The following is a 54,576-nucleotide window of genomic DNA, read 5'->3' on the forward strand; positions in this document are numbered from 1 at the left end:
GGCGGACGGCTCCCCCGTAGTCAAGGCGGTGGCGGGGCGGCTGGGAGTGTAGAAGCAACAAGAGCCAGCCGGGGACGGGTGCAGCGCCCGTCCCTTTCTGTTTGCGGGGGCGCGTACCGACGGTGTGGGCGGGGTGGGGGAGACTGGGAAAGATGCTCCGTCCGCCCACTGGCCCGCCCGTTCAAGTCGTGTGGTTCAAGAAGGACCTACGTGTGCAGGACCACGCGCCGCTCGCCCAGGCGGCCGCGCGGGGACCGGTGCTGCCCCTCTACCTCTACGAGCCAGAGCAGCTCGGGCACGAGGAGTTCGCCGGGCACCACCTGACCTACCTCAACGATTGCCTCGCGGAGCTGGACCGGCGGCTGCGGGCGCTGGGCGCGGGGCTGGTGGTCCGGCACGGCGAGGCGGTCGCCGTGCTGGAGGAACTCTCCGAACTCGTCCCCATCGGCGGTCTGTGGGCGCATGAGGAAACGGGCAATATGGTCAGTTTTCAGCGCGACCGACGGGTGCGGGCCTGGGCGCGGGAGCGGGGGGTGCCGTTCGTGGAACTGCCACAGACGGGCGTGGTGCGCCGCCTGCGCGACCGCGATGGTTGGGCGGACACCTGGGAGGAACGCATGTCTGCCCCGGTCGTGCCCGTGCCCGCCGCGCTGCGGGGCACCGGCCTCCCGCCCGGCGGCCTCTGCACCCACGCGGAGCTGGGCGTTCCCGCGGAGGGCAAGGTCATTCCCCCTGGCGGCGAGAGCGTCGCCCGCGCCACGCTGGAGAGCTTCCTGACCGTGCGCGGCGTGAACTACATGCGCGAGATGAGCAGTCCACTGACGGCGGAGGAGAGCTGCTCGCGCCTCTCGGCTCCCCTCGCTTTTGGCACCGTTTCGCTGCGGGAGGTAGTGCAGGCCACCCGGCAGCGGTTGGCGGCGGTCAAGGGCAATCCAGACGCCGACGAACGCTGGGTGCGCTCCCTACGTTCCTACGAGAGCCGCCTGCACTGGCATTGCCACTTCATCCAGCGGCTGGAATCCGAGCCGGAGATGGAGTTCCGCAACCTCAACCGTGCCTTCGACGGCCTGCGCCCGGATGTGGGCGACCCCGGCTGGAACGCGGACTTTTACGACCGCTGGGCACACGGGCAGACGGGATATCCCCTGGTGGACGCCTGCGTGCGGATGCTGCGGGCCACGGGCTGGCTCAACTTCCGCATGCGGGCGATGCTCGTCTCCTTCGCCTCGCAGCACCTGTGGCTGCACTGGCGGCCGACCGGCCTGTTTCTCGCGCGGCAGTGGCTGGACAACGAGCCTGGCATCCACTGGTCGCAGATGCAGATGCAGAGCAGCACCGTGGGTATCAACCGCGTCCGCATCTATTCCCCCACCCGGCAGGCCCGCGAGCAGGACCCGGACGGCACGTTCATCCGCCGCTGGGTGCCCGAACTGGGGGACGTGCCCGGCGACTTCCTGCACGCGCCCTGGGAGTGGAGCGGGGCGACCCGGCTGAACTATCCACCGCCCGTCGTGGATGAAGGAAAGGCGGGGGCCGCCGCGCGGGCCAGAATCTATGCTGCGCGGGAGAGTGCGACCTTTGAGGCCGAGGCCCGGCGCGTCTATCACAGGCATGGCAGCCGCAAGAAGGCGGTGCTGCGGGCCGAGCGCGTGGCGCGGGGTCTGCCTGCCAAACCCGTTCGGCCGCCCAAGTCCACCCCCCGGAGGAAGCCCCCCATGACCGACCAGCCTGACCTCTTCGGCACGACGCCCGAAGCCCCCAAGCCCCTGATTCCGGCGGGATTGCCTGAGTCGTGGCGCGAGGCCCTGACGGACGAGTTCGCCGCGCCCTACTTCCACGCGCTCAAGGACTTTCTGGTGGAGGAACGCCGTCAGCACAACGTCTTCCCGCCCGCGCCCGACGTGTTCAACGCGCTGCGCTATACGCCGCTGGAGGACGTGAAGGTGTTCATCCTGGGCCAGGACCCCTACCACGGCCCCGGTCAGGCACACGGGCTGGCCTTTTCCGTCCGGCCCGGCGTGCGCCCGCCCCCCAGCCTGGCGAACATCTACAAGGAGTTGCAGGCCGACGTGGGTTTCCAGCCGCCGCGCCACGGCTACCTGCGCCACTGGGCCGAGCAGGGCGTGCTGATGCTCAACGCCGTGCTCACCGTGCGGCAGGGCGAACCCAACAGCCACGCGGGGAAGGGCTGGGAGAGTTTCACCGACGCGGTGATTCGCCACGTCAACGCGAAGGAGTCACGGGTGGTCTTCGTGCTGTGGGGCGCCTATGCCCGCAAGAAGGCGAAGCTGGTCACCAATCCCCAGCACGTCATCATCGAGTCCGCCCACCCCAGCCCCCTCAGCGTGACGAAGTTCATGGGGACGCGGCCCTTCTCGCGGGTGAACGCCGCGCTGGAGGAGTCCGGGCAGACGCCGATTGACTGGCAACTGCCCATGCAGGCCGAAGAATGAGCCTCTCCCTTCAGCCTGTCTCAAACCGGATTGCAGCCTGCCGGACAGCCGCCCTTCCAGCAGTTCGCCCATCCTGACGCCCATGACGAGTCGCACCACCACCCTGCAAGACGAGTACCTCCGCCGGGAGGGGGAGAAGCCCACCGAGTTCCGCTACTTCTGGCCGGACGGGGAGGAGTACACCGACGCCGAGGGGCTCGCCCGCATCGCGTCCCTCGCGGTGCCGCCCGCCTACACGGACGTGTACGTCTCGCCTGACCCGGACGCCGAGTTGCAGGCCTTCGGACGCGATGCGGCGGGGCGGCTCCAGTACCGCTACCACCCCGACTTCATGCAGGCGGGGGCGCTGAAGAAGTGGCAACGGCTGGCGCGGTTTGCCGAGGCCCTGCCGACCCTCCGCACCGTCACCGCCGCCGACCTGCGCCTCGCGGGGCTGCCCCGGCGCAAGGTGCTCGCCGTGATGACGCGAGTGCTGCACGTCGCGCACTTCCGGGTGGGGAGCGATACCTACGCCCGCGCCCACAAGACCCACGGCCTCTCCACCCTGCGCCAGCGGCACGTCAGGGTCGAGGGCAGCGCCGTGCAGTTCCGGTTCAAGGGCAAACACTCCATCCTTCAGGAAAAGACGGTGCGCGACCGCACCCTGGCGACCAACATGGAGCGCCTGCTCGCGCTGCCCGGCCCCTGGCTGTTCCAGAGCGTGGAGGAGGACGTGCGCTCCCGCGTCCGTGCCCACGACCTCAACGCCTACCTGCGCGACGTGATCGGCCCCTTCACCGCCAAGGACTTCCGGACCTGGGGCGGCACGCTGGTGGCCGCTGAGTTCCTGGCGGAAGCCGGAGCGCCCGAATCCGAGCGGCAGGCCCGCAAGACGCTGGTGGAGTGCGTGAAGTACGTCGCTGCTGACCTCGGGAACACGCCCGCCGTCACGCGCGGCAGCTACATCTGCCCGGTGATCTTCGACCGCTACCAGGAGGGCAAGGTGCTCGACGACTACGAACCCCGCGCGGGCCGCACCGAGGCTGACCTGGAGGGCCTGACTCGCGCCGAGGCCGCGCTCAAGCGGATGCTGGAAAGCGAGAAGACGCTGCGGGTGCGCCGCTCCCGCCGCAAGGTGGACAAGGTGGAAGAGGCCGCGTGAGCCACCTCTCCTGGCCGCGCCACCTTGCCCGCTGGCTGTTGGGGCTGGCGCTGATCGGGGCCGGGACCGGGCACCTGACCACCTTGCGTGGGGAGTTTCAGGCCCAGGTGCCGGAGTGGGTGCCGCTGGACAAGGACTTCGTGGTGCTGGCCTCCGGCTTGGTCGAGATCGGGCTGGGGGCCGCGCTGCTCGCCCTGCCACGTCAGCGGAGGACGGTGGGGTGGGTGGTCGCCGCTTTCTTCGTTGCCATCTTCCCCGGCAACGTGTCGCAGTACCTCACCCGCACGGACGCCTTCGGGCTGGATACGGACCAGGCACGGCTGACCCGGCTGTTCTTCCAGCCGCTGCTGGTGCTGTGGGCGTTGTGGTCGACTGGAGCGTGGCCGGGGCCGCGTGGGGAGCGGGGTTAACGCTTAGACGTTCTCCGCACCTTCTGGCGGCGCAACCCACTGCACCAGTTGCACGATCACGCCGTTGGGGTCCGAAACCTGAAAGTACCGCTCGCCCCACGGCTCGGTCTCGATGGGGGTGACCACGGGCACGCCCTCGGCCTGTAGTCGGGCGTACTCGCCGTCAATGTCGTCCACCACGAACACCACCAGCAGCCCCTGCCCGGCACTTCCGGCGATCTGTGGCGGCTTGAAGGTGGACAGCCCTGTCTAGAGGAAGATCAGGTTGAAGCCCACGTCCTCCCGCGTCAGGGACGCGACGCCCTCGTACTCCATCTCCTGCGTGAAGCCGAAGTGCCGCTTCAGGAACTCGGCGGAGGCACGAACGTCCGGCACGTTGAGGGAGATGGCCGACCGGGTGATGTGCATGGGGGGACCTCCTGGGGAGAGCTTAAGCCGGAAACCCGGCGCCTACACCCGCACCAGGTCCCGCCCCACCTGGCCGACGTTCTGCTTGCCGCACAGCGCCATCGCCAGCCGCACCTCGTCGTGGAGGAGGTCCAGCGTTCGGCGCACGCCCGCCTCCCCACCTGCCGCGAGGCCCCACAAGGCAGGACGACCCAGAAAGACTGCCCTGGCCCCCAGCGCGAGCGCCTTCACCACGTCGGTGCCGCGCGTCACGCCGCCGTCAAGGTAGACCTCGACTGCACCGCCCACCTCGTCCGCGATTTCGGGCAGGGCTTCTATGGAGGAGACCGCCGTATCCAATTGCCGCCCCCCGTGGTTGCTCACCCAGACGTGGCAGCCATGCTCGGCAGTGAGGCGGGCGTCCTCGGCGGTCAGGATGCCCTTGAGGACGATGGGCAGCGAGGTCTGCCCGCGCAGCCAAGCGAGGTCGGCCCAGGTAAAGGTCTTGTCAATTAGGCCCTGAAAGTAGTTCACGAGCTGCGAGCCGCTCTCCGATTCCATCTGCGCCAGCCGTTCCCGGCTCCCCGCGTTGGGCACCCGCAGGTGGGGCGGCAGGGCGAAGCGGTGACGCTCGTTCGCCTCCCGGCGGCCCAGGAAGGGGGCGTCCACGGTCAGCACGAGCGCCCGCGCTCCCGCCGCCTCCGCCCGGCGCACGATCTCGGCGCTCAGGGCGCGATCAGTATAGAGGTAGAGCTGGAACCAGAACCGTCCGCCTGCCGCTGCCGCGACCTCCTCAATCGGGGTGTTGCTCAGCGTGGAGAGCGTCATCACGCTCCCAGCCGAGGCCGCTGCCCGCGCGGTGGCGACCTCCGCGTCCGGGTGCGCGAGGCCGTGGAAGGCACTGGGGGCGATGCCGACCGGCGAGCGCAGGGGCAGCCCCAGCACTTCAGTCCGGGTGTCCACGTTCGACACGTCCACCAACATGCGGGGCCTGAGTTTCAGCCGGGCGAAGGCGGTGCGGTTCTCGCGCAGGGTCAGCTCATCATTCGCGCCGCTCGCGTAGTACTCCAGCGCGTTGCGGTCGAGGCGTGATCGGCCCAGCGCTTCCAGGTCCGCGAGGTTGACGGTGCCGCCGAGTTCGGGCGTTTCCGCGTCCGGCAGGTTGGGGGTGGTCATGGGTCAGGGTAACGGAAGGGCAAGGAAGCCGACAGCCTGCGGCCGCACGGGGCGTCACACTGCCCCCATGCCGCGCCCACAGCCCATTCCCCCCGGTCCCGGCCAGGAAAGCGTCTGGGACTACCCGCGCCCGCCCCGGCTGGAGCGCACCGCCCGGACAGTGGAACTCTGGCTGGGCGGCGAGAAGATCGCCGAGACGACCGGCGCCTTCCGCGTCCTCGAAACCAGCCACCCACCCACCTACTACCTGCCCCGCGAAGCCTTCCGGCCCGGCGTGCTGACCCCCGCCCCCGGCGGCAGCGTCTGCGAGTGGAAGGGTGAAGCGTCGTACTGGACGCTCTCAGCCGGTGGCAAGGTGGCCGAGGGCGCGGGCTGGAGCTATGAGCGGCCCACCCCTGCTTTCCGGGAGATCGCCGGATACGTCGCCGTCTACGCGGGCCGCATGGACGAGTGCCGGGTGGACGGGGTGCGCGTGACCCCGCAGCCGGGCAGTTTCTACGGGGGCTGGATCACGCCCGACGTGGTGGGACCGTTCAAGGGCGAGCCGGGGACGTGGGGCTGGTAGGGGAAGGGGAGTGCTAGAGTCCGGCCCGTGCTGCACCCCGACACCCTCCCCCTCGTCCGGGCGTTCGCGCAGGCGGACGTCACCTGCTGGCTGATCGGCGGTCAGGCGGTGGAAGTGCTGTGCGGCGGGAATGTCCGCGCCCACGACGACATTGACTTCCTGGTGCGGGAGGCCGACGGGGCGCGGGCCGTCGCCGTGCTGGAGGGCCTCGGCTTTACCCACGCGCACGGCTCGCTCGCCGCCGGGGACGTGTTCTACCGCCGGGGAGAGGTGCTGGTGGACCTCGTGCCCATCCGGGACGACGTGGACCCGCCGCGCACCGTGGGCGAACTCGCCTCCATCGTGTGGCCCGCCGGAATCTTCACGACCCACGTGGTGGAGTGGGAGGGGGTCCGCGTGCCCACGCTCACCCCCGCCGGGCACCGCGCGATGAAAGGCGTCGTGGCGGCTTTCTACGGGGTGGAATTAAGAGAGAAGGACCGGGCCGACCTCGCCGCACTTGCTACCCTCGGCGCATGACGGCTTCCGACGCGGCGGTTCGCACCCGGCTCACGGCGCTGGCAACAGCCCTGCGGCACTTCCATTCGGCCCTGCTCGACTTCGCCAAGGGCGAGTACGAGTTCCTGCACGGCCCGGTGAAGGGACCCTTCGAGCTGTACTCGCTGGTCATCAACCACCCCTCCTTTCAGTGGCTGCGGCCCCTCTCCGGCCTGATGGCGACGCTGGACGAGGTGCTGGACGCCAAAGACACCACCCTCACCCCCCAGAACGTGGCCGACGTGCGGCAGGCGCTGGGCCTGCTCTTCGCGGAGACGGACACCCGCTTCGCCGATTTCCGCGCCGGGTACGCCCGCGCCCGTGGCGAGACCCGCGTGCGCGAGACCGAAGCCCGCTGGCGCGAGACGCTCAATAGCTTGGAGGCTTGACCCTTGAAGCTCGTCGTGGGGCTGGGCAATCCGGGCAGTCAGTACGAGCGGACCCGCCACAACGTCGGCTGGCTCGTCGTGGACGAGGTGGGGCGGCGTTGGGGAGCCGTGTGGCGCAAGGAGAAGGACGCGCACGTCGCAGAGGTCCGGGTGGGTCCGGCCCCCGGCGCGAAGGTGCTGCTGGTCAAGCCGCAGACCTTCATGAACGCGTCGGGCAAGGCGGTGGCGCCCCTCGTCGGCTTCTACAAGCTGGAGCCGGGCGCGGTGCTGGCCGTGCAGGACGACTTGGACAGCCCTTTCGGGTTGCTGAAATTGCGGCCCGGCGGGCGGCACGGCGGCCAGAACGGGGTGCGTGACCTGATCCGGGTGCTGGGGACCGAACAGTTTCCCCGCCTCAAGATCGGCATTTCCCGCCCCCCGGCGGGCTGGGACCCGGCGGACTGGGTGCTGAGCAAGTGGCGGGAGGAGGAGGCCGCAACGCTGGCCGAACTCGTCCGGCTGGGGGCCGACGCGGTGGAGGTCTGGGCGGGGTCCGGGCTGGCCGAGGCGCAGGGCCGTTTCAACAGCACCGACCTGCGGCCCAAGCCGGAACCGACGCCCGCACCCGAGCGTCCCGCCGAGCCGAGCACCTCCGGCGCGGCCTCCGACCCCGGCGTATCCTGACCCGCGTGACCACAACTGAATTAAGGCTGGATGTCCTGCGCCACCTCTCCGACCTGAACGGCGTCCCCGGTCAGGAAGACGCCGTGCGCGACTTCGTGCTCTCCGACCTCGACGGGCTGGTGGACGAGGTGCGGGTGGACGCGCTGGGCAACGTGATTGCCCTGAAGCGCGGGCGCGAGGACGCCGAGGGGAAGCGCGAGCGCGTGATGCTCAGCGCCCACATGGACGAGATCGGCTTTCTGGTGCGGTACATCGACGAGAAGGGCTTCTTGCGGGTGCAGGCGCTGGGCGGCTTCGACACCCGCAACCTGTTCGCCCGCAACGTCACGGTGCACACGCGCGGCGGGGCGCTTCCCGGCCTGCTGACCCCCGGCGGTCGCCCCGTCCACATTGCCACCCCGGAAGACCGCAAGAAGGTGCCTGAGGTCAAGGAGTTCTTCGTGGACCTGGGCCTGGGTGCAGACGACGTGAAGGGCCGCGTGCGCATCGGGGACATGGTGACCTTGGACCAGACCGCCCGGCAGGTTGGGGCCATGACGGTGGGCAAGGCGATGGACGACCGCGCCAGTGTGTTCCTGCAACTGGAGGTGCTGCGGGCCTTCCGGGAGGAGCGCCCCCGGCACGACGTGGTCGCCGTCTTCAGCGTGCAGGAGGAGGTCGGCCTGCGCGGGGCCATCGTCGCGGCGTATGGGGTCGAGCCCACCCTGGGCATCGGCCTCGACGTGACGCTGGCGGTGGATACCCCCGGCGTCGGCCCCGACGAGGCGGTCACCCGGCTGGGCGAGGGCATCGGCATCAAGGTCTTTGACTCCACCATGATCTCGACCCGCTGGCTGGTGGACGAGTTCGTGGACCTTGCCGAGAAGGAAGGCATCCCGTACCAGATGGAAGTCCTGGCCCTGGGCGGCACGGACGGCGCGGCCATCCAGCGCACGCGGGCGGGGGTGCCCGCCCTGACCCTCAGCCTGCCCACCCGCTACATCCACACCATCGTGGAGGCTGTCCACGAAACGGACCTGCGGGCCGGGGTGGACCTCCTCGTCGCGTACCTGCGCTGAGCGGCCGGGAAGCGTAGGGGCTATGGAACTCCTCTCCGGTCTGCTGTCCTCGCTGGGCCTGTCGGGGGCGGCGGGGCTGAACGCCTCCATCCCGCTGCTGCTCGTGGGCCTGCTCGCGCGGTTCGGGGTCCTCGACCTCGCCGCGCCCTTTGACCTGCTGGCGAATCCCTGGGTGCTCCTGGGCATCGGAGTGCTGGGGCTGCTGGATTTCATCGGGGACAAGATTCCCGGCGTGGACCACGCGCTGCACCTCGTCGGCGGGGTGGTGAACGCGGCGGCGGGCGCGATTCTCTTCGCCGCGCAGACGGGCGTGGCGGAGGTGCCCCCGGCCCTCAGCCTCGCGCTGGGCTTCATCGTGGCCGGTGGGGTCCACGCGACCCGCGCCGCCGTGCGCCCGGTCGCCACCGCCACGACCGGGGGCCTCGCCAACCCGGCCCTCAGCGCCGCCGAGGACGGGGCCAGCCTGGGCCTGAGCGTGCTGGCGATTTTCGCGCCGGTGCTCGCGGTGCTGGGGCTGGCGGGCGTGCTGGTCTTTGCCGCGCGGCTGTGGCAGCGGGTGCGGGGGCGCCGGGCCACTTCCTCCTGAGCCGTGGAGCCGGGGAGAGGTCTCAGGGCCTCTCCCTTCTGCTGTCGGCCGGAGGTTCGAAGGTCTGTACACGGTCTGCAATCTGTTCAACTGCCTGGTGACATTTTGCTCTAGTGGTCAGACGTTTGGAGAAATCTGGGAAAATATCCGCGAGTTGTCCACAAAAGTCTGGACATTTTGCAAGCAAGCTGTTGACGCTGGGCATGCAGGCGCCTACGCTGGGGGCAGGTGGGCAGGCTTCTGGACCCCCTGTGCGCCGACAAGGAGCCAGCATGAAACTGATCACGGCAGTTGTGCGCCCCGAGCGGGTGGGGCAGGTCAAGGAGGCGCTGTTTCGGGCGGGGATCAGTGGGCTGACGCTGAGCCGCGTGTCCGGCCACGGCGGCGAGCAGGAGATCGTTGAGCACTACCGGGGCACCCAGGTGATGATCGAATTCCGCGAGAAGGTCGAGTTCCGCATGGCGGTCAGCGACGCCTTCGCGGAGGCGGCCATCCGCGCGATCTGCGAAGGCGCCCGCACCGGGGAGGTCGGTGACGGCAAGATCTTCGTGCAGCCGCTGGAGCGCGTGGTCCGTATCCGCACGGGCGAGGAGGACACGGCCGCGCTTACCCCCGTCACCGAGCGCCAGCTCACGCCGGTTCCGGCGTCCGGGAGGGCCGGATGAACGGGGCCGCGCTCCTGCGGGCCTTTGTGCTCCTGCTGCTGACCGGCAGCGCCCTGGCCGCACCCCCCGCCCCGGCGCCCGACTCCGGCGACACGGCCTGGATGCTGATCGCCACCGCGCTGGTGCTGCTGATGACCCCCGCCCTGGCCCTGTTCTACGGGGGCCTGACCCGCGCTCCCAGCGTGCTGAACACCATGATGATGAGCGTCGCGTCCATCGGGCTGGTGCTCGTGCTGTGGACGCTGGCCGGATACACCCTCGCCTTCGGGGAAGGTGGAGGGCCGCTGATCGGGGGCCTGGGGCACCTGGGACTGGAGGGTCTGGCCGGGACCCTGACCGGCACCATCCCGTCGCCCGTTTTCGCGGCCTTCCAGGGGACGTTCGCGGTCATCGCGCTGGCGCTGATCAGCGGGGCGGTCGTCGAGCGAATGCGGTTCGGGGCCTTTCTGCTGTTCGGTGGACTGTGGAGCCTGCTCGTCTATGCGCCGCTGGCCCACTGGGTCTGGAGCGCCGACGGCTGGCTGTTCAAGCTCGGGGCGCTGGATTTCGCGGGTGGCACCGTCATTCATATCGCGGCGGGGGTCAGTGCGCTCGTCGCGGCCTGGGCCGTGGGACCCCGGCTGGGCCACCCGCACGCGGCGCACATGCCGCACAACGTCCCCTTCGTGCTGCTGGGCGCGGGACTGCTGTGGTTCGGCTGGGTGGGCTTCAATGCGGGCAGCGCCCTGGCGGCGGGCCACACGGCCGCGCTGGCATTGCTGAACACGCTGGTCGCACCCGCCGCCGCGCTGCTGACCTGGCTGGGCTGGGAGGCGGCCCGCACTGGCAAGCCCACCGCCGTGGGCGGCGCGACGGGGCTGGTCGTCGGGCTGGTGGCGATCACGCCCGCCTGCGCGTTCGTGGCGCCCTGGGCCGCGCTGGTCGTCGGTGCGCTGGGCGCGACCGCCAGCTTCTGGGCCGTGCAGGCCAAGCGCCGCCTGTGGGCCGACGATGCCCTGGACGTGTTCGCCTGTCACGGGGTCGCGGGCATCGTGGGGGCACTGCTCACCGGGGCGCTGGCCTGGACGACCGGCAGCGGGCAGGCCGTGGGGCCGCAACTGCTCGTGCAGGGGGCCAGCGTCGCGGCCAGCGTCGCCCTGAGCGGGCTGGGCACCCTGCTGCTGCTGCGGCTGGTCGGGCACCTGACGCCCCTGCGCGTCTCCCCGCGCCAGGAGGTCGGCGGCATGGACCTCAGCGCCCACAGCGAGCAGGGGTACCGTGAGCCCGACGGCCGCCTGGGTTCCCCAGTGGTGCTGGGCGGCGATTGAGCCCCGGCCACCTTTCCCGGTGGTGGGATCGCGGCCTGCTCCCCGGCGTGGGGGCAGGCCGCACCTGAGTCGGCCCTCCGGCGGGACGCTTGCCCTCCGGGGGCAGAATGAAGCCTGTGTTAGGATGGGCCGCGAGTCTGACAGCAGATTGACCTACAGTCGGGCCACCAACCGCATCCCAGAGCACCCCTCGGAACCCGCCCTGACGGACGGGGCTTTCTCACGGGTGGGCTGGGTGACGATAGGGAAAGGAGGAGGGAGTTGGACGTCTCAAGTCGAGTCTTGAGTGAACTGGCCAGCCGCGAGGCAGCCCTGGACGCGCAGATCGAAGCGGCCCGCGAGGAAGCGCGGCGCGAGGTCGAAGCGGCCGAGGCCCAGGCGGCCCGCATTCTGGCGGACGCGCAGGCCCGCGCGGCGCAGATGCAGGCGCAGCACGATCAGGAGCTGGGTCAGGAGGCCGAGCGCATCCGCGCGGAAGCCCGCGCCCGCGCCGAAGCCGAAGCGCAGGCGACCCGCGAGCGGGCGCAGGCCCGCGTGCAGCAGGCCGCCGAACTGATCCTGAGGGCGGTGCTGCCGTGATCAACCCCATGCAGCAGGTCGTGATCGCCACCCGCCAGCGCGGCAGCGAGGCGGTCATCACGGCGCTGCAAGACGCCGGGGTGCTGCACCTCAAGCCCATCACCGGGGGGCCGCTGTCGACCGGCTCGCTTGCCGGGCAGGACGCGCAGTCCCGCCGGGAAGACGAGAGATTGCTGGCCCGAGCTGACAGCACCATCGCTGAACTGGGCGCCTACCGTCCCGCTCCCGCGCCCCTGCCCCCGCAGGAGGACTGGGAGCGTGTGGTCGAGGAGGCCGCCGGGCCGGTCTCGGCGCTGGCCCGTCAGCGTCAGGAGCTGCAGGCGGACCTCGACGCGGAAGCCGCCTACGGGGACGCGGTGCGGACCCTCGCCCGGCTGTCCGGGGGCGTGGACCGCAGCCGCCGCCTGACGGTGGTGCCGTTCCTGCTTCAGCCCAGCGACAGCCTCGCGGAACTGGAAGCGGCCCTTCAGGGGACGCTGAAAGACCGTTATGCGCTCGCCACCGACGCCGCCGGACCCAACCGGGTCGGGCTGGTCGCGGTGCTGCGCGGGGACCGGGACGCGGCCCGCGGCGCCCTGTCGCGTGTGCGGCTGGGTGAGCTGCGGCTGCCGGGGCGCTTCGACCAGATGAGCCTGTCGGAAGCCGCCCTCGCCTTCGACCAGATTCGTCAGCAGGGTTCCGAGCGTCAGCGCCAACTCAACGAGGGGCGCGAGGCACTCGCCCGCACCCACGGCCCCGTGCTGTACGCCGTGCGTGACGCCCTGAAAGACCGGGTCGCCGTTCACGACGTGCGGGCCGTCTCCGCGCGGGGCAAGTACAGCCTCGCCATGCAGGGTTACGTTCCGGCCGACCGGGTGCCCGCGCTCACCGCAGCGCTGGGCCGCTTCGGGGACGCGGTGGCCTACGAAGTGCACCCCGTCGACGAGCACCACGACCACGCGGTTCCGGTGCAGCTCAAGAACAACGGCTACGTCCGGCCCTTCCAGCTCGTCATGGGGCTGATGAGCCTGCCGCGCTACGGCACCTTCGACCCCACCTGGGTGATTGCGGTCTTCTTCCCCCTCTTCTTCGGGATCATCATCGCGGACATCGGGTACGGCCTGCTGTTCCTGCTCTTCGGCCTGTGGCTGCTGGGCAAGGCGCGGCGCAATGAAGGCTGGGACCTCAGCTTCTTCGGGGCCTACGTACCGCCCGCGACCCTGCGCGATCTCGGCTTTGTCACCAACGTGATGGCGGGCTGGAGCATCCTGTGGGGCTTTCTCACGGGCGAGTTCTTCGGCACCCTGCTGGAGCACCTGCACTTCTTCTACATCAACCCCGGCCTGCTCGACCGGCTGTGGGGCTGGACGGGCCTGACCTTCCCGGTCGAGGCCGAGAAGCTGCGGGAAGGCTATTACAGCGGCCTGATTCCGATCGTCTTTCCCCGCCTGGAAACCGAGTACTTCGCCAACGTGGCGCTGGTGTTCGCGCTGCTGTTCGGCATCCTGCAGGTGCTGTGGGGCTGGGGCATCCGCGTCGCGCAGGGCCTCAAGCACCGCGACCCCGTCCACACCTGGGAGGGCCTCGCCCTCTTCGGCGGCGTGGGCGCCCTCGTGCTGCTGGCCTTCGCCTCACGGGCCGCGCAGGACTTCGGCCAACTCACCAACTTCGCCAACCCCCTCGTGCTGCTGATGTACCTCGGCTTCGCGCTGTTCGTCATCGGCTACCTGCGCGTGATCAAGCACTACCCGCTGCTGCCCATCGAGCTGATGAGCCAGGGCGGCTCGGTCGTGAGCTACGCCCGTATCTTCGCGGTCGGCCTGGTCTCGGCCATCCTCGCCAAGCTCTGCACCGACCTGGGCTGGAGCCTGGCCCAGAGTATCGGCTTCCTGGGCATCATCCTGGGCATCGTGATCGGGGCCGTGCTGCACTTCTTCGTGCTGGCGCTGACCCTGATCGGCCACATCATCCAGCCGCTGCGTCTGCACATGGTCGAGTTCCTGAACCCGACCGGCTTCAACGCCGAGACCAGCCCCGCCTACAACCCCCTTCGCCGCCTCAGCTCCCCCCAGGGGCAGGCCAAATAACCCAGGAGAGTTGCCCATGACCAAGTACAACAAGATCGTCCTCGCGTCCCTCGTCTTCGCCCTCGCCAGCAGCGGTCTGGCCCAGGAAGCCGCCGAGGCCGCCAGCGACTCCAGCCAGGAAGGCCTGATCGCCGTCGGCAAGGGCCTGGCCCTGGGTCTGGGCGCGGTGGGCACCGGTCTGGCGCAGGCCCGCATCGGCTCCTCGCTGGTGGGCGCCGTGGCCGAGGACCCCAGCAAGGCCGGCTCCCTGCTGCTGTACTTTCTGATCCCCGAAACCCTCGTCATCTTCGGCTTCCTCGCGCTGTTCCTGATCTGACATGGCCCTCGACAAGCTTCTCGAACACGAGGCGCAGGGCGAGATCGAGCGCATCCGCGCCGAGGCCCGCGACCGTGCCCAGTCCATCCTGGCGCAGGCCCAGGAACGGGCTGAGGCGCTCGTCGAGAGCCGCGCCCGGTTGCTGGAGACCCAGCGTCAGGCTGGGCTGGTCCGTGCCCGCTCGGCGGCCGACCTCGAACTCAACGCTGCGCGGCTGACCGCGGGCGAGCAGGGCCTCTCGCAGGTCTACGCGCTCGTCGAGTCGCAACTGCGCGACATCAGCGGGCTGCCCGAGTACCGCGAGATCCTGGCCCGGCTGCTCACCCAGGCCCGTCAGGCGATTCCCGACGCCGAAGCGGTGGAAGTCAGCCCGCAGGACCTGACTGTGGCCCAGGGTCTCGTCACCGACCTGCCGGTCCGGGCCAACCCGGGAGTTCAGGGCGGGGTGCGGGTCGTGGCCCGCGGCGGCAAGAGCGGGATCACCAACACGCTGCCGGGCCGCCTGGAGCGGGTCCGCGCGGAACTGGCGCCGCAGGTCAGCCGCCTGCTCGCCGGGGAATAAGGACCCTCTCTCTATGCCCGACGACTACGCTTACATCAACACGCGCGTCCGCGTGATGCGGACCAAACTGCTCGACGGGCGCGCCCTTGACTCGGCGCTCGCGGCGGGCAGCTACCAGGAGTTCCTGCGGGTGCTCTCCGAGACCGAGTTCGCCTCCGAGTTGCGCGAGGCGACCGCCGAGGGCGCGGGCCTCCCGGAACTCGACCGAGCACTGTCGCAAAACCTGTTCTCGACCACCCAGCGGGTGCTGGGCTTCGCAGACGGGCAGGCGCGGCGTGAGATCGAAGTCCTGCTGATGAAGTGGGACCTCGCCAACCTCAAGACCATCGCCCGTGGGCTGGTCGGCGGGCGCGGCAGCCAGGCCATTCTGGACGGCCTGATTCCCGGCGGCACCCTGCGCCCGGCGGCCCTCCAGACGGCGGCGCAGAGCAGCGACCTCGCGAGCGCGGCGGCGGCCATCGCCGTGACCGGGCACCCGCTCGCGCGGGTCTTCCGGACGGCGGCCTCGGCCTACGCGGGCAGCGGGCGCCTGCTCGACCTCGAAGTCGCCCTGGACCAGGGCTATTACCGCCACACCCTCAAGGTGGCCCGTGAGCTCAGCCTGCGCCGCTACCTCGGCCGCGAGATCGACGTGACCAACGCCCTGATCGCCCGCACCGCGCGGGCACAGGGCCTGGGGCTCGATCCCACCCTTTTCGTGCCGGGGGGCAGCCTCGACGCGGGCGGCTTCGCGCGGCTCGCGGGCGGGGACGCCGGGGGCAGCGCGGACATCGCGGCCATTCTGGAAGCCCCCACGCTGGAGGACGCCGAAGTCGCGGCCCGCACCCTGCTGGGCCGCACCGCCCGCAACGTGGCGGTCTCGGACGTGGAGGGCGTGGGCATCATCCTCGACTTCCTGCGGCGCAAGGAGACCGAGATCGCCAAACTCCGCCTGATCGGGCGCGGCAAGTTCTACAACCTGCCCACCGAACAGATTCGCCGGGAGGTACAGGCATGACCGGGGCTCAAACCCAGCGGGTGGTTGTCCTCACCGACGCCGAAACCGCGACGGGCTACCGCCTCGCGGGGGCCGAGGTGATCGAGACCACGCCCGGCGAGGCAGTGTCGGCCCTTGAGCGCCTGATCGTGGAGGGCCGCTACGGCCTCGTGGCGGTGGACACTGGCCTGGTGCCCGATCCGGCGACGGCCACCGCGCGGGTGATGCGCGGGCGTGACCTGCCCATCCTGCTCCCGATTCCCAGCCTGCGCGACGCCTTTGCCACCGACACGGTGGATGCCAAGGCGTACATGGGCAAGCTGGTGCGGGACACCATCGGGTTCGATATCAAGCTGTAAAAGCAGGTCTAAGGGTCCAAAAGTCGAAGGGTCTAAGGGCAGGACCACAGACGCCGAGTTGCGCTCACCTTAGACTTTTAGACCCTCGACCCTTAGACCTTTCTCAAGGAGAAAAGATGACGCAGACCAAGCAGGGCGTCGTGCAGAACATCGCCGGACCGGCCGTGATCGCCGGGGGCATGTACGGCGCGAAGATGTACGACATCGTGCGCGTGGGCAAGGAGCGCCTCGTGGGCGAGATCATTCGCCTCGACGGGGACACTGCCTTCGTGCAGGTGTACGAGGACACCTCGGGCCTGACCGTGGGCGAGCCGGTGGTCACCACCGGACTGCCCCTCTCGGTGGAGCTGGGGCCGGGGATGCTTAACGGCATCTACGACGGCATTCAGCGCCCGCTCGACAAGATCCGCGAGGCCTCGGGCGACTTCATCGCGCGCGGCATCGAGGTCTCGTCCTTGAACCGCACCCAGCGCTGGGCCTTTACCCCCAGCGTGCAGGCCGGGGACAGCGTGCAGGGCGGCACCATCCTGGGCACCGTGCCGGAGTTCTCCTTCACCCACAAGATCCTGACGCCCCCCGACAAGCAGGGGCGGCTGCGCTGGGTCGCGGACGCGGGCGAGTACACCGTGGACGACACCATCGCCGAACTGGAAGACGGCACCAAGCTGCGGCTCGCGCACTACTGGCCGGTCCGTGCGCCCCGTCCCGTGGCCAAGAAGCTCGACCCCAGCCTCCCGTTCCTCACGGGCATGCGCATCCTCGACGTGCTGTTCCCCCTGGTGATGGGCGGCGCGGCGGCGATTCCCGGTCCCTTCGGCTCGGGCAAGACCGTGACCCAGCAGTCGGTCGCCAAGTACGGCAACGCCGACATCGTGGTGTACGTGGGCTGCGGCGAGCGCGGCAACGAGATGACCGACGTGCTCGTGGAATTCCCGGAACTGGAAGACCCCAAGACCGGCGGCCCCCTGATGCACCGCACCATCCTGATCGCCAACACCTCCAACATGCCGGTGGCGGCGCGTGAGGCGTCGGTGTACACCGGCATCACGCTGGCCGAGTACTTCCGCGACCAGGGCTACTCGGTGTCCCTGATGGCCGACTCGACCTCCCGCTGGGCCGAGGCGCTGCGCGAGATCTCCTCCCGCCTGGAGGAAATGCCCGCCGAAGAAGGCTACCCGCCCTACCTGGGCGCCAAGCTCGCCGCGTTCTACGAGCGTGCGGGTGCGGTGACGACCCTGGCCGGGGAAGACGGCGCGGTGTCCGTGATCGGCGCCGTGAGCCCCGCGGGCGGCGATATGTCCGAGCCCGTCACCCAGGCGACCCTCCGTATTACGGGCGCCTTCTGGCGTCTGGACGCGGGTCTGGCCCGCCGCCGTCACTTCCCGGCGATCAACTGGAACGGCTCGTACTCGCTGTTCACGCCCATCCTCGACTCGTGGTACCGCGAGAACGTGGGGCCGGACTTCCCCGAACTGCGCCAGCGCATCGGCAACCTGCTGCAGCAGGAAGCCTCCTTGCAGGAAGTCGTGCAGCTCGTCGGCCCCGACGCGCTTCAGGACCAGGAGCGCCTCGTGATCGAGGCCGGGCGCATGCTGCGGCAGGACTTCCTGCAGCAAAACGGCTTCGACCCGGTGGACGCCTCGGCCTCCATGCCCAAGAACTACGGCCTGATGAAGATGATGCTGAAGTTCTACGACGAGGCAGAAGCCGCGCTCCGCAATGGTGCCACCATCGACGAGATCATCCAGAACCCCGTCATCGAGAAGCTGTCGCGTGCCCGCTACGTCGCCGAGGGTGAATTTATGGCCTACGGCGAGGGCGTGATGGACGAACTCGACGTGACCTTCAAGAACGCTGCCAAGGGAGTGACCGCGTGACCCTCCTGAAAAAGGAATACAACGACGTCGCCTATATCTCCGGACCGCTGCTGTTCGTGAACGCGGCGTCCGACCTCGCCTACGGCGCCATCGTGGACATCCGCGACGGCACCGGCCGCACCCGCGGCGGGCAGGTCATCTCGGTCTCCGAGGAGAACGCCGTCATTCAGGTGTTCGAGGAGACCCGTGGCCTCGACCTCGCGACCGCCTCCGTGAGCCTCGTCGAGGACGTGGCCCGCCTCGGCGTGAGCAAGGAAATGATCGGCCGCCGCTTCGATGGCCTGGGCCGCCCCATCGACGGGCTGCCGCAGGTGGTCGCCGACAAGCGGCTGGACATCAACGGCCAGCCCATGAACCCCGCCGCCCGCGAGAAGCCCGAGGAGTTCATCCAGACCGGGATCAGCACCATCGACGTGAACACGTCGCTGATTCGCGGGCAGAAGCTCCCGATCTTCTCCGGCTCGGGGCTGCCGCACAACGAACTCGCCGCGCAGATCGCCCGTCAGGCGAAGGTGCCGGGACACGAGGGCGACTTCGCGGTGGTCTTCGCCGCGATGGGCCTGACCCAGCGCGAGGTCTCGTTCTTCACCCAGGAGTTCGAGCGCACCGGGGCGCTGGCCCGTTCGGTGCTGTTCCTCAACCGCGCGGACGACCCCGCCGTCGAGCGGCTGCTGACCCCCCGCATGGCGCTGACGACCGCCGAGTACCTCGCGTTCGAGCACGGTTACCACGTGCTGGTCATCCTGACCGACCTCACGAACTACTGCGAGGCGCTGCGCGAGATCGGCGGGGCGCGGGAGGAGATCCCCGGTCGGCGTGGCTTCCCCGGCTACATGTACACCGACCTCGCGAACCTCTACGAGCGTGCGGGTGTGGTGCAGGGCAAGCCCGGCTCGGTGACCCAGATCCCGATCCTCTCCATGCCCGACGACGACATCACCCACCCCATCCCCGACCTGACCGGCTACATCACCGAGGGGCAGATCGTGGTGGACCGTGGCCTGAACGCCAAGGGCATCTTCCCGCCCATCAACCCGCTGCCCAGCCTGTCGCGTCTGCAGGGCAACGGCATCGGCAAGGGCAAGACCCGCGCCGACCACAAGAACGTGTCCGACCAGTTGTTCGCGGCCTACGCGAACGGCCTCGACCTGCGCAAGCTCGTGGCGATCACGGGTGAGGACGCGCTGACCGAGACCGACAAGCTGTACCTGCGCTTTGCCGACGACTTCGAGAACTACTTCATCGGCCAGGGTGGGCAGGACCGCTCCATCGAGGAGAGCCTGACGGTGGCGTGGGGCATCCTCTCCAAGCTGCCCCAGAGCCAGCTCACCCGCCTTTCGCGCGACTCCATCGACAAGTTCTACGGAACCAAGGTCGACGAGATGTGGCGCGGCAACCGCATCTGAACGTGTGGGGAGGGGTTGATTCCCTTCCCCGCCACGCGGAACACTCGGCCCACAAGGGAGGTGAACTATGGCAGGACAGATCAGCCCCACCCGCTCGGCCCTGCTCGCCAGCAAGGCCAGCCTCAAGACGGCCAGCGGCGGCGCGGACCTGCTCAAGCGCAAGCGTGACGCCCTGATCGGCGAATTCTTCGCGCTCGTGCGGGACGCGCTCGCGGCACGTGAGCAGCTTGCGGGCGTCAGCAAGGGCGCTTACACCAGCCTCTTCGGTGCGAAGGCCTGGGACAGCCCCGAAGCGGTCGAAAGCCTCAGCCTCGCCGGAACCGGCGACTACGCGATCGACATGCAGATCGAGAGCATCTACGGGGTGAAGGTGCCGCGCATCAACATCCCGGAGCGGCAGCAGCAGGTCAACTTCAGCCCGATCAACGTCGGCGCCCGGACCATTCAGGCGGCGACCGATTTCGGCGGGGTGCTCGAAGCCATCGTGAAGGTGGCCGCGACGGAAACCAAGCTGCGCCGCATCGGCGAGGAGATCAAGAAGACCTCCCGCCGCGTGAACGCGCTGGAACAGGTCGTGATTCCCGGCATTCAGGACGACATCCGCTTCATCCGCGGCGTGCTCGACCAGCGCGAGCGAGAAGAAAGCTTTCGCCTGAAGAAGATCAAGGCGAAGCTCGAACGCGAGAAAGAAGAGGCCGACAAGGCTCCCCAGGGCGGCCAGCACGGCACCGCCGCCGATTGAACGCCCCCAGCCCAAGACCGCCTCCCACCGGGGGCGGTTTTTCTATTCCAACCCGCGCAGGGCTTGCCGGAGGTTGGTTCGGGCCTGGGCTTCCAACGCGGCGAATTCCAGCGTCGTGTAAATGCGGTCGCGGTCCAGAAAGCCACGCAGAACCTGCGCTCGCCCCTCCCGGTAGGCCTCCTCGGGAACGAAACTTTACTCCTGCTGAATGGCCCGGTCATAGGCGGCGAAGGTGACCGGGTCCGCGCCGAGGATGCTCAGGTCGGCATCGACCAGCAGCGCCTCGGCCCGTGTAGACGGTGGGTCGGTATGCCGAGTGGCGAGGATGAGCGCCCGAACCTCCCGGATCAGGTCCGCGTCCGCGCCCTGCGCCGCCAGCCACTCCCCGAAGACGGCCGCACTCCGCGCCTCGTCGTCCCCGGCCCTGGGGTCGTAGATCAGGTCGTGGCCCCAAACCGCGAGGGTGAGGGTGGGGGTCAGCACCTCCCGCGAGGCGAGGGCGTCCAGCACAGCCTCCACATGCTCAGCCGTGTGGTAGGCCCGCTCCGGCTCGGCGTAAAAGGGCCGGGCGAAGGCTTCTGCCCGCGCCAACAGCGTCATCTCACCCATCGATTTCGGGCTTGGCGTCCCGTTCCATCAGGCTGGCGATGCCCACCTCCGGGGACCACTCGCCCCCAGTGACCCGCGCGACGGCCCGCACGATGGGGAGGTCATGGCCGTGGGCGGTGGCCCACGCTTCCAGCAGGCCCGCCGTCCGCAGGCCCTCCACGACCTTCCCCCCCTGCGCCGGGTTCTCGCCCCGCGCGATGGCCTCGCCCGCCGCGCGGTTGCGGCTGTGACGGCTGGTGGCGGTGGCGACGAGGTCGCCCAGCCCGCTCAGGCCGTAGGCGGTGTCCTCGTGGGCGCCCTGCGAGACGAGGTAACGGCTCATCTCGCGCAGGCCACGGGTGATCAGGGCGGCCTTGGCGTTGTCGCCCAGCCGCAGGCCGTCCCCCATTCCGGCGGCCAGCGCGATCACGTTCTTCAGCACCCCGCCGAGTTCCACGCCCACCTCGTCGCGGCTGGTGTAGACGCGCAGGGCGGGGGAGACCAGGGCCGCCTGCACGGCGCGGGCCAGTGCCGCATCTGCGCTCGCCACGACCGTCGCGGCGGGGAGACCCCGGCCGACCTCCTCGGCATGGTTGGGACCGCTGAGGACGGCGACCCGCCCGAACCCCAGCTCCCGCGCCAGATCGGTCAGTCGCCCACCGTCCGGCCCCAGCCCCTTGGCACACAGAACCACCCCGAGATGACGCGGTAACTCGGCCAGCAGCTCGGGCACGCCCACGCTGGGGACGACGACCAATGCGAAATCGGCCCCTGACACCGCCGCCCCCAGATCGGAGGTGACACTCACCGCGTCCGGCAGGGTCACGCCGGGCAGGTACTCGCGGTTCTCGCGGACCTCCGCGAGCCGGGCGGCAAAGTCGGGGCGCCGTGCCCACAGCGTTGCCTGTCCCCCGGCGCGGGCCACCGCCACCGCGAGGGCGGTGCCCCAGCCCCCCGCGCCCAGCACGGGAACCCTCAGGCCCATGCGAACACCCACACGCGCGGCGTCTCCGGGGTTGGCCGGGCGTAGTCGGGATATTCGACGATCTCCCAGCGCTCGAAGCCCGCCGCTTCCAGCAACGGCGCGAGGTCAAGTGGGTCGTAGCCCCGTTCACGGTGCGTCTCGGTGAATTCCTCCCAGCCGCCCTGCCCGTCCTCCACCCGGCAGAAGGCCTGCACGATGCCGAGGTCCGCTTCCGGGTCGTGATGGTGCGACCAGTGGTAGTGCACCTCGCGGCCGTCTGGGGTGGTCACCAGCCCCTCCACTGCTCCACCCTCCCACAACTCGCGCACGCCGAGTCGGGTGTTCAGGTCACAGGCGAGCAGGCCACCCGGCCGCAGGTGTGCCCGCGCTCGCCCCAGCGCCGCGCCGAGATCCTCCGGCGTGAGCAGGTTGTTGAGGCTGTCAAATACGCAACTCACGAGGTCGAAGGTACGCCCCAGGTCGAAGGTCCGGAGGTCGCCCACGGTCAGCTCCACCTCGCCGGGGAGGCGCCCACGGGCCACGGCCAGCATCTCCGCGCTGCCGTCCAATCCCGTGACCGTCCACCCGGCCCGGTACAACTCGCGCGTAAATCCCCCGGTGCCGCAGGCGAGGTCAAGGGCCGCGTTCCCCCCCAGGCCACCGTCGCGGGCGTAGGTCAGGACGAAATCCGCCCAGTGGTCATACTCCACGTCTGCCATGATCGCGTCGTAGACGGCGGCGAGGGCGGTAAAGGGCCGGTGCTGCATGGGGGTCACTCTAGCAGCGCCGCTTCTCGTCTCAAGACCCGGTCAGGTAACCCCGGCCTTTCGAAAGAAGGATGAGCTTCCGGTGAGTCGGCCGGGAAGGGTAGCCCCGTAGCCCAGAGGGGTGGGGGCAGGTACGGTGGGGACGTTTCCGCAGTTCATCCCCCAGGAGGTTTCACCATGCAAAAGATGCTGATCGTTGCCGCCCTCGGTACCCTGGCTCTCTCCTCGTGCAGCATTTTCGGCACCCGCAGCGCCGCCGTGTCGGGGCAGCTCAAGGGCTTCGGCGCCAACCAGAACCTCGGTCTGGCCATCGTGGGGTTCAACAACGGCCAGTACACCAACGCCAGCACCCAGGTGCAGGTCATCGACAAGTTCCTGACCGGGGGCTTTACCCTGACGCTGCCCCGCGACGTGCCCTACGGCACCTACCGGGTGATCGTCTTCCGCGACGCCAACAACGACGGCCGCTACACGGCGGGCGAGCCGATCCTCAGCCGTGACAATGGCAAGTTCCTGGTGTACTCGCAGCGCGACGACCAGTTCTTTGCCGGGACCAAGCTGGGCTGGAACATCTACAACACCGCCAACCGCGACATCCAGACCACCGTGCTGAACAACTATGACCTCGAAGCGGTGCCCGCCGGACAGTAAGCGCAGCGAAACAGAAGGGGGAGGCTCGCGGGCCTCCTCCTCTCTTTTGGGTTAGGCGCCGTGGGCTTTCAAGCGCGTCTCGATCTCCGCCTGTACCCCCTCCAACTCGGCCTTGGAGAGCGCGGGCGCTCCGGTCTCCGCCACCGCGTCACCCAGCGGCACCCAGCTCACGCAGCCCAGCATCTCGGGCGTCTCGTCCAGCACCAGGGGTTCTCGCAGCGGGCACACCCGCAGCAGTAGGGCGTGGACCCAGGGGCGGTTGCGATAGTGGAAGCGGCGCTCGATGGCCCCCGCCGTCAGCGCCTGATACGGCTCCAGCGCGAGCGCAGCTTCCAGCGACTCGACCTTGTGGACGGCGACGACCTCCGCCAGCGCGGGCAGGACAATCTGACCGGGGTGGGGGTCGTCGCGCAGCAGCTCTGCGAACTCGGGGCGCAATTCCGCCGGATTCTGGTGCAGGAAAGTGGGGTAGAGGAAGAAGCGGCGGTGCTCGACCTCGAAGCCGTCGTGCGTTTCCATGATGCCGCCCTTGCGGATCAGCAGGGCCGATTGCCCAGCGACGAGGGCCTGACACTGGGTGTCCCATTCCTTGAGGGCGGTGTGGGGGGTGGGGGTCATGGGAGGAGGGTAGCGCGGGGGAGGGGAATGAAAAAACCGCCCCGGAGGGCGGTCTAAGTAGACCCTATTTAGTAAGTAGTGGGAGCAGTACCACCAGCTTGGAGGCCATCCTTAGTGATGTAATACGTGGTCTTACCGCTAGCGTGGGCTGCAGTGCCCAGGAATCCATCTTTAGCGGCATTCAGAGTGACCGAGAACTTGTTGGCAGCACCAAGAGTAGTATCACTGCAAGACTTGGGATCAAAATCAGTCACCGTCGTCTTGCTAAGTCCAGTGTACAGGCCAGTGGTGGCATTGTTGATACGCAGATCCTCAGCGGCCAGACCGATAGCGCGGGCGCAGCCCATAGCTGCAGTGTCATAACCGCGCTGACGCGCCCCTAGCAGGTTGGGAATCAGCACCGCCGCCAGAATCCCGATAATCGCGATCACGATCAGCAGCTCGATGAGGGTAAAGCCTTGGGTTCCGTTCTTCATGGTGTCTCCTCGGGTGGCCGTCGGGATAAGGAATCGGGAGAAGGTCCCTCGGGCCGGAAAATGCTGTGCAGGTGCGGGTGTCTCCCGTCCTTGCTGAAGAGAGGTTATTCAGGGGGCTCTAACAGAGGTCTTACGATCATGGGCCTCCGGCGGGGGTATCGGGGGGGTGGGCGGAGGCGGGTGGTATGATGCCCGGCAGTTCGGTCTGACCTGCGCTCTGGCGTAGGCAGGCGAATGGCCACAAGGCCCCACCCCAATTCCCACCCTGCACGTGCCCCGCGCCCTGGCCCCAGCGGTCAGGCGGCGCTGGCTGGCCCCGCCGCGTGCCCCGAAAGGTCTGCATGGAAGTGACCCCCCGTGTGCCCCCGCACAGCAACGATGCCGAGATCAGCGTGCTGGGCAGCATCCTGCTGGACAACGACACCCTGACGGCCCTGGGCGACACCGTCACCGCCGAGATGTTCTACCGGGAGGGCCACCGCAAGATTTTCACGGCGATGCGGACCCTCCAGGACCGGGGCGAACCGGTCGACCTCGTGACTCTCAGCGAGGACCTGCGGGTTAAGGGCCAGCTTGACGAGGTGGGGGGCGTGACCTATCTGGTCGGGCTGGCCGATCAGGTGCCCACCGCTGCCTACGCCGAGCACTATGCCCGGATCGTGCAGGAGAAGCACACGCTGCGGCAGCTCATCAGTGCGTCGGGCAAGGCGATGCAGCTCGCCTACGAGGGCCAGATGCCCCTGGAAGACCTGCTCGACCGCGCCGAGAAGATGATCTTCGAGGTCGCCGAGCAGAAGAAGAAGGGCGAGGCCTTTCAGGCGATGGGCGAGGTCGTCCACGATACCTTCGAGTACATCACCCTGCTGCACCAGAATAAGGGCATTCCCGATGGCGTGAGCAGCGGTTTCCGCGACCTTGACGAGCAGATTTCCGGGTTGCAGAAGGGGAGCCTGAATGTGCTGGCGGCGCGGCCGAGTATGGGAAAAACCGCGTTCGCGCTGTCTATAGCGCAAAACGTCGCCTTGCGCGGCGAGAAGACGGTCGCCGTCTTCAGCCTGGAAATGCCCTCCGTCCAGCTCGCCCTGCGCATGCTTTGCAGTGAAGCGCGGGTGGACATGAACCGCATCCGCTCGGGGCAGCTCAACGAGCGCGACTTCGAGCGGCTCGCGCACGCGGCGGGGCGGCTGGCGGAAGCGCCGATGGTGATTGACGACGAGCCGGACCTCACCCTGAATGCCCTCAGAAGCAAGCTGCGGCGCATCGCCGCGCAGCACGGGCAACTCGGCCTCGTCGTGATCGACTACCTGCAACTCATGTCGGGTGGCAAGAGCAGCGGCGGCAGCGACAACCGCCAGCAGGAGATCAGCACGATCTCGCGCGGACTCAAGGGGCTGGCCCGTGAACTGGAAGTGCCCATCATTGTTCTGAGTCAGCTCAGTCGTGCTGTGGAACAGCGGCCGAACCATAGGCCGATGCTCTCCGATCTTCGCGAGTGCGTGACGGGCGACACCCTGGTCACCCTGGCGGACGGGCGGCGGGTCCCCATCGCCGCGCTGGTGGGCACCCAGCCGGAGGTGCTGGCGATGCAAGGGGACGGCCGGATCGTGCCTGCCCTCAGCGATCTGGTCTGGGAGGTGGGCCAGCGGCCGGTGCTGGAAGTCGTGACCCGCAGTGGTCGGCGGCTGCGGGCGACGGGTGGGCACCGGGTCTACCGACTGGGCGGCTGGGTCACGCTGGACGAGGTGCGCCCCGGTGACCGCCTGGCCCTGGCCCGCCGCGTACCGGAACCCGCTGCAGCCGGGGCGGGCGACTGGACCGAAGACCGCGTGGCTCTGCTCGCCCACTTGATCGGCGACGGAAGCTTTCTGCCGGGCCAACCGTTGCGCTACACGACGGCCTCAGAGGAGAACAGTGCCCTGGTGACCCGTGCGGCGCAGGCGCTCGGTTCTGCGGTCACCCGGTACGCGGGGCGCGGCAACTGGCACCAACTTGTGATCGCTGGGAACGGCAACCGCTGGCATCCGGCGGGGGTGGGGGCCTGGCTCAAGGGTCTGGGCGTCTTCGGGCAGCGTTCCGCCGACAAACGGGTGCCGGACGAGATTTTCCGTCTGCCCGACCCTCTGGCCGCCACCTTCCTGCGCCACCTGTGGGCGACCGACGGCTGCATCCATGTCCGGGAGCGTGGGGGGGCGAGCCGGGTCTACTTCGCGACCTGTAGCGAAGGGCTGGCCCGCGACGTGGCAGCCCTGCTGCTGCGCTTCGGGATCGTGGCGCGGCTGCGGGCGGTCCCGCAGAAAACCCGTCCTGTCTGGAACGTGGACGTGAGCGGCACCGACGCGCAACTCGCGTTTTTGGAGCGGATCGGCACCTTCGGGCCACGCGCGGGGGCGGGCGAGCGGCTGCGGGCGCTGCTGGAGTCGCGGCCGGGCAACACCAATGTGGATACCCTTCCGGCGGAAGTGTTTGACCGAGTACGGGCCGGAATGCGCGAGCGGGGCCTGACCCACCGGGCGATGGCCGCCGCACGGGGCACGGCCTATGGGGGAACCTCCCACTTCCGTTTCGCCCCGTCGCGCTCGGTGGTGGCGGAATATGCCGAAGTGCTGGACGACGCCACGCTGCGTGAGTGGGCACAGAGCGACCTCTATTGGGATGAGGTGGTCAGCATTACGCCCGCCGGGGAGGAAACGGTCTACGATCTGACCGTGCCCGGCCCGGCGTCCTGGCTGGCCGATGGGTTGGTCAGCCACAACTCGGGTGCGATCGAGCAGGACGCCGACATCGTGATGTTCATCTACCGCGACGAGTACTACAACAAGGAAACCGACCAGCAGGGCATCGCCGAGATCATCATCGGCAAGCAGCGCAACGGCCCGGTCGGGACGGTGCGGCTGCAATTCCACTCCGCCCACGTGCGCTTCAACGATCTCGCGCCGGAGGGCATCTGATGCCAGAGGACGTGAAGGGCGCGGCAGCGAGCCAGGGGAACAACCAGCGGCGTCGGCGTCGGCGTCGTTCGCCCCGGCCCCCGGCCCCGGCGGGTCCCGGTCAGGTGTCGGGGGCCACGGCGGTCCCGGTGCCCGCTGCTCCCCAGAAGCGCGGGCAGAAGCGGGCGCTCGCCGCCCCCCGCATCGGGGTGGGCTGCATCGTGCTGCGCGGCGACGAGATTCTGCTGGTGCGCGAACGGGGCCGCTGGTCGCTCCCCAAGGGGGGCCTGGAGACGGGCGAACTCGTGCAGGAGGGCGCCCGCCGCGAAACATACGAGGAAACCGGGCTGGTCGTGGAACTGCGCGACCTCGCCTTTATCGTGGAGTTTCAGGCGCAGACGTGGGGGCATCACCTCCAGTTCTTCTACACCGGGCGGGAGGTGGGCGGCAGCCTCGCCCCGCGCGACCCCGACCGCGACGTGCAGGAGGCCCGTTTCGTCCCCATCCGGCAACTGCGCGAGTTCATCCGCTTCCGGCCCCGGCTGGTCTCGCTGGAAACGTGGCTGCGCGAGCGGCGGCCCCGGCACTTTGTCTTCAACCTCGACAAGGAACCCGCCATGCTCCGCAAGCGGCGGCGGGTGGGCGTGGGTGCGGTGGGACCCGACCTCTCCGACGATCCGACCGACGAGGCCGACCTCTAACCCGCCCCCACCTCGTTCTGCTACAATCAGAATATGAAACGGTCTTTACGTGCTCATGGGCGCACGGAAGGCGAGGCGCCCCATCCGGCGAGCGGGCGCGGGTACGCCCACGTCTGCCCCTCGTGCGGGCAGGGGCTGGACCTCTACGACCTGCGCGACGGCGATCAGGCGTACTGGTGCGTGCCCTGCGCTCGCGGCCACCGGGCGGGCGATCCGCCGCCGGGTGCGCTGCGCCCGCTGCCCGAGGCGAGCTGAATTCTTTCCCGTGCCCCCGTCCTCTCGTGGCGGGGGCGTTATTCTGACCTCATGAGTCTTCCCGCTCCCCCGGCCCCCCTCCCCCCCGACCTTCCCGTCCTCGCCGGGCAGGTCGTGGCGGTCACGGGGGCCGACCAGGGGTACGGGCGGGCCGTCAGTGCGCGACTGGCGCGGGCGGGGGCCAGCGTGATCCTGATCGGGGGCAACTCCGAGTCGCTCGCCGCCGCCGCGAGCGGCCTGGAACTCGCGGGTGGCACCGCGATCCCTCTCAAGGCCGACGTGGGGGTGCCGCTCGACTGGCTCAGCGCCCAGAATCGCATCCTCGAAATCTTCGGGGCGCTGCACGGCATCGTGCATCTGGCCGACAAGCGGGCGCACACCGACTTCACCCTGCTCAGCGAGGGCGAGTGGATGGACCTGTTTAACTGCAATGTCAAGAGCAGCGTCGCCATCGCGCAGATCGTGCGCCGCCGCCTGGGGGGAACGTGGCTGACCATCGTGGGGCCGCACCTCGACGAGCAGGGCCTGCACGTCTACCCCCAGCGTGGAGCGATTCGGGGATTGGTGGAGCACGCCCATCTGGAGGACCTGCGGGTCAATCTCGTGCTGCCCTCGCGGGCCAGCGGCGGGGACGAGGCGCTCGACCGCCCGCTGGGGGACGCGGTGCTCGCGCTGGCCGCCCCCTCGCTCGCGCACCTGCGCGGGGTGGTGCTGGAGGTGCCGCTGCCGCCACTGCCCAGGGTGCGCCCGACCGAGGCTGAGGCCCTGCTCCGGTGAGATGCCCGTACTGTTCCGCCCCCGACTCGCGGGTGGTCAACTCGCGCCCCAGTGACGACGGGGCCTCCATCCGCCGCCGCCGCGAGTGCCTGCGCTGCGCCCGGCGCTTCACGACCTACGAGCGGGCACAGCTCGAACCGCTGATGGTCGTCAAGCGCGGCGGCCTGCGCGAAGCGTTCAACCCCGACAAGCTGCTGCGCGGCCTGACCCTCGCCACCGAGAAGCGCCCGGTGGACCCCGAACGGCTCCGCGCCTTTGCCTACGGCTTTGAGGACGAGGTGGGCGTGCCGGAAATCGCCAGCGGGGAGATCGGCAAGCGGGCGATGGCTTTCCTGCGTCCGCTGGACGACGTGGCCTATATCCGCTTTGCCAGCGTGTACCGCGACTTCGACAGCCTGGAGCGCTTTATCGAGGAGATTCGCGGGCTGAAGGAAGGCGACGAAGGCTAGGACAGCTTCGCCTGGGTGGTCCGGTAGAAGGCGTTGGTCGGGATATTCACGAGGTCACGGGTGTTGTGAAAGCCCAGCGAGCGGTAGAAGGCGAGCTGGTCTGGCCGATTGTCCGTGAGCAGGACCGTCTGCATGACATGGGCATACCGCTCCAGCACGGCCTCCATCAAGGCCCGACCCACGCCCCGGCGCTGCCACTCCGGGCGAACGAGGAGATCCTGCACATACAGGATGCTCACGTCGTCGGTGACGCCGCGCACCAGGCCGATCAGGACGCTCGCCCCGTCCCGCGCGGTCCAGACGAAGCCCGACTGCCGCAGGGCGCGGGCCAGCGCTTCCGGGTCGCGGGTGTAGCTCGTCCAGCCCACCGAGGCGTAGAGACTCAGCAGCTCGGGGAGGTCAGGCAGCGGGGCGGGGGCCAGGGTGAAGAACACGCCGTCATCCTGACCGTCCTCCCGGCGCGGCGCATCCGTTGAACAGCGCAGCCGAAGGCCCACGGGTGCCTCTGGTCGCCTCCCGCCTGAACGGAAAAGCCCCCGCACGGGGGCAGGGTGCAGGGGCGGGGAGGGGGTGGAGGGCAGCTCAGCGTTTGCGCAGCCAGTGCTGCACCGTGCCCACCACGCCCTGGCGGAAGAACAGCACCGTCGCCACGAACACCAGCCCCGTCACGATGCCCACCGGGAGGTTAGCGGTCGTCAGCACGTCGCGCAGCAGCAGCACGATCCCGGCGCCGATCACCGGGCCGAAGAGGGTGGTCGTGCCGCCCAGCAGGGTCATCATCACGACCTCGCCGGAGGTGCGCCAGTTGACGACCTCCAGACTGACCACCCCGTGCCCGAAGGTGTACATGCTGCCCGCCAGCCCTGCGAGGCCAGCGCTGATCAGAAAGGCCGTGAACTTAAAGCGGGCCGGGTTGTAGCCGATGCTCTGCGCCCGCTGCTCGTTGTCGCGCACCGCCTGCTGCGCCTGTCCAAAGGGGCTGCGGACCGTGCGGTAGGCGATGTAGAACCCCACCGTGAACACCGCGAGGCAGAAGTAGTAGCGGGTCACCGAGTCGCTGAAATCCAGCCCCAGGAAGCCGGGCCGCTCGAAGCCTTGGAGGCCGTTCTCGCCCCCCGTCACGTCGGTCCATTGCAGCGCCAGGAAAGACAGCATCTGCGCGAAGGCCAGCGTGATCATCGAGAAGTAGATGCCCGCACTGCGGACGCTCAGAAAGGCGATGGGGACCGCGAGCGCCAGCGCCGACAAAGTGCCCCCCAGCATGGCGACGGGCACACTCTGCCCCTGCCCCAGCAGGTAGGCGGTGACATAGGCGCTGCTGCCCCAGAAGGCCGCGTGCCCGAAGCTCAGCAGCCCGGAAAAGCCGAACAGCAGATCGAAGGCCACCGCGAACAGGCCCCAGGCCAGGATGTCCAGCGCCAGCACCGGGTAGATCAGCCGGGGCAGTGCGTACGCTGGCGTAATCCGGCGGGGGTCGCTGGAGTTATCCGGCACCTTCCGCTGGTCTAATCCGGCACCCTGCGCTGGTTGATTCCGGCACCCTCCGGTCGCGGACGAGACTCCCCTGGTCATCCTTGCAGGATGACCAGAAAGCGAGCGTCCATGCGAAAAATCAGGGAAGTCTTGCGGTTGAAACTGGAACTGAAGCTCAGTGACCGCCTCATTGGACAAAGCGTCCAACTCGCCCGCAGCACCGTGCAGGATTACGTCGCACGCGCTCAGCAAGCGGGGCTGAGCTGGCCTCTCCCCCAGAGCTGGACGATGTCCAGCTCGAAGTGCTGCTCTTTCGTACCCGTGAGCAGGCTGCCGTCAGTGTCACCCACCAGCCCGACTGGGCCGCCATTGACCGGGAACTGCGGCGCAAAGGCGTCACTCGTCAACTGCTGTGGGAAGAGTACCGTCGGCACCATCCGGACGGCTGGCAATACGCAACCTTCAACGAGAATTACCGGAAGTGGAAGGCCACAACGGGCCTGACCATGCGCCAGACCCACCGGGCAGGTGAGAAGCTCTTCGTCGACTACGCCGGACTGACGTTGCCCTTGACCGACCCGAGGAATGGGGTTGTCCAGGCTGGCCAGGTGTTCGTGGCCACCCTGGGTGCCAGCGACTACACCTACGCCGAAGTGACCCGAACCCAGGGCATTCACGATTGGATCGCGTCGCATGTCCGGGCGCTGGACTTCTTCGGTGGAGTGCCCGAGATCATCGTCCCGGACAACCTCAAGGCTGGCGTGACCCACGCCAGCCGCTACGAACCCGAGCTGAACCGCACCTATCAGGAATTCGCACAGCACTACGACGTCGCCGTCATCCCTGCCCGGGTCCGCAAACCCAAAGACAAGGCCCTGGTGGAAGTGCACGTGCAGATCGTGGAACGCCGCATTCTCGCCCCGCTGCGCGACCGGGTGTTCTTCAGCCTGTCCGAGGCGAACGAAGCGGTCTGGGAACTGCTGAACACCCTCAATGGGCAACCCTTTCAGAAGAGGCCAGGCAGTCGCCGCAGTGAGTTCGAAACCCTGGATCAACCCCTGCTGCGCCCCTTGCCCGCCCAGCCCTTCGAGGTGGCCGAGTGGAAGCACGCCACGGTCGGTCTGGACTACCACGTCGTCGTCCAGGGGCACGCGTACAGCGTGCCCCATCACCACGTCAAGACCCGGGTGGATCTGCGACTCACCGCGCGGTTGATCGAGATCTACCGTTCAGGCGTACGGATCGCGGTTCATCACCGGGTCCCCGACGCGCTGACGTCGGCCCGGCAACAGACCACGGTGCCGGACCACATGCCCGCCCACCACCGGTACTACCGCGAGGTGGGTCCGGACCAACTCCTGGGTCAGGCTCAGCAGATTGGGGAGGCCACGACGACCCTGGTGCGCGCCATCTTCGACGGAGATCAACATCCTGAACAGAGAAAGCGCGTCGTGACGGGTCTGCTTCGCCTGCACCGCGAGTACGGGGAGCGGCTGGAAGCGGCCTGTCGGCGGGCGTTGGCTCTGCAAGCGCACAGCTTGCAGAGCGTGAAATCCATCCTGAAGCACCGTCTGGACGAAGCGCCACTCCCCGATGCCCCCACCGCACTCCCTGTAGCCGACCACAGCAATCTGCGTGGTCCTGGGTACTTCGCAGAGATCGACGAACCGGGTGCCGAGCGCACCCTGAATTGAGGTTGACATGTTGCCCCATCCGGTGATTCAACAGTTGCGCGCCCTGAAGCTCGATGGCATGGCGCTCGCTTTGCAAGAACAACAGGAACAACCTGGTCTCCGCGAGCTGAGCTTCGAGGAACGACTCACCTTGCTGGTCGACCGTGAGCGGGCCTGCCGGGATACCCGGGGCTTGCAGCGCCGCCTGACGGCGGCGCGTTTGAAGGTCAATGCGAGCCTGGAAGAGGTGGATGTGAAACACCCGAGGGGGCTGGATGCCCGGTTGCTGCGTTCACTGGCCCAGGGTCAGTGGCTCGCCGAAAAAAGGGGGGTCATCATCACCGGCCCCACGGGCGTCGGGAAGACGTTCATCGGGTGTGCCCTGGCGCACCAGGCTTGCCGTCAGGGCTTCACGGCGTTGTATGCGCAAACCGGGCGACTGTTGCAGGAACTGACCCTGGCGAAAGGGGATGGACGGTATCTGAAGCTCCTGGCGAGCATCGCCAGGGTGAACGTCCTGATTCTGGATGACTGGGGGCTGGATGTGCCCACAGCGGAAGGTCGAAGGATTTTGCTGGAGATTCTGGATGACCGCTATGAACGGGCTTCGACGATCATTACCAGTCAGTTCCCGACCCCGGCCTGGCACGCGAATCTGGGAGATCCCACGCTGGCGGACGCGATCTTGGATCGCGTCCTGCATCACGCCTACCGGATCGAACTTCGGGGAGAAAGCCTCAGAAAGAAGAGCAGGAAGTTGACCCCGGAGACGGTCAGCCTTTCATAATGGGGACAGCTCGTCCGTTGGCTGGGAGGGTGCCGGATAACTCCATTCCTGGAGGCCGGATAACTCCAGCAGCGGGTGCCGGATTGGCCAGCATACGCAGGCAGCACCAGCAGCAGCACCCCCAGCCCGATCAGCCACGCGGCGCGGGTCATCCGCTCGCGGTCGGTGCGGGCGGCAGTTCGTGGGATGACGGTCATCGCGCCCCCTCCGGCAGCCCGAACAGCCCACTGGGACGCACCAGCAGCACCAGCGCCATCAGGATGAAGACGAGGGTGTTGGCGATGGGCGGGTACAGTGCCGCTCCGATGGCGGCCAGCACCCCCACCGCGAAGCCCGTGATCACGCTCCCCAGGATGCTGCCCATCCCGCCGATCACCACCACCGCGAAGGTCGTGATGATCAGTTCGGCCCCCATGTACGGCTCGACCGAGTAGATCGGCGCGGCCAGCACGCCCGCCAGTCCCGCGAGGCCCACGCCCACGCCGAACACGCCTGTGACCCACTTGCTCACGTCGATGCCGAAGGCCCGCGTGACGCCAGGGTTCTCGGTGCTCGCCCGGATAATCGCGCCCACCCGCGTCTTCTCGATCACGAACCACGTGATCAGGCAGATCAGGAGGCTCAGCCCGATCACGAACAGGCGGTACTTGGGAAACACCACGAACCCCAGGTTGACCACGCCCGACAGCACCGGGGGCGGCGTGTAGGGCGCACTCGACACCGCGTACTGCGAGAGCATGACCTGTTTCACGAGGTCCTGGGTCAGCAGCGTCAGTCCGAAGGTCAGCAGCAGGTTGTAGCTCGGCTCCAGCCCATAGAGCCGCGAGAGCAGCCCCCGTTCCAGCGCCATGCCGATGCCCGCCACGATGAGAGGGGCCAGGATCAGCGACGGCCAGAACCCCAGCCCGAAGGCCTGCCCCAGCGCGAAGGCCGTGAACGCCCCCAGCATGTACAGCGCCCCGTGCATGAAGTTCACGATGCGCAGCATCCCGAAGATCACCGCGAGCCCCAGCGAGAGCAGCGCGTAAAAGGCGCCGTTCACCAGCCCGTTGAACACCTGAATCAGCAGAAGTTGTGTGTTCATAGTTGGTCTAAGGGTCGAGGGTCTAAGGGTCTAGCTGTACTTCGGGAATATTCAGGGAGGGGACACAGGGGCCAGCATCCGAGATGCTGGCCCCTGTGCTATGGCTCGTTCTCTGCCTCGCTGGACCCGACATTTCCCTACCTGGTTTGCGCCCTTTCTGGTGCATTTTCGCCACCGAGCCCAGCGGACCTGGGCGCCTCTGTACGTCCGTGGATTGTGCAGCACGGTCCACCGAAAAAGCATGCAGCCCTTGGCTGCCGTCGTGGCGCCCGGGAAAGAGGACCATCTCCAGCAGTTCATCACCGACAGCCCCTGGCTGACCGAACCCCTGGAAACCCTGCTCGCTCAGCGGGCTCAGCAGATGCTGGGTGGCAAAGACGCCGTGCTGATCATCGACGACACCTGCTTGACAAAGTTCGGCACCAAGTCTGTCGGCGTCGCCCGTCAGTATTCCGGGCAGGTCGGGAAGATCACCCCCTGTCAATGCCTCGTCTCCCTGACGTTGGCCCAGCACGACTTGCCGGTTCCGCTCGCCCTACGGCTCTTCTTGCCACAGGAGTGGACCAACGATCCCGCTCGGCTCAGGGCGGCTGGTGTTCCGTTGGAACACCAGCCGCCACAGACCAAGTGCGAACTGGCGCTGAAAGAGTTGGACCGGGTGCGTCCACACGTCACCTTCGGCATGGTTCTGGCGGATGCGGGGTACGGCGTGAACGCCCGGTTCCGGCAGGCACTCACCGAGCGAGGACTGCTGTGGTCGGTCGGCATCACCCGCACGCAGACGGTCTATCCCAGGGACGTTCGCTTGATCCCCATCCCTCGGATCTTCCGGGGCAGGAAACCGACGCACCCAACCCCATCCGAGGACCGACTGTCGGTAGAAGAAGTGCTGGCGGGTGCTGCATGGCAGCACCTGGTATGGCGACATGGAACCAAAGGCCCGCTCTCCGGACGCTTCGCGGCTGAATACGTTCGCCTGGCAGACGGGGAGGAGTACGCTCGCAGTCAACATCTGCCGGGTCAAGCCGCCTGGATCATCGGAGAACAGCGACGAGGTGAGGAGCGCAAATACTACGTCTGCAATCTGCCCCCTGACACGCCGTTGTCGCGGTTGGTGGAAGTCACCAAGCGCCGCTGGGCGTGTGAGCTGAGCCACCGGGAGCTGAAGGACGAAGTCGGGCTGGACCACTTCGAGGGCCGGTCCTGGCAAGGTCTGCATCACCACGCCGTGCTGTGTATGGTGGCCCTGACCTTCCTGCAATGGCTTCGCCTCACCCAGCCCGACGACCTCAGAGGCGACACCATTCCGGCCATTCGAGCGGAGGTGGCAGGGGACTTGCCCCTGCCACCTCCTTGCCGCCGATGTCACACCTGCACCGCCTTATTCAGCGGCCCCTGAATATCCCCGAAGTACAGCTAGAGGCTGCCAAGAACAGGGACGAACTCGAGGGGCGTGGCTCTGAGAACAGCAGAATGGGTGGGTGACGCGGCGAGGCTACCCCAGCGACGTTGACGACGACACCTACTTGTTCCTGCTCCCGTACCTGCTGCTCAGCCGTGCGGATGCAGGTCAACGGAAGTACCCCATCCGGGATGTCCTGAACGCCTTGCTGTGGATGGCCCGCACGGGGGCGCAGTGGAGCTATCTTCCAAACGACTTTCCTCCTGCGGAGACGGTGCGCCAACAGGCGCACCGTTGGTTCGTGGCAGGCTGCTTCGAGAATGCCGCCCACGACCTGCGAATCCTGGCCCGGGTGGAGCAAGGTCGAGATCCCGAGCCGTCCGCGGTGGTCATGGACAGCCGAACCCTCCAAAGCACACCTGAAAGCGGTCACCGTGCGGGCTATGACGGGGCCAAGAAGCGCAAGGGCACCAAGGTTCACCTCGCCGTGGACACCCTGGGACACGTGCTGGCTATCCTCACTTCCCCAGCCAACGAACAGGACAGGGCACAGGTCAAAGACCTGTGCCTAGTACAGCGTTTTTGAATTTGTCATAGTGAGGTATGAGCCGTCCTCTTCGCTATCCAGTGACTTTGAGTGCTGAGCAAGAACAGACTCTGCACGGCATGACCATGAAGGGCAGTGGCAAGGCGCGGGTCATGACCCGCGCCCGGATTCTGCTGCTGGCCCATCGACAGGTCACGGACTCGGCCATCAAGGACGCCCTCGGTATCAGCGTCCAGATGGTGCAAGCGACCCGAAAACGCTTTGCCCTGGGGGGACTGGACGCGGCGCTGTTCGATGCGCCGCATACGGGGCGACCCGCGAAGTTCGACGGCAAAGACCGGGCGGCCATCACCGCGCTGGCGTGCAGTGAGGCGCCCGAAGGTCACGCACAATGGAGTATTCGCTTGCTGGCAGAGAAGGCTGTAGAGCTGAACTTGGTCGACCACATCGCTCCGTCGACGGTGTTCTACATTCTGAAAAAAACGCGGTCCAGCCGCACCGCAAAAGGCAGTGGTGCATCGCGCACCTGACGGCGAATTTCCTCTGCGAGATGGAACGCGTTCTGGACGTGTACTCTCGGCCCTACGACGACCGTTTTCCCGTGTTGTGCTTCGATGAGCAACCCTGCTTCCTGATCGGTGACGTCATGGCCCCGGTTCCATCGGAACCGGGGCGAGTCGCCAAACAAGACTACGAATACCAGCGCTTTGGGAGCGCGGCTGTGTTGCTGGCCGTCGAGCCGAAAACAGGCCGACGGTTTGTCCAGGTCTGTGCCCGACGGACCGCCGAGGAGTACACCGCCTTCATGCAGAACCTGGAACGGGCCTATCCAGCAGCCGTCCAGATCACCCTGGTTCAGGACCACCTCAATACGCATCACGGCGGCAGTTTCTACAAGTTCATGTCGCCACAGGCGGCCCACCGGTTGGTGGGCCGCTTCGAGTGGGTCTACACGCCCAAACATGCCTCGTGGCTGAACATGGCAGAACTGGAATTCAGTGCCCTTCAGCGGCAGTGCTTGAACCGGCGTATTCCAGTGCTGGAACGGCTTCGGTCGGAAGTCGAGGCTTGGGTGGCAGCGCGTTCACGCGCGGGCGTCACCCTCAACTGGCAGTTCTCCACCCAGGTCGCCCGCCGGACGCTAGGACGGCACTACGAAGCCATTCGTATTAAATGAACGCTGTACTAGAGGTGCAGGAAGCCACCGGAGCACAGGTGGAAGTCGCCTTCGTGGATCAAGGGTATACGGGAGTCCAGACCGCGTTAGACGCGACGGATGCGGGCGTCGAGCTGGTCGTCGTGAAGCGTCCAGAAGCGACCAAGGGGTTCATCCTGCTTCCGAAACGCTGGGTGGTTGAACGTTCGTTTGCGTGGCTGGCACGCTTCCGGAGGCTGAGCCGAGATCTGGAACGCCTTCCCTCCACATTGGTTGGGTTCCACTTCCTCGCCGCCTGCATTCTGCTCTGCCACAACCTCACGCCACTTTTTGCTTAGGGTTCTTGGCAGCCTCTAAGGGTCTTGGAAAACCAGTCTCCTTAGACCCTCTGACCCTTAGTCCCTTAGACCGTCTTCAGAACTTGCACTTGCTCTCGGCCAGCGGCTGGAAGGCCCGCGCGGCGGGAATGGTGGCGATCTTGGTAAAGATGTCCCCGGCTTCCCTGGCCTGCGACTTCGGCTTGACCTGCACGGTATACACGTCGAGGATCACGCGGTGGTCCTGCGGGCGGATGTAGGCGCTGCGGGCGTAGAAATCGCTGAAGCGGTGGCCTTCGAGCGCCTTGACCACCGCGTCGCCGCCGTCACTCCTGGCGCGGGCGACCGCGTTCAGGTAGGTCATGGTGGCGGAGTAGACCCCGGCCTGCGCCCAGGTGGGCTTCTTGCCGAAGGACTTCTCGAACTTGGCGGCCCAGGTCCGCGCCCGCTGGTCGAGGTTCCAGTACCACGGCAAGGTGGCGAGCGCCCCCGCGAAGGCGTCTTGCCCCAGCGCGGCCACGTCGGTCTCGAACAGCAGGCCGATCCCCAGCCCGATGCCCTGCTGGCGCAGCCCGAACTCGTTGTACTGCTTGACCACGTTCACGAGGTCGGCCCCCGCCTGCATGGTGCCGAACACCTTGGGCTTGAGGCTCTGCGCCTTGAGCAGGTAGCTGGAGAAGTCGGTGTTGGGGAACGGCGTGGCGTCGCTGTTCGTCACGACCCGGCCCTTGTTCTCGCGGATCGCCGCCGTCATCTGGCGGTTGAGGTCCTGCCCGAAGGCGTAGTTGGGGTAGATGATGTACCACGAGTTCCCGCCGCGCTTGGTCACCGCCGCGCCCGTGCCGTTGGCGAGCATGTAGTTGTCGTAGGCGTAGTGGAAGGTGTACCGGTTGCACTTCTCGTTCGTGAGCGCCGTGGTGCCGCCGGTCATGACCATCACCGGAATCTTCTTCTTGCTGGCGACCTCGGAGGCGGCGAGCGCGGCGCTGCTGGTGGGCAGGTCGACGAGCATGTCCACGTTCTGGCGGTCGATCATCTCGGCGGCCTTGTTGCTCGCCACGTCCGCCTTGTTCTAGTGGTCCACGCCGACGACCTGCACCTTGTTGCAGAAACTGGGGTTGGCCGCCATGAAGTCCTGCGCGGCGAGTTGCGCGGCCCGCACGCTGCCCTGCCCGGAGAGTTCGGAGTACACGCCCGAGAGGTCGGTCAGCACGCCCACCCGCACCACGTTGTCGCTCAGGCGGACGCTTTGCGCGAGCGCACCCGTCAGGCTGGCAAGGGCGGCGGTGGAGACGAGGGCAGTCAGGAGTTTCTTCTGCATGGGGTTCCTCCGGGGAATGGGGGCTGAGACAGAGGCGTTACACGCTGAGGTAGCGCAGCAGGTCGGCCCGGCGGTCTTCCACCTCGTGCCGGGCGACCTCGTCCACGACCTCGCCGTCGACGAGCACGTAATGGCGGTCGGCGAGGCGGGTGGCGAATTTGAGGTTCTGTTCGACCAGAATCACGCTCAAGCCCTCGCGGCGCAGTTCCTGAAGCATGTCGCCGATGGCCTGCACGATGACGGGCGCGAGGCCCTCGCTGGGTTCGTCGAGCAGCAGCAGCCTCGGATGACTCCGCAGCACCCGCACGATGGCGAGCATCTGCTGTTCGCCGCCCGAGAGCTTAGAACCGGGATGGTGCCCGCGCTCGCGCAGCACCGGAAAGGCCTGATACGCCCGCTCGGTACTCCAGCCGCCGGGCCGCGCCGGGGGCAGTTCAAGGTTCTCGCGGACCGTCAGGCTCGACAGGATCGCCCGTTCCTCGGGCACCCAGGCGAGGCCCCGCGCGGCGACCCGGTTGCTGGGCAGCCGGGTGAGGTCCTGCCCGTCAAAGCGAATCTGCCCGGTGCGACTTCTCAGCACGCCCATGATGGCCTTGAGGGTCGTGGTCTTGCCCGCCCCGTTGCGCCCGATCAGGCTGACGACCTCGCCGGGATTGACGTGCAGGTTCACCCCGTGCAGGACGTGGCTCTGGCCGTAGTAGGCGTTGAGGTCGCGGACTTCGAGCAACGGCCCTCCCAGGGTGGGCACCGGGGCGGTCATGCGTGCGCCTCCTCGCCCAGATACGCCTCGATCACGCGCGGGTCGCGCCGCACGTCGTCGTAGCGCCCGCTGGCGATGACCTGGCCGTATTGCAGCACCGTGATGCGGTCGGCGAGTTCGGCCACCACGCTCATGTTGTGCTCGACGAGAACCACCGTGCGGCCCCGCGCGACCTCGCGCACCAGGGCGATCACGCGGGCGATCCCCTCCGACCCCATGCCCGAGGTCGGTTCGTCGAGCAGCAGCACGCGCGGCTCCTGGGTCAGCGAGATGCCGATCTCCAGTTGCCGCTTCTCGCCGTGGCTAAGGTCGGCCGCGAGCCGGGCGTACGCCGCGCCCAGCCCCACCCGGTCCAGAATCTCGTCGGCGCGGGGGCCGAGGGCCTCCAGCCGCGAGAGGGGCGTCCAGAACTGTCCCGGCAACGGCGTCGGGGATTGCAGGGCGACCAGCACGTTCTCGCGGACGGTCATCGTGGGAAAGACCGAGCTGATCTGAAACGAGCGCGACAGCCCCCGCCGCACAATCGCGTGGGGCGGCAGCGTGTCGATCCGCTCGCCGAACAGCAGGACCTCCCCGCTCGTAGGCCGCAGGAAGCCCGAGAGCAGGTTAAAGAGCGTGGTCTTGCCTGCCCCGTTCGGACCGATGATCGCGTGGATCTCGCCTTCGCGAATCTGGAGGTCGACTCCGTTCGTGGCGCGAAAGCCCCGGAAATCCTTGACGAGCCCCCGCGCTTCGAGGGCCGTGCCCGTGGACCGGCCGGGGGTAGGCGAACTGGCGTCAGCCACCGTCATGGGGCGGCACCGGATGCGGACTGGGGCATCCTCTCCCTCCTGTTCTGATCTGAGAATTGTGGTACAGGAGAGAGTCTATACGCCCCGCGTTACGGCCGCGTCACACTGTCGGGAGCCGTCCGGTCGCCCCGGCGCAGGGGCACGACCGGCCCCATGTTCGCGGGCGTGTGGGCCTGTACTCCCTCCAGCAATGCAGCGATCTGCCGGAAGTCGGCGTCGATGTCCCCGGTGGGCATCACGTAGCCCACCACGCCCACCCGTTTGCGCCCCCAGTCGAAGACCGTCACGCCGATGGGCACGCCCGCCTCCAGCGCCATGTAGTAGAAGCCGGTTTTCCAGCCCTCGGTGCGGACGCGGGTGCCCTCGGGGGCGACGGCGACCATGATCTCGGGTTCGCGGCGAATGATGTCCACCACCCCGTCCACGAAGTTGCCCCCCGCGCGGCGGCGGTCCACCGGCAGGCCGCCCCAGGCCCGCATCAGCCACCCCAGCGGCGGCCGGAAAAGGCTGTGCTTGGCGACCCAGTGCGCCGGAACGCCCGTGGCCCAGCGCCAGCCGATGCCCGGCCAGAAATCCGCGTTGGAGGTGTGGGGCGCCACCGCCCCCACGAACTTCGGCCCCGGCGGGGGGGCGAGCACGGGCGTCCATCCGGTCAGCCGCAGTGCGAGCGTGGCGAGGCGGGAAGCGAGGGTGGGACGGCGGTTCATCCAGGTGACGGGCACCCGAAAAGTTTACGGTGCCCCGGCCAGGGGCCTGGGGTCAGACGTGCAGCTCGCGCCACTCCCGGAACGTCACGGGAAAGAGCGGCTCGGCAAGTTCTGCCATCGCCCGCGCGTAGAGGCGGGTCTCGTACTGCGCCCCCTCATGGTCGCGCAGGCCGAGGAAATGCAGCAATGAACGGACATTGAAGGTGTAATACGACTCGGTATACAGCGACAGCGGCAGCACACCCCGCGCCTGCTCGCGCGTCACGCCAAGGCGCAGCAGCTCCTGGTAGGCCCCGAACGCCTGCCGCCACGCCTCCGCCCAGACCGCCGCCGCCGCCGCCTGGTCGAGCGTGCCGTCGTCCTCCACGCTGGCCTGCCGGTTCGACGGTGCCTGCTTGCGGAAGGAAGTCGGGGTGAAGTTGCGCTCCTGCATCTCGACGTAGCGGCCAGAGATTTCGTTCTTGCTGTTATGAACGACGATGCCATTGGCGACGAAGTTCTGCCAGTCGCCCGCGACTTCCAGGTCGTAGGTGGGTTGAATGCCCAGATACTCCACTTTCACGACCTTGACCGGGTGCGCCTTGAGTTTTCTTCCCCTCGGCTTAGGCCGTTCGCCATTCAGGATGACATCGGGATTAAGTTGCCGGGCAAAAGCCAGCTCACTGGCCTGCGAACGGTGAATGTTGCGGTGGCAGTCCGCGCAGACCGTCACCAGATTGTCAAACGACAGCGCCAGAGAACGGTCGGCCCAGACGGGGACGATGTGATGGGCATGCAGTTCGGGTCTCCGTTCCCCGCAGCTCTGACAGGTGAACTGGAATTTCTCGTGGACCCGCCTGGACTGTTCCCAGGTCCAGCGGTTGATGTTGGCCCGTTCGCTGCTCACTCCTCCCTTCCAGAAGTTGCTGCGCTCCCCACTGCGGGCTGCACGAATGGCGGCGCGGTGTTCCTCGGTGAATACGCGGGGCGCACGGTAGCCGCTCTTTCCCCTGTTCCAGGGCGTGTGGCCTGAAGGAAAGGCTCTCTCTTCATGGGCGAACTGAAGCCCGTGGACCTTAAGCCACTTGCGGATGGTGTGGTAGCTGCACCCAGCCTCGTCCGCGATCTGCTGAACGCTTCTGCCCTGCGCCCGTTGGGCTGCCATCCATTCGCGGTCCCGGTAAACGTCTAACCCGTTGACCATGAAAAAAGCCTCACGGCTCATCGTCGCCGTCTTTCCCTGAATTTCCAGCCCCAGCGCCTCACCCATCGTCTGCCAGCCCTGCGAGGTCAGGACCCGGTGGTGGGGGGTCATGGTCAAGGCTTTGCCATCGGCCAGCATCACGCGGTAGACCGGCTGCTCGCCCTGGTACATCACGTCCGCGATGTGCCCGGTAGTAAAGAGTCCCGTGTCCTCGTTCAGGACCCGGAGCCGCATGTTTCGAATGCGCTTGCGGCTGTTGCGATGACCCACGATATGGCCGCTGACGTATCGCTTGACGGTATTGCGTGAGAGTCCAGAGGCCCGGATTGCCTCAGCCAACGCCCCATAACGCCCGTCTGCCTCACGAAGAACCCCGAGGGCCGTGGCGACCTGAGCGGGGGGAGCGGTTAAGCTGTGGGCCTCGCCCTGGGTCCACATCCGGTAGAGTTCCGCGACCGTTTTTCTGAGCTTGGGCACAGTCTCGCCGTTGGTATTCACAAACGTCACCACGGCGTCCCCCGTCAGACACGTTCCGACCCGGTGCCGCACCATCTGCCGGTCCACGAAGATGGGGCACACCACCTTGAAGGTAATCAGATTATGCTCGAAGGGACTGCCATGCTGGTGCCGCAGCAGGTACCGAATCAACTTCTCGTCGCGGTCGTTCAGCGGGGCGTCCGAGTCGCCGCCGAAGGAGACGCGTGCGGCGTTCACGATCATCTTGTCGTCCCCGACGTGCTGCACGAGGGCCACGGAGCCGATGCCGTCGCCCAACGGGAAGAGGGTGGGGGAGAGAGCGGCGGGAGTGGTCATCGGGGGTCAGAGTAAGGCAAGCACGGCGCCGGAAGTTTAGACACGTTCAGCCAGCGCGTCAGCTGGGGCGGTTGTGCCTCTTGCCATGGATCAAAGGAGAGCGTCATGGTCTATCCCCACTGCCCGCAGCGCTGCATGGAACTGCTCGGGCGTCACCGGCAGCACGCTCAGGCGGCTGCCCTTCCGTGTGAGAGGCGAATCGTACCACTCGGGGAGGGTCCGCAGGGTGTCCAGGGTCAGGAGTGCGGGCAGAGCGAGGACCGGGGCCACGTCCACCATGCTCCAGCGTGGATGTTCCTGGGTGGAGGCCGGGTCGAAATACTCGCTCGCCGGGTCGAATTGCAGGTCATCCGGGTACGCTTCCCGCACCACCTGCGCCACGCCCGCCACCCCGGTCGGCTTGGCGTTGGAGTGATAGAAGAGGCAGAGGTCATCCTCCCGCATCTGCCGCAGGAAGTTGCGGGCCTGGTAGTTCCGCACCCCGTTCCACGCCTCGCGCCCCACCCGCACGAGGTCCGCGTAGCTGAACACGTCGGGTTCGGATTTGATCAGCCAGGGCATCGGCGGGCAGGCTAGCGCCCCTTCCGTACCCCTCGCCACCCTGCCCCGGCGCGGGGCGCTCTACCATAGTCCCGTGCGCCCCCTGCCCTGGCTTCCCGTGCTGCTGCTGCTCGCGCTGGCGGCCTACCTGCTGCCGGGGTGGTCGCCCCGCCTGGAGGCTGGGTCGCCGACGCCCCCCGCCGTCTCGCAAACGCTCCCGAACGAGCTGCCCACCAACACCAGCGACCTCTTCCAGGCCACCCGCCCGGCGGTCGTGCAGGTCGAGAGCCTGAACACCCGCACCCGCGAGGCGGGGCTGGGCACCGGCTTCTTCATCTCGGAGGGCGGGCAGGTGATGACCGCCTACCACGTCGTCTCGACCGGGCAACTGTTCCGGGTCCGCACGCTGGAGGGCCGCACCTACCGCGCCCGCGTGACCGCCTACGACGCGGCGGCCGACGTGGCGCTGATGCAGGTCGAGGGCCGCACGCCCGGCGTTCCCTTCCTGCCGCTCGCGGGGGCCGAGCCACGGGTGGGGCAGGAGGTGCTCGCCATCGGCAACAGCGGCGGCGACTTCCTGCAACCGCGCCGGGGCGTGCTGCTGCGGCTGGGGGCCGAAGCGGGCCGCGCCGACTTCCCGCAGGGCACGCTGGAGATGTCCGCGCCCCTCGCGCCCGGCGACAGCGGCGGCCCCATCCTCGACGGCACTGGGGAGGTCATCGGGGTCGTGAGCTTTATCCGCCTCGACGAGAGCAACCAGACGCGGGCCTCCTACGCGGTGCCCGTTACCCAGGACAGCCCGCTGGTGCGGGCGCTGCTGGCTGGAGAGCAGCGGGACGTGCCGGTGGTGGGGCTGGTGCTCGACGTCGTCCACAGTGGCCTGACCGACCCGCCCGGTGCGGTGATCCGGCGCGTGGCCTCGGGCAGCCCGGCTCAGGAGGCGGGGCTGCGCGGTGCCCGCTTCGACGCGGACGGCAACCTGCTTGACCTCGGGGACGTGATTCTTAGCGTGAATGGCCGCCGGGTGCGCGACGCCAACGAGTTCATCCGCACCGTGCGGGGGGACGCGACCATCGGGGACACCATTCGCGTGGGTTATCTGCGCGGCGGAGAGGAACGCGAGGCCACCCTCACCCTGGTGGGGGCGCGGGCGCTGACGGATCTGAACAGTGACGAGTGAGCGCGGGCATGCGCCGAGCATGAACCCGGCGTCACCGTCCGCTGGTCCAGCGCCTCACCCGCCCGGCGCAGACTGAATCCCATGTCGCGTGCCTTTGTCAAAGAAGACGGCGGCGAGCGCTGGACGCCGCCCACCCACCCCCACACCTACCGCGTGCTGTGGCACGGCCCCGGCGGGCCGGAAGTCGTGTACGAGACTGACGATCTCCTAGGCGCCCTGCGCTGGCTCGCCGCCCGCGAGCGCCCCGGCTTCGAGCTGCGGGACCGGGCGGGAGCGCTCCTGGCGACGGCGGCCTGACGCCGACCTACAAAGAAGGTGGGAGACTTTCCTCGCGTCTCCCACCTGCTGCTGCTCCTGTGGGCCGCTACCAGTCGCCTTCCAGCGTCAGCCGCACCGTCCCTGCCAGCGTCTGCCCCGGCACCAGTGTTTTGAGGTCCGTGCCGCCCACCCCCTGAGCGGCGAGGTTCAACGCATTCGTCGCGTGCGAGACAGGTTCTAGGGCGAGGCTGCCGTCGGGTGCGGTGAAGACGGTCAGGTGCGAATACACCGGGTCGGCGGTCAGCACGAGTGCCCGCGTGCCCCAGTCCAGCCGCAGCACGCCGTCCCAGGCGGTATAGACCCGGTCGAAGGAGCGCTCGCCCACGGCAGCGGGCACCCGGAAGTCCTCCTCCGGGCGCAGGGGACGGGCGGGGCCAGTCGGCAGCATCTGCCCGTCCGTGTCGTAGGTCAGCGCCGCGTCGAAGGCCAGGGTGGGGTCCACTCCGTCCCCCCTGCGGGCGAAGTAGGGGTGCAGGCCCAGTCCGGCGGGCATCTCGCGGGTATCGGCGTTCGTCAGGCTGACCGTGGTGTCGAGGTGGGGTCCATGCAGGCGGTACTCCACCAGGGCGGTGAAAGCCCACGGCCAGTTCATGTCCGCGAAGTCGCGGCTGTCGAAGGTGGCCCGCAGGTGCGCGTCCGTCACCCGCTCCACCTGCCAGGGCCGGTTGCGCACGTCGCCGTGCTGGGCGAGGCCGCCTTTGGTCGTGGGGCGGAGCTGCACTTCCTCGCTGCCGAAGGGAAACCGCGCCCCGGCAATCCGGTTGGCATAGGGAATCATGATGAAGCTGGCCGTCTGGCTGCTCGTCTCCACCTTCGCGGGGTCCACCGCCCGCAGGACCGGACGCCCGGAGGCCGAGCGCAGCCCCAGCACGCTCGCGCCGAGGTCCGGCAGCACCTCCAGCGTGAGGCGCTCGCCCGCGAGGGTTTCGGTCCTCACCCCTCGCTCCGCGCCCGCGCCGCCTCGTACAGCAGGATGCCCGCCGCGACCGAGGCATTGAGGCTCTGGACCTGCCCGCGCGTGGGAATCCGCACCAGCGCGTCGCACTTCTCGCGCACGAGGCGGCGCAATCCCTCGCCCTCCGCGCCGATCACCAGAGCGACCGGGCCGCGCAGGTCGAGGCGGCCCACGTCCTGCGCGGCCTCGCCCGCCGCCCCGTAGACCCACACGCCCTGTTCCTTGAGGCGGTCGATCAGGCGGGGCAGGTTCTTCGTCTGCGCGACCGGGAGGTAGCTCGTGGCTCCTGCGGCCGTCTTGGCGACCACGGGCGAGAGCGGAGCGCTGCGGCGTTCCTCCACCGCGACCCCGTGGGCGCCGAGCACCTCCGCCGAGCGGATGATCGCCCCGAAGTTGCGGGGGTCGGTGATGCCGTCGAGCAGCACGATCAACAGGTCCTCGCCCCGGTCCCCCGCCCGGTCCAGAATGTCCTCCAGGCTGGCCCAGGCGAGGTCTTCCACCTCCGCGAGGATGCCCTGATGCTGGGTCGTGCCCGCGAGCTGGTCGAGTTCGATGCGCGGGGCGAAGCGCACTCGCACGTCATAGTTCTTGACCTCGCGCACGAACGCCTCTTCGACCCCCCGCGCGAGCAGCACCTCACTGACCCGCCCGTCGCGCAGGGCTTCGAGCACCGGATTCCGTCCGTACAGCAACATGGGGGCAGTCTAGCGGCGGGGGCGTCCCCCGGTCCTCAGCCCCGTGGGGTCGTGACGGGGGCCTCGGCGTCCTGCCACTCCTCGGGCTGGTGGCGGGGCAGGGCGGTGTAGATGCGCGGGTCACTGGGATTGCTCGCGGCGATCAGGCGGGCGACCTCCTCCGCGTCGGGTTCGGCGAGCACGCGCACGAAGTCGGACGGGTTGAGCACCGCCTCGCGTACGGGCCAGCCCCGCGCCTGCGTCCACTCCACGAGTTCGGCCAGCGCCCCCGCCCCCGCCGGGCCATACGCCGGGCCGTAGGCGGGGACGGTGACCACGACTTCGTCCCCGCGCGTGATCAGGGCCGCGTAGCGCGAGGCGTCGCGCACCCCCTGCCAGTCGGCGATCAGGTACAGGGTGGCGGGACCGTCCGCGCCCCCCCGACCCTCCGCAGCGCCGAGCAGGTCCATCAGCTCGCGGTGGGTTTCCAGCGGGGCACCGGGCAGGCCGAGCGGTTCGAGGACTCGCATGGGGGCAGTCTACTCATACGGATTCCGGTTGGGCAGTTCGGGAACTGTTCAACCCGAGCCAACGGGCAGGGCTGCGGGGCAGAGCAAGCAGGAACACGACGGTTGCCGGAAAAGGAGTGGCTGAGTCGGCGTTCTCCCGATTCGGTCACGGATTGGACGGCAACCGTATCGCGGGGGCCGGGAGCGCTATCCTCCCCCCCATGAAGCCCAAGCTCAGTGCCCTTGTGGCCCAGGCGCGGGGCGGGCGCGTGGTCCGTACCCCGTTCGTGGACGGCGACGACATCGACCGCCGACTCCTGCAAGACGACGACGTGCGGTTTGTGATCGCGGGCGGCTTTCCGGATGCCCGCCGGGTGATCCTGACCCTGCACCCCGCCCATATCCCGGAGATGGACAGCGGCGTGACCGTGCTGCGCGTGACCCCCGGCCCTGGCCCTGCCTGGGACCTTCAGGACTTCACTGTGCACCTGCGGCGGCTGGAGCTGCCCGAGGACGCCGTGGGCGACGTGCGCGAGGAACGGGGCGGAGCCTTCCTGGTCGCCGCGACGGGCAAGGCCGCGTCGGCGCTGGAGGCCCTGACCGACCTCGGCGGGCGCGAGGTTGAGGTCGAGGAGGTCGGCGAAACGGCGGGCCGGGGGTCCAAGACCCGCGAGGTCGTCGTGCCGTCCATGCGCGTGGACGTGGTGGGCGCCAAGGGCTTCGGCGTGAGCCGCGCCTACTTCCAGCAGGGCATCGACGGCGGCAAGGTGCGGCTCAACGGTGCCCCCGCCCGCGCGAGCAGCGACATCAAGGAGGGCGACAGCCTCAGCGCCGAGGGCCTGGGCCGCATCGACTTCAAGCGGGTCGTGAACGAGACGCGCCGGGGCAACTTCAAGGTGGAGCTGGAAGTGCACCGATGAGGCGCGGCGCACCGTGATCGACCTCCTCGCCCGCCGCCCCAGCCTCAGCCCCGAGGAACTCATCGCCGACCTCTCGCCCAGCGCCCGCTTCCACGGGGTGCGTTTCGAGAACTACCGGCCCAACCCCCAGTTTCCCAGCCAGGAAGAAGCCCGGCGCTCGCTGCAACTCTTCTTGCAGGGGGCGCAGGCGCGGCCCGGCGGCTTCCGCCTCTTCCGCCGCTCCAGGCCCGAGGGCCGGGGCCTGTACCTCGACGGCGGCTTCGGGGTGGGCAAGACGCACCTGCTGGCGAGCACCTACCACGCGGCGGGGGGCACGCGGGCGCTGATGAGCTTTCAGGACCTGATGTACGTGATCGGGGCGCTGGGCATGGGCCGGGCGGTGGACGCCTTTCGCGGGCACGACCTGCTGCTCATCGACGAGTTCGAACTCGACGACCCCGGCAACACCCACATGGCGAACACCTTCCTGGGGCAACTGATGCCCGCCGGGACGAGCGTGGTCGCCACCTCCAACACCGAGCCGGGGGCGCTGGGCCAGGGGCGCTTCAACGCCTCGGACTTCCAGCGCCAGATTCAGGGCATCGCCGACCGCTTCGAGACGCACCGCATCGACGGCCCCGACTACCGCCAGCGCGGTACGGCCCCAGCGCAGCCCCTGGCCCCCGGCGAGTTCGCCGCGTGGCGGGCACGGCAACCCGAGGTGGGCCTCGCCGTGGTGAGCCACCGCGACCTGGGGCGTCTGCTGATCGACGTTCACCCCAGCCGCTTCGCCCGGCTGCTTGCGGGGGTGGAGGCCCTGGGGGTAACGGGGCTTGCGCCTATGCCCGACCAGAACGTCGCCCTGCGCTTCGTGCACTTCGTGGACAAGCTGTATGACCTCGGCCTGCGGGCGGCCTTCACCGGAGCGCCGCTGGGCAGCCTCTTTTCCGAGACCTACCGCCACGGGGCCTACGCCAAGAAGTACAGCCGCTGCCTCAGCCGCCTCTCCGAACTGCTGCACGAGGCGCGGGCGGACCTCGCCGCCGGGTAAAGGTCGCCTCATCTCCCGTCACCGCCCGCCCCGCTACGGTCAGGGCATGACCCAGGACCAGAACCGCAACTTCACGATGGTGCTGCCCGGCGGAAGCGTCCCCGCCCGTTTCGTCACCCTGCCCGACGGCACCCCCGGCGTGGAGGTGGAGGGCGTGCAGTTTCCCCACGTCACCGACGAGGTGCCCCACGGCATCAAGGGCAACACCGACGAGCAGCGCCGCGTGATCGACGGCCTGCGCCTGCGCTTCAAGATCACGTCCGAGCCGACCGTGCTCGCCTTCGACGTGGAGTAATCCGGAAAAACATGAAAAAGCCCCGCCAGGTGCGGGGTTTTCTCTTGGTGCCGAGAACGGGACTTGAACCCGTACGCTTTGCAGCGGCCGATTTTAAGTCGGATGCGTCTACCGATTCCGCCATCCCGGCAGGGGGCCTTCGCTCCGGCAGTATAGAAAAAACCCCGCCGTGCGGGGCGGGGCCGTGTGGTGGAGGTGGGCGGAGTCGAACCGCCGTCCAAAGGTCCGTTCAGTGTGCGTCTACGTGTGTATCCCGCTCTTTGATTGTCGGGTCGCAGGCCACCAGCGGGCGGGTTTCCTTTGACCGTAGTTCCATTTCGTTTCACCGTCAGCTATGGAACGTCGCCTGGGCTAGCCTTCTTTTGTTGCAGTTCGCGCCCCGCCAAAGGCCGGGCTAGGCGGTCACTGTCTCACTTAAGCAGCGAGAGCGTAGTTCTGGTTGCCAGTTAATGGCTTTGCCGTTTGTTTACGAGGCCAACGGCACCTCGACACGCAACATCACCTTCAGTTCCCCTGTCGAAACCGGGTCACCCCCAGTGCGTCGCCGGATGAACCGGCGAAGGAAAGTGTAGCAGAGGGCGTCCCACGGCACCCTGACCATTCGCACGTTCCGCCCTCATGCGGCCGTCAGCCGGGGCAGGCTCAGTCGGCCGCGAGTTCCGCCCGTTCGGGCAGCTCGGCGTGCTGTGCCCAGCGTTCCAGAGCGTCCACGAAGCTCGGCATGACCTCACCGCGCTCGCTGCTCAGGGCGCTGAACGCGGGCCGGGGCGCGGATAACCCCAGTTTGGCGGTGGGAACGCCCTGCACCAGCCCCGCGTCCAGGCCGGTCACGTCCGCCACCATGCGGGCGAAGTCGGCCCAGCTCACGGCACCGGGGTTGGCGAGATGCCAGAGGCCGCGCTCGCCGTCGATCAGCAGGTCGAGCACCGCCCGCGTGAGGTCGGGCACGTAGGTGGGCGAGACGACCTGATCGTCGGCGGCCCGCAGCACCCGCCCGGCGCCCAACTCGCGGACCACGTGCGCGGCGAAGTTGTACCCGTCCCACGGGCCGAAGAAGGCGCTCGTGCGGACGACGAGGGCTTCCGGCAGTGCCCCCAGCACCGCCTCCTCGGCGGCGCGTTTGCTGCGGCCATAGGCGTTCAGAGGGTTGGGGAGGTCCGACTCCACATAGGGTGCCCCCTTACGCCCGTCGAACACGAGGTCGGAGGAGAAGGTCACCAGCCGCACCCCGGCCCCGGCGCAGGCTTCGGCCAGCAGGCGCGGCCCCTCCACATTCTCGCGGTCGTTGCGGGGGTCACGCTCGGCATCGTCTACCCGCACGTAGCCTGCCGCGTTCAGCACCCCCCAGGGGCGGTGTTCGGCCAGCGCCCGCGCCACCGAATCCGCGTCCGCGATGTCGAGGTCCTGCCGCCGCAGCAGCCGGTAGGGGAGGCCGCGTCCCTCGCACTCGCGGGCGAGTGCCTGCCCCAGCGTGCCCGTTGCCCCGGTGATCAGGAGAGGCGCCCCGGCGGGGTCGGCTGCCCGCACCGGGCCGAACGGCGGGAAGGTCAGGCGCTCCGGCCGCTCCCACCACCCCGGCCCGGCGACCACCGGATGCGAGGGCGCCTGCCCACCGGCCAGTTCGCGGGCCAGGGTCACCAGCGCGGTGGGGCGCGGTTCGGGGGCACGGATGTCCCACAGACCGCTCTCGTAGTGCCCGTCGCGGCGGGTCAGCAGGCTGTTCCACTCCCAGGCCCCCATCGCCGCCCAGACGGTGATCGCCCGCACGTCGGCCCCCTCGGCGCGGACCTCCTGCGCGGCCTGCCACGCGCCCGCCAGCCAGCGCAGTTGCTCCTCGCGGGTGCAGCCCAGGTGGACTTCGGTGATCGCCAGGGGCAGGCCGTAGCGGGCGTGCGCTTCGCGTAATCGGTCGCCAGGGCCGCCAATGCCCTCGCCACGCACCCGCACCGCCTCCACATCGGCGTAATGGTCCCGGCCGTTGCCGCCGTGGGTGTGGGCCGGGTAGTGGCTCAGCCGCTCGTCGAGAAAGCGCTCGCTCGTCACGTACACGTTCAGGCCCAGCACGTCGGGTGGGCAGGGATTGTCGGCGAACCAGCGGACCTCGTGCTCGGGAGCGCCGATCCAGCGCAGGTAGTCCCAGATCGGGTGCCCCTCGTCCACCCGGCCCAGCAGCAGGTCGAGGCTCAGCCAGCGCCGCTCGTTCTCGAAGTCGGCCTGGTAGCGCATCCGGGGCGTGCTGTAGGTCCGGCCCAGGTCCTCAGTCTGGACCAGGCGGGCGGCTGGGTTCACCGCCCGGATCTCGCGCATCGCCAGCACCGTCGCCTGCAGCTGATGAAACAGGGCCGTCCAGAACGACCGCTCGTCCCGCGCGTGGGGGTACCAGTGGCCGTACAGCGCCGAGAAGCGGGCCGTGGTCAGGGGTTCATTGACGGGCGTATACGCGCCCAGGTGCGGATACCGCTCGGCCACCGCCCGCGCGTAGGCCTGCACCCCCTTGACGAACCCAGGGTCCAGCAGGTGCGTGTGGCGCGGCCCGCTGCCGTGGTGGACCAGCCCCACGATAGGTTCGACGCCCCGCTCGGCCAGCCGCGCGAGGCGGGTGTCGGCCCAGTGCCAGTCAGCCCGCTCGGGGCCGTGGGGGGCGGTGCGCTCCCACAGCAGCGGAAAGCGCATGGCCGTGATGCCCAGGTCGGCCAGCCGGTCAATGTCGCCTGGCCGATGATCGAAACCGCTCAGGACATTCTGATCGAGGTAATCGTTTCCCACGCGGCTGACGGTCGGCTCGACCCCCGCCCACAGTTCCAGGTTGTGCATGCATCCTCCCCCTGCTCCCGGAAGCGGGGGCCGCATTCCTTCCCGGATGACCCGCTGGGGCCAAGAATCGGTGTCTCAGGAGTGCCCCGGCGGCACTCCCCGGACAGGGAAGGCGCGGCCCCTCGCCCGGCTTGCCGAGCAAAAGACCTTCGGGCATTGTGCCCGTCAGGGAGAGGAACAACTTCTCACAAAGCGGAGGGGAGGCTTAATGCGTTTGTCAGCTCACCTGGGGATTGCCTAGAGCTTCTTGAAAGAGGCTTAAACAGAGATGACTCAGCGGTACTCCGCCAGCAGCGCCCGGTGGTCACTGCCCGACTCCGGCAGAACCCGTGTTCGCGTCGGCCTGAGGCTCCGCGCCATCAGGTGATCTATTCGCAACCACAGACTTGGAAAGGTCCACCCCGGTCCCCGCCCGGCCAGGTCATGGGCGTCCGGCCCAACCAAGCGCCGCAGTTCCCGGTAGGCCAGGCCGCGCGGCGGCGTGTTGAGGTCGCCGCCCAGCAGCAGCGGTCCCTCCGCACTCCCCGCGATGGCTGAAAGCCGCGCCACCTGCGCCGCCCGAACGTCCCGCGTCTCCCGCACCCGGTCAAAGTCGCCCCGCAGCACGCTGGACACGAGAACAGTCCCCAGATGCACGTTGAGCACCCGCACCTCCTGGCCCCGCCAGCGCACCCGCGTCTCCAGAAAGGTGCGGCGGGTGCCCGGCGCGGCGTGGTTGGTGGCCGACAGCACCGGCAGGCGCGAGAGGGTGGTTACCTCGTATCCCGTCCGCACTGCGTAGCCCGGCAGCCGGGCAAGCAGGGCCTCCCGAAAGCCGGGGCGTACGAAGTTCGTCTCCTGAAGCAGCAGCAGGTCCGCGTCCGCCGCCCGCAGCGCCGCCGCGATCTCGTCCGGGGACCCGTGCAGCCCCTGCGCCACGTTGAAGGTGACGACCCGGAGCGTGCCATCCGTCTGGGGCCGCCAGTGCAGCAGGCCCGCGCCTCCGGCGGCGAGGAGGGTTCCGGCCAGCGCAACCGCCACGCCCCGCCGTCGCCACAGCGTCCGTCCCAGCACCAGCGGCGCGGGCAGCAGCCACAACAGCGGCGGCGCGTAGGCCAGCAGCAGCGTGGGCACCGTCCGCTCCCCCACCCACTCGCCCAACGCCCAGATCAGCACGACCGTCAGCAGATACAGCCAGGCGAGGCGCGAACGAAACATGCCCGCGAGTCTGCCACGCGAGCCTTGCGAGGGCACGGCTTCCCCCTCTCCCCTGGGGAGAGGGCCTCGCAAAGCGAGGGGTGAGTGGTTCCCTAGAACGCGTACCGTACCCGGCACTCCGGCAGTTCCCGCACCAGCAACTCGGTGAAGCGGGCCACCGCCTTCCCCTTGAAGCCGTGGCGGTAGCGGATATTGTCGCCGCCGTACTGCGAGCGCTTGGCCTCCTGCCACTGCGGGGTCCACAGCAGGGATTCGGCCTTGGGGTGCCAGCCCAGGTTGACCTCGTGCAGGGCGGCGTTGTGGGTCAGGAAGATGACTTCCGCGGCGAGCTGGGCGCGGGCCTTTTCCGAAAGCGACTCCCGCACCTCGCGCAACAGCTCCGTATAGTCGGTCGTCCAGCCCTCGTAGATCACCACGGGCGAGAAGTTGAGGTGCACCTCGTAGCCCGCCTCCACAAAGTCGTTGATGGCGGCGATCCGCTCCCGAATGGGCGAGGTCCGCACGTCCAGCACGCGGGCGATGGCACGCGGCATCAGCGAGAAGCGGATGCGGGTTTTGCCCTGCGGGTCGTAGGTCAGGAGGTCGCGGTTGACGTATTTGGTCGCAAAGGACGCCTTGGCATTGGGCAGCGTCCGGTACAGCGCCACCAAGTCACGCACGTTGTCGGAGAGCAGCGCGTCCACGCTCAGGTCGCTGTTCTCCCCGATGTCGTAGACCCACAGGTGAGGGTCCACCTG

At 68.5% G+C, this 54,576-nt stretch carries 59 protein-coding genes, 1 tRNA gene, 1 other RNA gene and 4 pseudogenes (2 of these 65 running past the window's edge); 39 read left to right on the plus strand and 26 right to left on the minus strand.

Translation table 11 applies throughout. From position 1 onward, the window contains the following. The 4 genes from carA to C3K08_RS02015 form a co-directional block, all read left to right on the plus strand. Positions 1-52, plus strand: the 3' portion of a protein-coding gene (carA, locus tag C3K08_RS02000) for a glutamine-hydrolyzing carbamoyl-phosphate synthase small subunit (RefSeq protein ID WP_104989819.1). The gene continues 1,133 nt to the left of window position 1, outside the view; 52 of the gene's 1,185 nt are visible here — the last part of the coding sequence; its start codon lies beyond the left edge, outside the window; its stop codon occupies positions 50-52. Between the two features lie 100 nt (positions 53-152). After that, complete coding sequence (locus C3K08_RS02005; RefSeq protein WP_104989820.1) at positions 153-2,453, plus strand: uracil-DNA glycosylase; 2,301 nt, start codon at positions 153-155, stop codon at positions 2,451-2,453. 82 nt (positions 2,454-2,535) lie between these two features. After that, positions 2,536-3,594 carry a DNA topoisomerase IB gene (locus tag C3K08_RS02010; RefSeq protein WP_104989821.1) on the plus strand — a complete coding sequence of 353 codons (1,059 nt, stop codon included), beginning with the start codon at positions 2,536-2,538 and terminating at the stop codon, positions 3,592-3,594. Next, positions 3,591-4,004 carry a hypothetical protein gene (locus tag C3K08_RS02015; RefSeq protein ID WP_104989822.1) on the plus strand — a complete coding sequence of 138 codons (414 nt, stop codon included), beginning with the start codon at positions 3,591-3,593 and terminating at the stop codon, positions 4,002-4,004. Before C3K08_RS02010 ends, C3K08_RS02015 begins: the two co-directional genes overlap by 4 nt. Positions 4,005-4,007: 3 nt before the next feature. Here the strand turns inward: C3K08_RS02015 and C3K08_RS18215 are convergent, their stop codons facing one another. Genes C3K08_RS18215 through C3K08_RS02025 form a run of 3 tightly spaced genes read right to left on the minus strand, consistent with a single transcriptional unit; the run spans position 4,008 to position 5,567 of the window. Continuing rightward, entirely contained in the window at positions 4,008-4,193 is a 186-nt protein-coding gene (locus tag C3K08_RS18215; RefSeq protein WP_199776965.1) for a VOC family protein, read from the minus strand. A gap of 60 nt (positions 4,194-4,253) precedes the next feature. After that, entirely contained in the window at positions 4,254-4,412 is a 159-nt protein-coding gene (locus C3K08_RS18220) for a hypothetical protein (RefSeq protein ID WP_199776966.1), read from the minus strand. A 42-nt stretch (positions 4,413-4,454) separates the two neighbouring features. Then, positions 4,455-5,567 (minus strand): alpha-hydroxy acid oxidase, encoded by a 1,113-nt coding sequence (locus C3K08_RS02025; RefSeq protein ID WP_104989823.1) that lies wholly within the window; start codon positions 5,565-5,567, stop codon positions 4,455-4,457. Positions 5,568-5,634: 67 nt separating this feature from the next. Between C3K08_RS02025 and C3K08_RS02030 the strand changes: the two genes are divergently transcribed. The 17 genes from C3K08_RS02030 (at position 5,635) to C3K08_RS02110 (ending at position 20,220) form a co-directional block, all read left to right on the plus strand. Continuing rightward, positions 5,635-6,132 carry a DUF427 domain-containing protein gene (locus C3K08_RS02030; RefSeq protein WP_104989824.1) on the plus strand — a complete coding sequence of 166 codons (498 nt, stop codon included), beginning with the start codon at positions 5,635-5,637 and terminating at the stop codon, positions 6,130-6,132. A gap of 27 nt (positions 6,133-6,159) precedes the next feature. Next, the gene (locus C3K08_RS02035) at positions 6,160-6,651 is read left to right on the plus strand and encodes a nucleotidyltransferase family protein (protein ID WP_104989825.1); all 492 of its coding nucleotides are present in this window, start codon (positions 6,160-6,162) and stop codon (positions 6,649-6,651) included. Beyond that, positions 6,648-7,058 carry a hypothetical protein gene (locus C3K08_RS02040; RefSeq protein ID WP_104989826.1) on the plus strand — a complete coding sequence of 137 codons (411 nt, stop codon included), beginning with the start codon at positions 6,648-6,650 and terminating at the stop codon, positions 7,056-7,058. Before C3K08_RS02035 ends, C3K08_RS02040 begins: the two co-directional genes overlap by 4 nt. Before the next feature lie 3 nt (positions 7,059-7,061). Next, the gene (gene pth / locus C3K08_RS02045; protein WP_104989827.1) at positions 7,062-7,721 is read left to right on the plus strand and encodes an aminoacyl-tRNA hydrolase; all 660 of its coding nucleotides are present in this window, start codon (positions 7,062-7,064) and stop codon (positions 7,719-7,721) included. Positions 7,722-7,726: 5 nt separating this feature from the next. After that, entirely contained in the window at positions 7,727-8,779 is a 1,053-nt protein-coding gene (locus C3K08_RS02050; protein ID WP_234009124.1) for a M42 family metallopeptidase, read from the plus strand. A gap of 22 nt (positions 8,780-8,801) precedes the next feature. After that, positions 8,802-9,365: a DUF4126 domain-containing protein gene (locus tag C3K08_RS02055; RefSeq protein ID WP_104989828.1), complete on the plus strand. Its 564-nt coding sequence runs from the start codon at positions 8,802-8,804 to the stop codon at positions 9,363-9,365. Positions 9,366-9,637: 272 nt separating this feature from the next. Further along, positions 9,638-10,030 carry a P-II family nitrogen regulator gene (locus C3K08_RS02060; protein ID WP_104989829.1) on the plus strand — a complete coding sequence of 131 codons (393 nt, stop codon included), beginning with the start codon at positions 9,638-9,640 and terminating at the stop codon, positions 10,028-10,030. Then, on the plus strand, positions 10,027-11,337 hold the full coding sequence (locus tag C3K08_RS02065) for an ammonium transporter (protein ID WP_234009125.1): 1,311 nt from the start codon (positions 10,027-10,029) through the stop codon (positions 11,335-11,337). The genes C3K08_RS02060 and C3K08_RS02065 overlap by 4 nt, the downstream gene beginning before the upstream one ends. Positions 11,338-11,619: 282 nt before the next feature. Beyond that, a complete protein-coding gene (locus C3K08_RS02070) occupies positions 11,620-11,916 on the plus strand; it encodes a V-type ATPase subunit subunit G family protein (RefSeq protein WP_234009126.1) in 297 nt (98 codons plus the stop codon). Then, a complete protein-coding gene (locus C3K08_RS02075; RefSeq protein ID WP_104989831.1) occupies positions 11,913-13,982 on the plus strand; it encodes a V-type ATP synthase subunit I in 2,070 nt (689 codons plus the stop codon). The genes C3K08_RS02070 and C3K08_RS02075 overlap by 4 nt, the downstream gene beginning before the upstream one ends. Before the next feature lie 16 nt (positions 13,983-13,998). Next, the gene (locus C3K08_RS02080) at positions 13,999-14,298 is read left to right on the plus strand and encodes a V-type ATP synthase subunit K (RefSeq protein WP_104989832.1); all 300 of its coding nucleotides are present in this window, start codon (positions 13,999-14,001) and stop codon (positions 14,296-14,298) included. Position 14,299: 1 nt separating this feature from the next. Beyond that, complete coding sequence (locus C3K08_RS02085) at positions 14,300-14,860, plus strand: V-type ATP synthase subunit E (protein ID WP_104989833.1); 561 nt, start codon at positions 14,300-14,302, stop codon at positions 14,858-14,860. Positions 14,861-14,873: 13 nt separating this feature from the next. Then, positions 14,874-15,857, plus strand: coding sequence for a V-type ATPase subunit (locus C3K08_RS02090; protein WP_104989834.1), 984 nt, complete (start codon positions 14,874-14,876; stop codon positions 15,855-15,857). Further along, the gene (locus C3K08_RS02095; protein ID WP_104989835.1) at positions 15,854-16,195 is read left to right on the plus strand and encodes a V-type ATP synthase subunit F; all 342 of its coding nucleotides are present in this window, start codon (positions 15,854-15,856) and stop codon (positions 16,193-16,195) included. Before C3K08_RS02090 ends, C3K08_RS02095 begins: the two co-directional genes overlap by 4 nt. A gap of 116 nt (positions 16,196-16,311) precedes the next feature. Beyond that, entirely contained in the window at positions 16,312-18,072 is a 1,761-nt protein-coding gene (locus tag C3K08_RS02100) for a V-type ATP synthase subunit A (protein ID WP_104989836.1), read from the plus strand. Next, entirely contained in the window at positions 18,069-19,478 is a 1,410-nt protein-coding gene (locus tag C3K08_RS02105; RefSeq protein ID WP_104989837.1) for a V-type ATP synthase subunit B, read from the plus strand. The genes C3K08_RS02100 and C3K08_RS02105 overlap by 4 nt, the downstream gene beginning before the upstream one ends. A gap of 67 nt (positions 19,479-19,545) precedes the next feature. Then, positions 19,546-20,220 carry a V-type ATP synthase subunit D gene (locus C3K08_RS02110; RefSeq protein WP_104989838.1) on the plus strand — a complete coding sequence of 225 codons (675 nt, stop codon included), beginning with the start codon at positions 19,546-19,548 and terminating at the stop codon, positions 20,218-20,220. Positions 20,221-20,415: 195 nt separating this feature from the next. On the opposite strand, the gene C3K08_RS02115 is transcribed toward C3K08_RS02110, so the two are convergent. Genes C3K08_RS02115 through C3K08_RS02125 form a run of 3 tightly spaced genes read right to left on the minus strand, consistent with a single transcriptional unit; the run spans position 20,416 to position 22,539 of the window. Continuing rightward, a complete protein-coding gene (locus C3K08_RS02115) occupies positions 20,416-20,820 on the minus strand; it encodes a phosphohydrolase (RefSeq protein WP_234009127.1) in 405 nt (134 codons plus the stop codon). 1 nt (position 20,821) lies between these two features. Next, the gene (locus C3K08_RS02120) at positions 20,822-21,793 is read right to left on the minus strand and encodes an NAD(P)H-dependent glycerol-3-phosphate dehydrogenase (protein WP_104989839.1); all 972 of its coding nucleotides are present in this window, start codon (positions 21,791-21,793) and stop codon (positions 20,822-20,824) included. Then, complete coding sequence (locus tag C3K08_RS02125) at positions 21,784-22,539, minus strand: class I SAM-dependent methyltransferase (protein WP_104989840.1); 756 nt, start codon at positions 22,537-22,539, stop codon at positions 21,784-21,786. Before C3K08_RS02125 ends, C3K08_RS02120 begins: the two co-directional genes overlap by 10 nt. A gap of 177 nt (positions 22,540-22,716) precedes the next feature. Here C3K08_RS02125 and C3K08_RS02130 point away from each other — a divergent pair, with 177 nt between their 5' ends. Beyond that, positions 22,717-23,190, plus strand: coding sequence for a hypothetical protein (locus C3K08_RS02130; RefSeq protein ID WP_104989841.1), 474 nt, complete (start codon positions 22,717-22,719; stop codon positions 23,188-23,190). Positions 23,191-23,241: 51 nt separating this feature from the next. On the opposite strand, the gene C3K08_RS02135 is transcribed toward C3K08_RS02130, so the two are convergent. Next, positions 23,242-23,808 carry a DUF1802 family protein gene (locus C3K08_RS02135; RefSeq protein ID WP_104989842.1) on the minus strand — a complete coding sequence of 189 codons (567 nt, stop codon included), beginning with the start codon at positions 23,806-23,808 and terminating at the stop codon, positions 23,242-23,244. Positions 23,809-23,876: 68 nt separating this feature from the next. Then, positions 23,877-24,284 carry a type IV pilin protein gene (locus C3K08_RS18340; protein WP_104989843.1) on the minus strand — a complete coding sequence of 136 codons (408 nt, stop codon included), beginning with the start codon at positions 24,282-24,284 and terminating at the stop codon, positions 23,877-23,879. Between the two features lie 341 nt (positions 24,285-24,625). Between C3K08_RS18340 and C3K08_RS02145 the strand changes: the two genes are divergently transcribed. Genes C3K08_RS02145 through nrdR form a run of 5 tightly spaced genes read left to right on the plus strand, consistent with a single transcriptional unit; the run spans position 24,626 to position 29,393 of the window. Continuing rightward, positions 24,626-27,232 carry a replicative DNA helicase gene (locus C3K08_RS02145; protein WP_104989844.1) on the plus strand — a complete coding sequence of 869 codons (2,607 nt, stop codon included), beginning with the start codon at positions 24,626-24,628 and terminating at the stop codon, positions 27,230-27,232. Next, complete coding sequence (locus tag C3K08_RS02150) at positions 27,232-27,912, plus strand: NUDIX domain-containing protein (protein WP_104989845.1); 681 nt, start codon at positions 27,232-27,234, stop codon at positions 27,910-27,912. The genes C3K08_RS02145 and C3K08_RS02150 overlap by 1 nt, the downstream gene beginning before the upstream one ends. A gap of 33 nt (positions 27,913-27,945) precedes the next feature. Further along, a complete protein-coding gene (locus C3K08_RS02155) occupies positions 27,946-28,167 on the plus strand; it encodes a hypothetical protein (RefSeq protein WP_104989846.1) in 222 nt (73 codons plus the stop codon). Positions 28,168-28,218: 51 nt separating this feature from the next. Then, on the plus strand, positions 28,219-28,944 hold the full coding sequence (locus C3K08_RS02160) for an SDR family NAD(P)-dependent oxidoreductase (RefSeq protein WP_104989847.1): 726 nt from the start codon (positions 28,219-28,221) through the stop codon (positions 28,942-28,944). Next, on the plus strand, positions 28,941-29,393 hold the full coding sequence (nrdR, locus tag C3K08_RS02165; RefSeq protein WP_104989848.1) for a transcriptional regulator NrdR: 453 nt from the start codon (positions 28,941-28,943) through the stop codon (positions 29,391-29,393). The genes C3K08_RS02160 and nrdR overlap by 4 nt, the downstream gene beginning before the upstream one ends. Here nrdR and C3K08_RS02170 read toward each other — a convergent pair. Beyond that, complete coding sequence (locus C3K08_RS02170; RefSeq protein WP_234009128.1) at positions 29,390-29,827, minus strand: GNAT family N-acetyltransferase; 438 nt, start codon at positions 29,825-29,827, stop codon at positions 29,390-29,392. The genes nrdR and C3K08_RS02170 overlap by 4 nt on opposite strands. Positions 29,828-29,975: 148 nt before the next feature. Then, a complete protein-coding gene (locus C3K08_RS02175) occupies positions 29,976-30,887 on the minus strand; it encodes a branched-chain amino acid ABC transporter permease (protein WP_234009129.1) in 912 nt (303 codons plus the stop codon). 108 nt (positions 30,888-30,995) lie between these two features. Here C3K08_RS02175 and istA point away from each other — a divergent pair. Together istA and istB are read left to right on the plus strand one after the other, a co-directional pair. Next, a pseudogene (gene istA / locus C3K08_RS02180) lies at positions 30,996-32,560 on the plus strand (IS21 family transposase). Positions 32,561-32,567: 7 nt separating this feature from the next. Then, entirely contained in the window at positions 32,568-33,326 is a 759-nt protein-coding gene (gene istB, locus C3K08_RS02185) for an IS21-like element helper ATPase IstB (RefSeq protein ID WP_104989849.1), read from the plus strand. A 193-nt stretch (positions 33,327-33,519) separates the two neighbouring features. Here istB and C3K08_RS02195 read toward each other — a convergent pair whose 3' ends face one another. Then, positions 33,520-34,410 carry a branched-chain amino acid ABC transporter permease gene (locus C3K08_RS02195; RefSeq protein ID WP_104989850.1) on the minus strand — a complete coding sequence of 297 codons (891 nt, stop codon included), beginning with the start codon at positions 34,408-34,410 and terminating at the stop codon, positions 33,520-33,522. A gap of 100 nt (positions 34,411-34,510) precedes the next feature. Between C3K08_RS02195 and C3K08_RS02200 the strand changes: the two genes are divergently transcribed. From C3K08_RS02200 to C3K08_RS02220, 5 genes and pseudogenes are all read left to right on the plus strand, one after another. Further along, complete coding sequence (locus C3K08_RS02200; RefSeq protein WP_104989851.1) at positions 34,511-35,809, plus strand: IS701 family transposase; 1,299 nt, start codon at positions 34,511-34,513, stop codon at positions 35,807-35,809. Between the two features lie 82 nt (positions 35,810-35,891). After that, a pseudogene (locus C3K08_RS02205) lies at positions 35,892-36,383 on the plus strand (transposase); the annotation flags it as partial. Between the two features lie 128 nt (positions 36,384-36,511). Beyond that, positions 36,512-36,763 (plus strand): annotated as a pseudogene (locus C3K08_RS18345) (helix-turn-helix domain-containing protein); the annotation flags it as partial. Next, entirely contained in the window at positions 36,751-37,536 is a 786-nt protein-coding gene (locus tag C3K08_RS02215) for an IS630 family transposase (RefSeq protein WP_104991621.1), read from the plus strand. The pseudogene C3K08_RS18345 and the gene C3K08_RS02215, both read left to right, overlap by 13 nt. An 11-nt stretch (positions 37,537-37,547) precedes the next feature. Continuing rightward, positions 37,548-37,853: pseudogene (locus C3K08_RS02220) on the plus strand (transposase); the annotation flags it as partial. Between the two features lie 76 nt (positions 37,854-37,929). Here C3K08_RS02220 and C3K08_RS02225 read toward each other — a convergent pair. The 7 genes from C3K08_RS02225 to C3K08_RS02260 form a co-directional block, all read right to left on the minus strand. Next, positions 37,930-38,892, minus strand: coding sequence for an ABC transporter substrate-binding protein (locus tag C3K08_RS02225; protein ID WP_234009130.1), 963 nt, complete (start codon positions 38,890-38,892; stop codon positions 37,930-37,932). A 12-nt stretch (positions 38,893-38,904) separates the two neighbouring features. Beyond that, positions 38,905-39,153 (minus strand): hypothetical protein, encoded by a 249-nt coding sequence (locus C3K08_RS18350; RefSeq protein ID WP_234009131.1) that lies wholly within the window; start codon positions 39,151-39,153, stop codon positions 38,905-38,907. A 37-nt stretch (positions 39,154-39,190) separates the two neighbouring features. Beyond that, positions 39,191-39,913, minus strand: coding sequence for an ABC transporter ATP-binding protein (locus C3K08_RS02230; RefSeq protein WP_199776967.1), 723 nt, complete (start codon positions 39,911-39,913; stop codon positions 39,191-39,193). Beyond that, positions 39,910-40,704, minus strand: coding sequence for an ABC transporter ATP-binding protein (locus C3K08_RS02235; RefSeq protein WP_104989853.1), 795 nt, complete (start codon positions 40,702-40,704; stop codon positions 39,910-39,912). The genes C3K08_RS02230 and C3K08_RS02235 overlap by 4 nt, the downstream gene beginning before the upstream one ends. Before the next feature lie 89 nt (positions 40,705-40,793). Then, positions 40,794-41,426, minus strand: a complete 633-nt coding sequence (locus tag C3K08_RS02240) for a lysophospholipid acyltransferase family protein (RefSeq protein ID WP_369848403.1) — start codon at positions 41,424-41,426, stop codon at positions 40,794-40,796. Positions 41,427-41,463: 37 nt separating this feature from the next. Next, positions 41,464-43,407, minus strand: coding sequence for an FAD-dependent thymidylate synthase (thyX, locus tag C3K08_RS17790; RefSeq protein WP_234009132.1), 1,944 nt, complete (start codon positions 43,405-43,407; stop codon positions 41,464-41,466). Positions 43,408-43,497: 90 nt separating this feature from the next. After that, positions 43,498-43,968, minus strand: coding sequence for an EVE domain-containing protein (locus tag C3K08_RS02260; protein WP_104989854.1), 471 nt, complete (start codon positions 43,966-43,968; stop codon positions 43,498-43,500). Positions 43,969-44,041: 73 nt separating this feature from the next. Here C3K08_RS02260 and C3K08_RS02265 point away from each other — a divergent pair, with 73 nt between their 5' ends. Together C3K08_RS02265 and C3K08_RS02270 are read left to right on the plus strand one after the other, a co-directional pair. Next, positions 44,042-45,127, plus strand: coding sequence for a S1C family serine protease (locus C3K08_RS02265; protein ID WP_104989855.1), 1,086 nt, complete (start codon positions 44,042-44,044; stop codon positions 45,125-45,127). A gap of 81 nt (positions 45,128-45,208) precedes the next feature. Next, the gene (locus C3K08_RS02270; RefSeq protein ID WP_104989856.1) at positions 45,209-45,424 is read left to right on the plus strand and encodes a hypothetical protein; all 216 of its coding nucleotides are present in this window, start codon (positions 45,209-45,211) and stop codon (positions 45,422-45,424) included. A 67-nt stretch (positions 45,425-45,491) separates the two neighbouring features. On the opposite strand, the gene C3K08_RS02275 is transcribed toward C3K08_RS02270, so the two are convergent. From C3K08_RS02275 to C3K08_RS02285, 3 genes are read right to left on the minus strand one after another with little or no spacing between them, the layout of a single operon-like run. Continuing rightward, entirely contained in the window at positions 45,492-46,382 is an 891-nt protein-coding gene (locus C3K08_RS02275) for an aldose 1-epimerase (protein ID WP_234009133.1), read from the minus strand. Next, positions 46,379-47,095: a 23S rRNA (guanosine(2251)-2'-O)-methyltransferase RlmB gene (gene rlmB, locus C3K08_RS02280; RefSeq protein ID WP_104989857.1), complete on the minus strand. Its 717-nt coding sequence runs from the start codon at positions 47,093-47,095 to the stop codon at positions 46,379-46,381. The genes C3K08_RS02275 and rlmB overlap by 4 nt, the downstream gene beginning before the upstream one ends. A gap of 35 nt (positions 47,096-47,130) precedes the next feature. Then, positions 47,131-47,604, minus strand: a complete 474-nt coding sequence (locus tag C3K08_RS02285) for a DUF3197 domain-containing protein (RefSeq protein WP_104989858.1) — start codon at positions 47,602-47,604, stop codon at positions 47,131-47,133. 200 nt (positions 47,605-47,804) lie between these two features. Here C3K08_RS02285 and C3K08_RS02290 point away from each other — a divergent pair, with 200 nt between their 5' ends. From C3K08_RS02290 to C3K08_RS02300, 3 genes are read left to right on the plus strand one after another with little or no spacing between them, the layout of a single operon-like run. Continuing rightward, positions 47,805-48,503 (plus strand): S4 domain-containing protein, encoded by a 699-nt coding sequence (locus tag C3K08_RS02290; protein WP_199776968.1) that lies wholly within the window; start codon positions 47,805-47,807, stop codon positions 48,501-48,503. A 13-nt stretch (positions 48,504-48,516) separates the two neighbouring features. Beyond that, on the plus strand, positions 48,517-49,533 hold the full coding sequence (zapE, locus tag C3K08_RS02295) for a cell division protein ZapE (protein ID WP_104989859.1): 1,017 nt from the start codon (positions 48,517-48,519) through the stop codon (positions 49,531-49,533). A gap of 46 nt (positions 49,534-49,579) precedes the next feature. After that, positions 49,580-49,828 (plus strand): hypothetical protein, encoded by a 249-nt coding sequence (locus C3K08_RS02300; RefSeq protein WP_104989860.1) that lies wholly within the window; start codon positions 49,580-49,582, stop codon positions 49,826-49,828. Between the two features lie 45 nt (positions 49,829-49,873). Here C3K08_RS02300 and C3K08_RS02305 read toward each other — a convergent pair. The 5 genes from C3K08_RS02305 to C3K08_RS02325 form a co-directional block, all read right to left on the minus strand. Then, positions 49,874-49,958, minus strand: a tRNA-Leu gene (locus tag C3K08_RS02305). A 57-nt stretch (positions 49,959-50,015) separates the two neighbouring features. After that, positions 50,016-50,363, minus strand: a transfer-messenger RNA (tmRNA) gene (gene ssrA, locus C3K08_RS02310). Between the two features lie 107 nt (positions 50,364-50,470). After that, a complete protein-coding gene (rfbD, locus tag C3K08_RS02315; RefSeq protein ID WP_104989861.1) occupies positions 50,471-52,642 on the minus strand; it encodes a dTDP-4-dehydrorhamnose reductase in 2,172 nt (723 codons plus the stop codon). A gap of 273 nt (positions 52,643-52,915) precedes the next feature. Continuing rightward, positions 52,916-53,839, minus strand: coding sequence for an endonuclease/exonuclease/phosphatase family protein (locus C3K08_RS02320; protein ID WP_104989862.1), 924 nt, complete (start codon positions 53,837-53,839; stop codon positions 52,916-52,918). Positions 53,840-53,931: 92 nt separating this feature from the next. Continuing rightward, a protein-coding gene (locus C3K08_RS02325; RefSeq protein WP_104989863.1) for a spore photoproduct lyase family protein crosses the window boundary here: on the minus strand, positions 53,932-54,576 show its 3' portion. It continues 417 nt past the right edge of the window; 645 of the gene's 1,062 nt are visible here — the last part of the coding sequence; its start codon lies off the right edge, out of view — the gene reads right to left on this strand; its stop codon occupies positions 53,932-53,934.

Source organism: Deinococcus sp. NW-56, from assembly GCF_002953415.1.
GTDB lineage: Bacteria > Deinococcota > Deinococci > Deinococcales > Deinococcaceae > Deinococcus.

Excerpts from the sequence above, each read along its gene's own strand:
- thyX (WP_234009132.1), bottom strand. The coding sequence starts at position 43,407 with ATGACCACTCCCGCCGCTCTCTCCCCCACCCTCTTCCCGTTGGGCGAC.
- C3K08_RS02065 (WP_234009125.1), top strand. The coding sequence starts at position 10,027 with ATGAACGGGGCCGCGCTCCTGCGGGCCTTTGTGCTCCTGCTGCTGACC.
- C3K08_RS02120 (WP_104989839.1), bottom strand. The coding sequence starts at position 21,793 with ATGGGCCTGAGGGTTCCCGTGCTGGGCGCGGGGGGCTGGGGCACCGCC.
- C3K08_RS02135 (WP_104989842.1), bottom strand. The coding sequence starts at position 23,808 with ATGACCCCCACCCCCCACACCGCCCTCAAGGAATGGGACACCCAGTGT.
- C3K08_RS02200 (WP_104989851.1), top strand. The coding sequence starts at position 34,511 with ATGGCTCGTTCTCTGCCTCGCTGGACCCGACATTTCCCTACCTGGTTT.
- C3K08_RS02155 (WP_104989846.1), top strand. The coding sequence starts at position 27,946 with ATGAAACGGTCTTTACGTGCTCATGGGCGCACGGAAGGCGAGGCGCCC.
- C3K08_RS02125 (WP_104989840.1), bottom strand. The coding sequence starts at position 22,539 with ATGCAGCACCGGCCCTTTACCGCCCTCGCCGCCGTCTACGACGCGATC.
- C3K08_RS02130 (WP_104989841.1), top strand. The coding sequence starts at position 22,717 with ATGCAAAAGATGCTGATCGTTGCCGCCCTCGGTACCCTGGCTCTCTCC.
- rfbD (WP_104989861.1), bottom strand. The coding sequence starts at position 52,642 with ATGCACAACCTGGAACTGTGGGCGGGGGTCGAGCCGACCGTCAGCCGC.
- C3K08_RS02055 (WP_104989828.1), top strand. The coding sequence starts at position 8,802 with ATGGAACTCCTCTCCGGTCTGCTGTCCTCGCTGGGCCTGTCGGGGGCG.
- C3K08_RS02230 (WP_199776967.1), bottom strand. The coding sequence starts at position 39,913 with ATGACCGCCCCGGTGCCCACCCTGGGAGGGCCGTTGCTCGAAGTCCGC.
- istB (WP_104989849.1), top strand. The coding sequence starts at position 32,568 with ATGTTGCCCCATCCGGTGATTCAACAGTTGCGCGCCCTGAAGCTCGAT.
- C3K08_RS02030 (WP_104989824.1), top strand. The coding sequence starts at position 5,635 with ATGCCGCGCCCACAGCCCATTCCCCCCGGTCCCGGCCAGGAAAGCGTC.
- C3K08_RS02320 (WP_104989862.1), bottom strand. The coding sequence starts at position 53,839 with ATGTTTCGTTCGCGCCTCGCCTGGCTGTATCTGCTGACGGTCGTGCTG.
- C3K08_RS02300 (WP_104989860.1), top strand. The coding sequence starts at position 49,580 with ATGACCCAGGACCAGAACCGCAACTTCACGATGGTGCTGCCCGGCGGA.
- C3K08_RS02150 (WP_104989845.1), top strand. The coding sequence starts at position 27,232 with ATGCCAGAGGACGTGAAGGGCGCGGCAGCGAGCCAGGGGAACAACCAG.
- rlmB (WP_104989857.1), bottom strand. The coding sequence starts at position 47,095 with ATGTTGCTGTACGGACGGAATCCGGTGCTCGAAGCCCTGCGCGACGGG.
- C3K08_RS02270 (WP_104989856.1), top strand. The coding sequence starts at position 45,209 with ATGTCGCGTGCCTTTGTCAAAGAAGACGGCGGCGAGCGCTGGACGCCG.
- C3K08_RS02040 (WP_104989826.1), top strand. The coding sequence starts at position 6,648 with ATGACGGCTTCCGACGCGGCGGTTCGCACCCGGCTCACGGCGCTGGCA.
- C3K08_RS02215 (WP_104991621.1), top strand. The coding sequence starts at position 36,751 with ATGGAGTATTCGCTTGCTGGCAGAGAAGGCTGTAGAGCTGAACTTGGT.
- C3K08_RS02195 (WP_104989850.1), bottom strand. The coding sequence starts at position 34,410 with ATGAACACACAACTTCTGCTGATTCAGGTGTTCAACGGGCTGGTGAAC.
- C3K08_RS02145 (WP_104989844.1), top strand. The coding sequence starts at position 24,626 with ATGGAAGTGACCCCCCGTGTGCCCCCGCACAGCAACGATGCCGAGATC.
- C3K08_RS02160 (WP_104989847.1), top strand. The coding sequence starts at position 28,219 with ATGAGTCTTCCCGCTCCCCCGGCCCCCCTCCCCCCCGACCTTCCCGTC.
- C3K08_RS02060 (WP_104989829.1), top strand. The coding sequence starts at position 9,638 with ATGAAACTGATCACGGCAGTTGTGCGCCCCGAGCGGGTGGGGCAGGTC.
- C3K08_RS02090 (WP_104989834.1), top strand. The coding sequence starts at position 14,874 with ATGCCCGACGACTACGCTTACATCAACACGCGCGTCCGCGTGATGCGG.
- C3K08_RS02115 (WP_234009127.1), bottom strand. The coding sequence starts at position 20,820 with ATGACGCTGTTGGCGCGGGCAGAAGCCTTCGCCCGGCCCTTTTACGCC.
- C3K08_RS02010 (WP_104989821.1), top strand. The coding sequence starts at position 2,536 with ATGACGAGTCGCACCACCACCCTGCAAGACGAGTACCTCCGCCGGGAG.
- C3K08_RS02005 (WP_104989820.1), top strand. The coding sequence starts at position 153 with ATGCTCCGTCCGCCCACTGGCCCGCCCGTTCAAGTCGTGTGGTTCAAG.
- C3K08_RS18220 (WP_199776966.1), bottom strand. The coding sequence starts at position 4,412 with ATGCACATCACCCGGTCGGCCATCTCCCTCAACGTGCCGGACGTTCGT.
- C3K08_RS02290 (WP_199776968.1), top strand. The coding sequence starts at position 47,805 with ATGAAGCCCAAGCTCAGTGCCCTTGTGGCCCAGGCGCGGGGCGGGCGC.
- C3K08_RS02260 (WP_104989854.1), bottom strand. The coding sequence starts at position 43,968 with ATGCCCTGGCTGATCAAATCCGAACCCGACGTGTTCAGCTACGCGGAC.
- C3K08_RS02110 (WP_104989838.1), top strand. The coding sequence starts at position 19,546 with ATGGCAGGACAGATCAGCCCCACCCGCTCGGCCCTGCTCGCCAGCAAG.
- C3K08_RS02085 (WP_104989833.1), top strand. The coding sequence starts at position 14,300 with ATGGCCCTCGACAAGCTTCTCGAACACGAGGCGCAGGGCGAGATCGAG.
- C3K08_RS02285 (WP_104989858.1), bottom strand. The coding sequence starts at position 47,604 with ATGCGAGTCCTCGAACCGCTCGGCCTGCCCGGTGCCCCGCTGGAAACC.
- C3K08_RS02235 (WP_104989853.1), bottom strand. The coding sequence starts at position 40,704 with ATGACGGTGGCTGACGCCAGTTCGCCTACCCCCGGCCGGTCCACGGGC.
- C3K08_RS02025 (WP_104989823.1), bottom strand. The coding sequence starts at position 5,567 with ATGACCACCCCCAACCTGCCGGACGCGGAAACGCCCGAACTCGGCGGC.
- C3K08_RS02100 (WP_104989836.1), top strand. The coding sequence starts at position 16,312 with ATGACGCAGACCAAGCAGGGCGTCGTGCAGAACATCGCCGGACCGGCC.
- C3K08_RS02095 (WP_104989835.1), top strand. The coding sequence starts at position 15,854 with ATGACCGGGGCTCAAACCCAGCGGGTGGTTGTCCTCACCGACGCCGAA.
- C3K08_RS02080 (WP_104989832.1), top strand. The coding sequence starts at position 13,999 with ATGACCAAGTACAACAAGATCGTCCTCGCGTCCCTCGTCTTCGCCCTC.
- C3K08_RS18350 (WP_234009131.1), bottom strand. The coding sequence starts at position 39,153 with ATGCAGAAGAAACTCCTGACTGCCCTCGTCTCCACCGCCGCCCTTGCC.
- C3K08_RS18340 (WP_104989843.1), bottom strand. The coding sequence starts at position 24,284 with ATGAAGAACGGAACCCAAGGCTTTACCCTCATCGAGCTGCTGATCGTG.